The organism is Mesorhizobium sp. M0051 (assembly GCF_040323235.1).
Taxonomy (GTDB): Bacteria; Pseudomonadota; Alphaproteobacteria; order Rhizobiales; family Rhizobiaceae; genus Mesorhizobium.
Map to the genome: position 1 here is coordinate 111076 of NZ_JAMYUT010000002.1, position 55499 is coordinate 166574.

The following is a 55499-nucleotide window of genomic DNA, read 5'->3' on the forward strand; positions in this document are numbered from 1 at the left end:
GCCCGTTGCGGGCCTGCCGCCAGATCGCGGCCGCATCGATGCCGTGCGCCAAGTCGAAGCCGACCCGTTCAACTGCTTCGGCGCCTATCGCGATGGCGACGCCACCGCCTGTGGCGAACTGCGCTTCATGGTCAAGGATGCGCCGCAACTCATCCGCGCCTACAAGACACCGTCGCTGCGCGGAGCCGCAACGCGGCCGCCCTACATGCATGCCGGGCAGTTTTCGTCGCTCGACGAAGTGGTGGCGCACTACGCCAAGGCGGCCCCTAGCGTGGAGGGTACGTCCGAAATTCATCCGCTGGAGCTGTCGGATCATGAACGTGCGGCGCTGGTGGCGTTCCTGAAGACGCTTTCGGAGTGAGTTACCGATCCTTCACCGTCTCCATTGCCACGAAGGTCGAGGTCTGGGCGACGTGGGGCAGGGCTGAAATACGCTCGCCCAAGACGCGGCGGTAGGCGGCGATATCCCGGGTGCGAACCTTCAGCAGATAGTCGAAGCTCGACGCCATCATGTGGCATTGTTCGATCTCCGGCACGGCCTGCACGGATCGGTTGAAGGCGTCGAGCGCGGCGGATCGGGTGTCGGACAACTTCACCTGGACGAAGGCAACATGGCCTTCGTCCATGCGCTCGCGGTCGATGATCGCCTGGTAGCCCCTGATGTAGCCTTCCTTTTCCAGCCGCTTCACCCGCGCCTGGACGGGCGTCTTCGACAGGCCGACCTTTGCCGCCAGTTCTGACATGGACAGCCGGCCATCGCTTGCCAGCGCCGCCAGGATATTCCTGTCGATGCGGTCCAATTGGTCTTCTGTCATCGAAGTTTCAGGCCATATGTCAATTTCTGGACGCCCAAGATAGGGCAAATGAGCTGCAGTGTCGATTTCTTTGGACCGGCCGAAATTTCGCATTTGTGCTAGCTTGCGCCATTCGGTTCGGTGACCGCCGGCCCGATCCCCTTTGCTCGATCCATGGGACCGCCATGCCAGCGCTTGATGCCATCCGCCAGCAGATCCGCGCCAACTATCTGCCCGACGAAGACGAGGCCGTGAAGCGACTGGCCGAGGCGACGGGGCTTTCAGCGAAAGACCGCAAGGCAATCTCTGCCCGCGCCGCGGATCTGGTGCGGGCGGTGCGTGGATCGTCCGATCCAAGGCTGATGGAAGTCTTCCTCTCCGCCTACGGTCTTTCCACCAAGGAAGGCGTGGCGCTGATGTGCCTGGCCGAGGCGTTGTTGCGCGTGCCCGACACCGAGACGATGGACGACCTCATCGCCGACAAGATCGCGCCGCACGACTGGTCGGCGCATTCGGGCGGCTCGAGTTCCATTTTCGTCAACGCCTCGACCTGGGCGCTGATGCTGACCGGCCGTGTCCTCGATGAAGGCGAGGGCGGCATCGAAGGCACGCTGCGCTCGATGGTGCGGCGGTTGGGCGAGCCGGTCATCCGCAAGGCAGTGGCCGCCGCCATGCGCGAAATGGGCGAGCAGTTCGTGCTCGGCCGCACCATCACTGAAGCCGTCAAGCGCGGCCGGCCAATGACGCAGAAGGGCTATCTCTATTCCTTCGATATGCTGGGCGAGGCAGCCCGCACCGAGGCCGATGCCTTGCGTTACCACAAGGCCTATGCCGACGCGATTTCCTCGCTCGACGCCGGTTCCAATGGCCCTGATATCCGCCAGAACCACGGAATCTCGGTCAAGCTGTCGGCGCTGCATCCGCGCTATGAGGTGGCGCAGAAGGACGGGATGCTGCCGGTCATGGCCGAGCGACTGCTGTCGTTGGCGCTGGCCGCGCGCCATTCGCGCATGGGTCTCAACATCGATGCCGAGGAGGCCGACCGCCTCGATCTGTCTCTCGATGTCATCGAGCGGGTGCTGGCTGAGCCGGAGCTCGCCGGCTGGAACGGTTTTGGTGTGGTGGTGCAAGCGTATGGACCACGCGCGGCCTTCGCCATCGACTGGCTCTATGCACTGGCCAAGAAGTACGGCCGCAACATCATGGTGCGGCTGGTCAAGGGCGCCTATTGGGACACCGAGATCAAGCGGGCGCAGACGCTCGGGCTCGCCGGTTATCCCGTCTTCACCCGCAAGGTCAACACTGATGTCTCCTACATCGCTTGCGCGAAGAAACTGCTTGGCATGACCGACCGCATCTATCCGCAATTCGCCACCCACAATGCCCACACCGTCGCCGCCATACTGTCGATGGCTGACAATCGCGATACCTTCGAGTTCCAGCGCCTGCATGGCATGGGTGAGGCCCTGCACGAAACGGTGCGCCGGGCCGAGGGCACGCGCTGCCGCATCTATGCACCAGTCGGTGCGCATTCCGATCTGCTTGCCTATCTGGTCCGCCGGCTGCTGGAGAACGGCGCCAACTCCTCATTCGTGCACCAGCTCACCGACGAGGACGTCGAGCCGGAGGACATTGCCCGCGATCCACTCGAAACCGTGGAGAGCCAGGGTCCGGCCGCCAATCCGGCGATTGCCCGGCCTTCGCAGATTTTTGGGGCCGGTCGCCGCAACTCGAAGGGTTTCGATATCACCGACACAATGACGCTGGCGGCGATCGACAAGGCCAGGGCGGCCTTCGTCGGGCCGGATCGCTGGCATGCCAAGCCGATCACCCGGGCGGCCGGCTACGGCAAGCAGCGTCCAATTGTAAACCCGGCAAAGCCTTCCGAGGTGGTCGGCACGGTCAGTGAAGCCGCTGCCAAGCAGGTGGCGACCGCCGTTCGCTTTGCAGTGGAAGCGCAACCGGCCTGGACGAAGCGTCCCGTGGGCGAGCGCGCGGCCATCCTGAACCGCGCTGCCGATCTCTACGAGGCGAATGCCGTCGAGTTCTTTGCACTCGCCACTCGGGAGGCCGGCAAATCGCTGGCCGACGGCGTCGCCGAGGTGCGCGAGGCCGTCGACTTCCTACGCTACTACGCCACTGAGGCGGCCAATGCGGAGGCGGGCACGCAAGCGCGCGGCGCCATCGCCTGCATTTCGCCGTGGAACTTTCCGCTCGCCATCTTTACCGGCCAGATCGCCGCCGCACTCGTCACCGGCAATTCGGTTATCGCCAAGCCGGCCGAGCAGACGCCGCTGATCGCTTTCCGCGCCGTCGAATTGCTGCGCGAGGCCGGCGTGCCGGAAGATGTCATCCAGCTTCTGCCCGGCGACGGCCCATCGGTCGGCGGGCCGCTCACCGCCGATCCGCGCATTGCCGGCGTCTGCTTCACCGGCTCGACCGAGGTCGCGAAGCTGATCGAGAAACAGCTGTCAGAGACGGCCGCGCCCGACGCAATGCTGATCGCCGAGACCGGCGGTCTCAACGCGATGATCGTCGATTCCACCGCGCTGCCCGAGCAAGCCGTGCGCGACATCCTGGCCTCGGCCTTCCAGAGTGCCGGCCAGCGCTGCTCGGCGCTGCGCGTGCTCTATGTGCAGAAGGACGTCGAGAAGAAGATGCTGGAGATGCTGAAGGGCGCCATGGAGGCGCTCAGCGTTGGCGATCCCTGGCGGATTTCGACCGATGTCGGCCCTGTCATCGACGACGAGGCGCAGAGTTCGATCCGCGAGTACTGCACGAAGATGGGCCTGCAGGGCCGGCTGATCGCCAAGCTCGAGGCGCCCAAAGTGGGCCGCTTCGTCGCGCCGCATATCTTCCGGGTCAAGGGCATCGAGGACATGGAGCGCGAGGTGTTCGGGCCGGTGCTGCACGTCGCCACGTTCGACGCCGACGAGATCGACGGGGTCATCGCCGCCATCAATCGCAAGGGCTATGGCCTCACCTTCGGCCTGCACACCCGCATCGAGGGCCGCGTTCAGCATTTCGTCGACCGCATCCATGCCGGTAACATCTACGTCAACCGCAACCAGATCGGTGCCGTCGTCGGTTCGCAGCCGTTTGGCGGCGAGGGGCTTTCAGGCACCGGTCCGAAGGCTGGCGGTCCGCACTATCTCCGCCGCTTTCGCAAGGGGCCGGAGGCCGGCACCCATTTGCAGGATGGCCATAAGGTCACGGCGACCGAACTTGCCGACAATCTGCCCGATCCCACACTTGGCGGCTGGTCGACGCGCCCGGACCGGATCGCCATTCTGAGGAAGCATCTGCGCGGCAAGGGTGCCGCAGCCATTGGCGCTGCCGCCGGCATCGACTTCGGCCAGGTCGATCTGCCGGGACCGACCGGCGAAGCCAACACGCTCTCGCTGTCGCCACGCGGACGGGTGCTATGCCTTGGTCCCGATGGCGATACGCTGCTCGCGCAGACGATCCAGGCGCTCGCTGCCGGCAATGCGGTGCTGGCGGTCGCGCCCGGCGCACCGGCGGCGCTCTCGGCGCTGACCGGCAAGGGCCTGCCCCTGGCCGCCTTGGACGGCCGGCCGGATCCGGTCGAAGCGCGATCGCTGCGCGTCGATGTCGTCGCTTTCTCGGGCACGCCCGAGGCTGCGCGTGTCGTGCGCAAGGTCATTGCCAACCGCTCCGGTCCGATCGTGCCGCTGGTCAGCGAGGTGTTGAACCCGGCGGCCTATGCACATGAACGGGCTGTCTGCGTCGATACGACGGCTGCCGGGGGCAATGCGAGCCTGCTGGCCGGAGCTTGACCCCGGCCTGTTATTACGCGCCCTCGACGACCGAAAAGCCCTCGAACTGGGGATGGCCGAGATAGTGCACTTTTGTCGTGCCGACATTGCCGTGGGCGGCACGGAAATTCTCCGATTTGGTCCAGGCGATAAAATCATCATGGCTCGCCCACACCGTATGCGACGCAAACAGCGTGTAGCCTTCGGCCTCGTTGACCGGGCCACGCAGCAGGTGAAATTCCCTAAACCCCTTCATCTCCGCGAGGCTGGAGTCGCGGTTCTTCCATACGGCCTCGAAATCGGTCTCCGAGCCGGCCTGCACCTTGAAGCGGTTCATGGCGATGTACATCGTGATTCCTTTCATGCTTGACGATCGATGGCTGGCGTAACGGGCCACGGAGACTCAGAATGGGCCGATTGGTGCTTTGAACCGCCAGCTTAACTTTCCGGTCTCCGGCGGAATGGGAGGGAAGGGTGCCTGTTTTCGCACCAGCTCCAACGCGAATTGATCGAGTTCCGGAGAGCCTGAGCTTTTGGCAAGTTGCAAGTCGCTGATGGTTCCATTGGCCAGCACCACAAATGCCACCATAGCATTGTTGCGGGCGGTCGATTGCGCCGCTTTCGAAACGCGGCGATTGGCGCGAGCCAATTTGTTGGCCACCTCGCCGCTATAGAGAGACGTTGCCGCGTTGCCGGCATCGGTTCGTTTTTTGCCTTTGCTGGCAATTGCCGCTTTTATTTCGTGGCCGTCCGCTGTGCCGCGCTTCTCGTATGGTTCGCTAGCAGTTGCTGGGACAACTGCAGGAATTGGCCTGGCGCTTGGAATCGGCGCCTGTTCTGGAACGGCGACAGGCATTTCGATGCTCTCGGCCTGAACCGTCGGCTGTGCCGGCGTTTCGGCCTTGGGAGACACGCTCTGGTCATCGGGGCGTGGGGCGCCGGCCACCAATATGTCCGGGGTGATCGTCTGCTGTTTGACAGGTTCCGGCAAAGGCTTGAGCGGCGGCTTCGCCGCTTGCCGGGCGGGCTGCGCAGGTTCTGTTGGCGGCGCCGGCTTGGGCGGCGTTGCCGGCTGTGGTTTAGCCGGTTGCGGGTTCGGCACCAGCGCAACATTTATGGCCGCCGGATCCTTATCCAGCGTGCTGCCGACCACGTTGCTGCCCGACTGATCACTGCCTTCCGGCTGCTCGGCATCCCTGGAATCGAATGTCCCCGAAGGCGAGACCAGAAAGGCCGCCGCCACCGCGGCATGGAGCAGGCATGAGACGACGATCGCTGCCGTCCATTTGCGGTTCCAGACCGATGGCCGCGGCGGTGCGAGCGGCTCGGTTGGTTCTATGGCCAACTCGGCGCTGGCGTCTGTGAGGGGGCTGATATCCTGCATGTCTCGCGTCGAGACCTGCAGCGACCCGAGCAGAATTGTCAAATCAAGATCGCTTGGTCCAGAGGACAGCGCGCGGAAGCCGGCCACAGGCCATGCCACTGTGTTTCGCGTGAATGCGGGATGCAGTCCCACCTCAGACGCCGAAAGCGATTCCGGTCTTGGTGTCCGTCTTCAGCTTGCGCATGCAGGCATTCGGTTCGACGCCGATGCCGGTGCATTCGGTCGCGCTGTTGATCAGCACGCGGCTGACTTTGGCGCATTCGATGCCGGCCAGATCGAAACGCGTCACCTTGGTCTTGCCCGCCGGCAATTCCTTGAAGTCGAGCACTGTCAGCCGGTCGACGACGCCGGCTTCGTTGAACAGTGCGATCTCGAACGCCGCCTTGGATAGGTCGGCGCCGAGATTGTTGTTGACCACGAAGGTCAGGCGGCAACCCCTGTCGGAAGGTTGCGCAGCGTTGAGTTCGAGGCTGAGCGCGGGGACCGGCGCGGACTGTTGTGCCCACGCCGGAACCATCGCAAGCGACATCGCCAGCGTCGAGGTCAGCAGACGAAGGGATGTCGTCAAGCTCGTCATTGTCATCAGCTTCCAAATCGCATGGTCGCCGCCAGTTTCAGTGTGATGCCGGGCTCGTAGGCGGCGAAGACCGGCTGCGCCGGCTGGCCAGCCGTGGTGAGGTTGAGCGGGTTGGCGTATTTGACATCGAACAGATTGTCGGCGCGGAAATCAATCTTCAAATTGTCGGTCGCCTGGTAGCTGGCGAAGGCATTGACCAGCGTGTAGTCCTCGGCGATCGGATTGCCCTTCGGCTTGCCATTGTATTGGACTTCGCCGCCGACAGTCAGCTTGTCCTCGAGGAACCGCAGGCCGAGCTGCGCGGTGACCTGGGAGGAGAGGATGGTGGCGAGGTCCGCTTCCACATCCTTGTAGGAAATTGTGTGACCATTGGTGATGGAAGCTGAAAGTGCAGCATAGCCCCATCCGGCGTCATAGACGCCTTCCAGTTCAAAGCCATGGATCTTGGCCTTGGCGAAATTCTGATACTGGAAGCAGATCGGGATGCCGGGGCCGAACGGGCAGCCGCTGGTCGGGTCGAATGCCGACAGCGTCACGCCATCGATATAGTCGTCGACGTCGTTGTTGAAATAGGCGGCCTTGAGACGAAACGCGTCGCCAGCCTCGAGGATATCGTTCTGCTTGTAGTTGATGCCGAACTCGGTCGTCTTGCCGGTCTCGGGCCGCAGATTGGGATTGGGCAGGAACGGGAAGCTGACGCCCGCCGGATGATTGCCGCTGATCAGCGTCTCGGTAATCGACGGCGAGCGATAGCCCTCGGCGTAGGTGCCATAAAACTGAAGACCTGCAAGGCCTGCCGATTCGAACGGTGAGACACCGACAGTGATCCGGGGCGATACCCTGTCGCCAGATATATCGTGGGTGTCATCCTTGAGGCTGTAATTGTCGTAACGCAACCCGGCGATGACTTCGAGCCAATCCCAGGTGAGCTTGTCCTGGATATAGGCGCCTGACACGTTCCGCTTACCGGAGGGCGTGTAGAAACTGTCGCCGCCGGCCGTGCCGCCAGTCTTGACGTTATCGCCGGCCCAGTCGCCGCCATAGGTCAGTTCGTGCGCGATACCCGCGGTCTCGAATCTGGATGTGTTCCAGATATCGATGCCGGTCGTGCCGATATCGAACGTCGATGTCGAGCCAGCCGGCAACACCACGGGAAGGCCGGTGCTCGGATCAAACCGTTTGAGAGGAACGAGGCTGGTCAGGTCGAGGTTGGTCTTGTTGTAGGAGGTGTTGATGTGGAGATCGAGCCAGCTCTTGTCCTCATCCGTGATGTTGTAGCGGGCCGTGAAGGTATTCGACTTCAGGTCGACGTCATTGACGGGCACGCCGCCGCTGATCTCGTTCCAGCCGTCGCTTGAGCCGACCCAGCCGAGCTTCAGTTCACTGTTGTCGGTCGGCCGGATGGTGGTCTTGAGCAGGCCGCTGAGCACGTCGAAGCCGGTGCCCTTGACGGTATCACCGCCGCCATCCTTGTAGTCGTCGTAGTCGCGGTAGACTATGTTGCCGAGCGCATCCCAGTTCTCGTTGAAGCGGTAGGCGCCGGATGCGCTGGTGGTCCAGCCCTTGCCGTTGCTCTCATAGCGTCCGGTGACGGAACCGGCCCACGTCTCGTCCGGCTTGAGAAAGTCCGTGGCGTCCTTGGTATCGAAGAAGACGACGCCTCCGATGGCGCCCGAGCCGTAGGTGTTGGCGACAGGACCACGGATCACGTCGACGGATTTGACGAGTTCCGGGTCGATATAGAAGGTCGACTGCGTGCCGTGGTCGGAGCGCTGGAAATTCTGCCGTGCGCCGTCGACGATAACCGCGACGCGGCCGAAATCCTGCAAGCCGCGGATGTTGATGCTGGTGCTGACGCGCCTGGCGTCGGCCTGCGCCGCGACACCGGGCACGCCCAGCAGCATCTCATTGGGCGTCGTCGCCATGCGGCGGTCGAGCTGTTCCTGGCCGACATGACTGGCCGACGCCAGCGATTCGATCGCCGTCTCGCCGGTGCGGCTGATGACGAGGATCTTGTCGAGCAGCGTTGCTCCCGCCGGTGCCGCCTTTTCCTCGTCAGCCTTCTTCGTCTGATCCGCCGGCTGCGCCGCCTGCTGGGCGTTGGCCAGTTGCGCCGACAGGGCGATCGCCGCCACGCTTGCCAGCAAGGCCGCCGCACCGTTCGCCGCCGACCGGCCGCGCCATTCCCAATTCACCAACCCCATGCCCCAACTCCAAAGTCCAGGTTCCATGCTGGCTGGCCTGGGGCTGGCTGGCATTTTTGATCGTGTCCGGTGTCTTAAATCTTGACTCATTTAATCCTGTATTGCACTGACTAGTAAACCTGATTATTCAAGTCAAGAAATGAATCGGATTACGCAACGCCTAGCCAGACGCCCGGCACAGGAAAGGGATCGATCCAGATGAACACCCACAATCCCAACGATTTTCGCTATCGCGTCCGCCGCTCCGACGATGCCTCCGCCCGTTTCGACCGGGTTCCGCTGGCGGTGCGAACCTTGTCCAGCAACACCCTGTTCCAGGGCGAGCACGAGATCGGCATCGAGCATCATGGCGCGCTCTACCGGCTGAAGATTACCCGGCAGGGCAAGCTCATTCTCAACAAGTAAGGCAAGGCAATAGGGACCGAGATATGGACCAGCGCGTAAAACCCGCCCCGCATGAAATCCGGCGGGCACGGACAGACAATCCGAAGGCGCGCGAGCGTGATCTGGCTGCCCGACTCGGCATTTCGGAGGCCGAGCTGGCAGCCGCGCATTGCGGCGATGGCGTCGTTCGCATCGAGCCGCGCGTCAACGATCTTTTGACCGGCCTCGAGGCCGTCGGCGAGGTCATGGCGCTGACCCGCAATGAAAGCGCGGTGCACGAAAAGATCGGGGTCTATGACAAGGTCGTCACGGGCAACCACAATGCCATGGTGCTTGGCGAAAACATCGACCTGCGCATCTTCCCGAAAGCGTGGGTGCATGGCTTTGCCGTGGAAAAGCGCGATGGCGACGAGATTCGCCGCAGCCTGCAGTTCTTCGACGCGGCTGGCGAGGCCGTGCACAAGGTGCATCTGCGGCCGGCTTCCAGCCTCTATGCGTATCAAAAATTGGTCGCCGCGCTCGAATCGCCCGATCAGGAGCCGACGGTCGACATTTTCGGGCCAGTCTCCGATGACGAGATCCATGGCGACGAAGCGACCGCCAATCTCGACGATCTGCGCGACCGCTGGAGCCGGCTAACCGACGTGCACCAGTTCTTCGGCATGCTGAAGACGTTGAAGCTCAGCCGCCGGCAGGCGGTGCGCATGGTCGGCCAGGACTATGCCTGGCTGCTCGACAATGACGCTGTCCGTGTCATGTTCCATCATGCCGCGGAGGGCGAGATACCGATCATGTGCTTTGTCGGAAACCGCGGCTGCATCCAGATCCATTCCGGACTTATCAAATCCATCAAGCCGATGGGACCATGGATCAACGTGCTGGATGAAACCTTCCACCTGCACCTGCGAACCGATCACATCCACGAGGTCTGGGCCGTGCGCAAGCCGACCAAGGACGGTCATGTCACCTCGCTCGAGGTTTATGACGCCGACGGCAAGATGATCATCCAGTTCTTCGGCAAGCGTCATGAGGGCGAGAGCGAGCGTGACGATTGGCGGTTCCTGGCGGAGAACCTGCCGCGCATCCCAAGCCCGACTGCAGCCTGAGGAGAACGACAATGGGTTGCATTTCCAAGATCATCGCCGGGCCGGCGATCGGTCTGTCCCTTGCTTTCGTCGCACTGCAACCTGTCAATGCCACGGAAGGCACGGCCGTATTTGCCGATCCCTCGAGGATTGCGGCCATTGGCGGCTCGATCACCGAGATCGTCTACGCGCTCGGCGAGGAGAAGCATCTGGTGGCGCGCGATTCCACCAGCCGGTATCCGAAAGCGGCGCTTGAGCTGCCTGATGTCGGCTACATGCGCGCGCTGTCGCCGGAAGGCGTCCTGTCGGTCAACGCGACAGGCATCCTGGCGCTGCACGGCAGCGGTCCCAAGGAAGCCGTCGATGTCTTGAGGAAGACGAGCATCCCGTTCATCGAAGTGCCCGAGCACTATAGCCACGAGGGTATCCTCGAGAAGGTCCGCATCGTCGGCAAGGCGCTCGGCGTTGACGCCAAGGCCGAGGTGCTGGCCAAGGAGCTCGATGCCCGGCTCACGGCCGCCGAAAAGCAGACGGCCCCGATCATGCAGCGCAAGCGCATCCTGTTCGTGCTGTCGATACAAGGCGGCAAGATCCTGGCTGCCGGCAGCGAGACCGCCGCCGACGGAATGGTCAGGCTGGCTGGCGGCGTCAACGCGGTCGAAGGCTTTTCCGGCTACAAGCAAATGTCCGACGAGGCTGTTATCACCGCCAGGCCGGACGTGATCCTGATGATGAGCAATGCCGGGCCTCCGGTGTCGGACGACGAACTGTTCGGCAATCCGTCGATCGCCTCGACGCCTGCCGGAACCGCGCGCAAGCTGATCCGCATCGATGGCTCCTATCTGCTCGGCTTCGGGCCGCGCACCGCTGACGCCATCCACGAGCTCGCCGTCTCGCTTTATGGCGGGCAGGTCACGGATTGAGCAGGCAAATTATGGTCGATCAATCGATCGCCGGTCCGGTGAAGGCGATGGCGAGCGCATCCGAAGGCGACCGGTCAGGCCGAGCCCGCATCGTCATCCTGCTGCTGTGCCTGGGGCTCTTCATTGCCGTCCTGCTATCACTGACATCAGGAGCGTCGGACGCGTCAGCGGTCAATGTCATCAGCGGTTGGCTGTTCGGCACCGTGCCTGATAACGCCGCGTTGAGCGCCCGCGACAGCTTGATCGTCTACGACATCCGTTTGCCGCGTATCACCCTCGGCCTGCTGGTCGGCGCGGCGCTCGCAGTCTCCGGCGCGGTCATGCAGGGGCTGTTCCGCAATCCGCTGGCCGACCCCGGCCTCATTGGCGTTTCGGCTGGCTCCAGCCTCGGCGCGGTTGCCGTCATCGTACTCGGCGCCACAGTGTTGGCTCCCGCGACAGCCATAGTCGGCACGCTTGCGCTGCCACTGGCGGCCTTCTTCGGCGGGCTTGCGACGACTTTGGTGCTCTATCAGGTTGCGACACGACGGGGGCAGACCTCGGTTGCCACAATGCTGCTCGCCGGCATTGCGCTGGCCGCGCTCGCCATGGCGCTGACCGGCATTCTCGTCTTCATGGCCGACGACCGCCAGTTACGCGACCTGACCTTTTGGTCACTCGGATCGCTCGGCGGTGCGACCTGGGCGAAGATTGCTTCGGTTGGGCCGATCATCGTCTTGGCGCTGGCGGCGATGCCGTTCCTGGCACGGGGCCTTAACGCGCTGGCGCTGGGCGAGGCGACCGCTGGCCATCTCGGCATTCCGGTGCAGCGGCTGAAATACACGGCCATCGTCGGCGTCTCGGCGGCGGTCGGCGCGTCCGTCGCGGTCAGCGGCGGCATCGGCTTCGTCGGCATCGTGGTGCCGCATCTGCTGCGCTTGGCTATCGGCCCGGACAATCGCTATTTGCTGCCGGCGTCGGCGCTGCTCGGCGCCTCATTGCTACTGCTGGCCGATGCGGTCGCTCGCACCGTCGTGGCACCGGCCGAACTGCCGATAGGCATCGTCACCGCGATCGCGGGCGCACCGTTCTTCCTTTGGATCCTGCTGCGCAAGCGCGGCGTAGTCGACCTGTGAGAGTCGTTTATTTGCGAGAGTTGGGATGATCGAGGCAAGGGACGTTTCGGTTGACATCGCAGGCAAGCGTATCGTCAGCGGTGTCGATTTCCACGCGCGGCCCGGCGAGATCGCCGCCATCGTGGGCCCCAATGGTTCGGGCAAGACGACCTTCCTCAAGGCGCTCTCCGGCGACCTCGCCTATACCGGGCGCGTCGCCCTCAACGGCCGCGATCTCTGCGCGATGAAGCCGGTCGAGACCGCCGTCCAGCGCGCGGTGCTGCCGCAGGCGACGACGCTGTCGTTCCCGTTCACGGTGCGAGAAGTGGTCAAGCTTGGCCTTGTCGGCGGCCGCTCGGGCGTCCTGCCGGGCGAGGATGCGCGGCTGCCGGAACGGGCGCTGGCGCGCGTCGATCTCGACGGTTTTGCCGGACGTTTCTATCAGGAACTTTCGGGCGGCGAGCAGCAGCGCGTCCAGCTTGCGCGCGTGCTGTGCCAGGTCTGGGCGCCCGTGCTCGACGGCAAGCCGCGCTATCTCTTCCTTGATGAACCGGTTTCCAGCCTCGACATCAAGCACCAGCTGATCATCATGGACATTGCTCGCGACTTTGCCAGAAGAGGCGGCGGCGTGGTTGCCATCCTGCATGACCTCAATCTGACGGCCATGTCTGCCGACAGGATATTCGTCATGCATTATGGCCGGCTGGCCGCCACCGGGTCGCCGCAGGACGTGCTGAGCGATGACCTGATCGAGAAAGTGTTCGACTGCCGGCTCAGGGTCGGCGTGCTGCCGGCCGGGAACATGCCGTTCGTGCTGCCCCAGTCAGCGGCCTAATTTATTGCAGTAGGTCTAGCCAGACACACGTCGCCAGGTTCAGGCAGCCGGGGCGCGGCGCTCCAACAGCATGTCGATGCCGAGTAGGTTGCGCACATTCGGGCGCGCCGCCACCAGATCGGCGATCGTGTAGCGCTCCAGCACCGCGAAGAACGCGTTCAGCGCCTCGCGCAGCGCCGAATTCAGCGCACAGCTATCGACCAGCGGGCATTCGGCGGCATCGTTCTCGAAGCATTCGGCCATAGCGAAGCTTTCCTCCGTCACGCGCACCACATCGAACAAGCTGATCGCTTCGGCGCCACGGCCAAGCTTGACGCCGCCATTCCTGCCCCGCACGGTCTGGACAAGGCCATGTTCGACCAGCGGCTGCAGGATCTTGAACAGGAACAGTTCCGACACCGAATAAGCGGCGGCGATCTCGGGGATGCGGCTCAGCCGGTCATCGTTTGCCGCGCAATACATCAGGATGCGCATGGCATAATTGGTTTGGCGCGTTAACCGCATTTTGTCCTCGCAAAGCAATAGGTTGAATCGAATATGGCCCATACCTTGGAATAATTCCAGACTAGCGCGGCATAATAGGTGAATATTCGCGTCAACTTATGTGCAAGGCCGGGGAAAACCGTGACCGCGCAGGATAGGGCGGGCATTCGGACAAGCGAGATACTAGATTAGCTCGCAACGGACGAGGAGTAGCTCGACCATGGCACAATCGGCCCAGGCCATGACCCCTTTGCGAATCGGTAGCGACGCGGACGCCAAGCTTTCGGCGCTGCGACGCACGAAATTCGCGGCAACAGCCGCACTGGCGCTGTGCGTTCTCGTCTTCGCCATGGCCAAGTCGTTAGAGCATAGCTATCCGTGGCTCGGCTTCGTCGCTGCCTTTGCCGAGGCCGCGACCATCGGCGGGCTGGCCGACTGGTACGCGGTGGTGGCGCTGTTCAGGCGGCCGCTGGGGCTGCCGATCCCACACACCGCCATCATCCCCGAGAACCAGACCCGCATCGCCGACAATCTCGGCCGCTTCATCGAGGTCAACTTCCTGGCGCCCGAGCCGGTGCGCGAAAAGCTTGCCGAGGTCGATTTCTCGGCGCTGGTCGCCGACTGGCTGGCCGATACCGAGCGCGCCGCCGACCTGTCGCGCTTCGTCGTGCGGCTGGTGCCGCAGACGCTGGCCGCCGTCGAGCAATCCGGCCTGCGCGGCTTCGTCACCAGCCGCATGCTCGAGCAGATCGAGAAGGTGCCGCTGGCGCCGCTGGCAGCCGAGCTGTTGTCCGCGCTAACCGATGATCGCCGTCATCAGAAACTGTTCGACGAGTTCACCAAGGTGATCGGCCGGTTTCTCAACGACGAACAGGCGCTGGCGACGATGCGCGAGAAAATCCGCGAGGAATTGCCGTCGCTGTTCAACCTGTTTCGCGCCGACGCCTATCTCCTGAAGAAGATCGTCGCCTCGGCCGGCTCGCTGCTCGACGAGGTGAGGGCCGATCCGGATCACCCGATGCGCGCCGAATTCGACCATTTCGCTCTGGGCTTCGTCGAAAGGCTGAGGACATCGAAGCAATATGCCAAACGCGCAGAGAAGCTGAAGCGCGATTTCCTGGCACGGCCGGAGGTCAAGGCATTGGCCGGCGACATGTGGGCAAGCCTCGGCCAGTTCATCGAGCAGGACGCCAAGGCGCCGAATTCGGTTATCCGCGCGCATCTTGCCAACATGTTCGTCGAGGTCGGGCGGCATCTTGCAAGCGATGCGCAGATCAGGGCCGACATGAACACGGGGTTCGTGGTGGCGCTCGCGTCGTTCGTGGAGAGCCAGAAAAGCGGCGTGTCGACATTTATCGCCGACCAGGTCAAGCGCTGGGATCTTGCGCAGCTGACGCGATTGATCGAGATGAACATCGGCAGGGACCTGCAATACATCCGCTTCAACGGCATGATCATCGGCGGGCTCGCGGGTGTCGTGCTCTATCTGGCAGAGCGGCTGTTCCTCGTGAATTGATTGCGCGCCAGGCTGGCGTTGATTTCCATCGGGTTCGAAATGGACACACGGCACGCGAGTGCTATTCTCCCGCTGAGGGTGCCCGCATCCGCGGCAAAGGGGAGAAAACCAGCATGGCAAAACAACCGGAATCCGATTCCTTCATGGACATGTTCGGCAGATTCGGCCGCGACCTGAAGGTGCCCGATGTCGAGGCGATCCTGGCCCATCATCGCAAGAACCTCGAAGCGCTGGAGAAATCGGCGCGGGCCGGTGCCGCCGGCGCGTCCTCGCTGTTGTCCAGGCAGCGCGAGATGTTGCAGGACACGCTGCGCGAAGTCACCGATATGGCACAAAGCTACAGGGCGCCTGGCAATCCGCAGGAATTGATGGCCAAACAAACGGAATTTGCCAGAAAGTCCTTCGAGGCGGCATTGAAGAATGCCGGCGAAGTCGCTGAACTGGTCAAGAAATCCGGTACCGAATCGGTCGATATTCTGCGCACGCGCATCAAGGAGGCGATGGAGGAAATTCGCGCCGGCTACGAGAAGAAGTAGCAGCTGTGGCCCAGGCCGGCTCATTGCTGCCGGCCGCTCTGAAGGCCGGGAAATCCCGATTTGACCAGCCCCTTGCGCAGGGAGCCATGGCGCGATTGTGGCCTGGTTCGGCGGAACGGATTCGCGCAGGGCGAATTGACAGAGGCCGTCAGTTCGTGGTCCGGAGGCTTGGCAAGCGATCGGGAAACCAGGAATGACCGAAATACGGCCTAAAACGCCGCCGACCTACGAGCAGTTGAGGATGATGGCCGGGCAGGAGCTTGGCGTGTCGGAATGGACGACGGTCGACCAAAACCGGATCGACCAGTTCGCCGAATGCACCGGCGACCATCAATGGATCCATGTCGATCCTGAACGGGCGCGGCGGCAAAGCCCCTTCCGCACGACGATCGCGCATGGCTACCTGACATTGTCGATCATCGGCGCGCTGGCGCTCGGCATGGGCATCGTGCCGGAGAATACCCAGGCCGCCTTCAACTATGGCTTCGACAGGGTGCGTTTCCTAGCGCCGGTCAAGGTCGGCGCACGCATCAGGCTGCGCATCACGCTGCTGTCCATGGAGGACAAAGGCCCCGGCCAGTATCTGATGAAGGCGGCCAATACGGTCGAGATCGAAGGCGAGGAAAAGCCCGCTCTGACGGCTGAAACGCTGGTCATGCTCTATGAGCGCCGCAAGCGGGCAGGGGCCTGAGCGCCGGTTCGCGCAGATCAGAGGTTTTGCGACACTTCCACCAGTCTCTGCCGCCTGAACTCGGCGCGGACCGAGAGCAATGCGAGGACCAGCGCGACCAGCGCCAGCACCGTTGCCGTCTGAAAGGTGACCTGCATTCCCCGTGCGGCGGCATCGGAACTCAGAGGACCAATACCTTCGTGTCCTCTAGCCGACGCGACGGCGAATATGGCGCCCATCAACGATGCGCCGGTGATGAGCCCAAGATTGCGTGAAAGATTGAGCAGGCCGGAGACGACGCCGCGCTCGCCGGCACCGACACCGGTCATGACGGCTGCATTGTTGGATGTCTGGAACAGCGCGTAGCCGACGCAGGTGACGGTGATCGGAACGACATAGCCGACAATGCCGAGTTTGGTCATGGCGAGTGACAGCAGGAAGGTGCCCGTGGCAAGGCTCAGCAGGCCGGCGACCATCATCCTGTGAGCGCCGAAGCGGTCGGTCAGGCGTCCGGCCACCAGCGCCGACAGGGTCGAGACGAGCGGGCCGGTCGACAGCACGAGGCCGACCATTGCGGCATCCAGCCCGAGCCCGCGCGACAGGTAGAACGGGGCCACCACCAAGGTCGCCATCATCACCGTGGCGACGACCAGGCTCATAGCGAGACTGGCGCTCAGCTGGAAGTTTCGGAAGCTGGCAAGCTGGATCAAGGGTTTTTTCACTTTCGTCTGCACCCTGGCGAACAGAACAACGCCAATGCCGGCAATGACCAGCAGGCTGATGTTGAGCGCCCCGAAATTGCCTCTGCCAAGCGTTAAGGCCAGCGCATAGGCGGCCAATGTCAAGGCCAGCAGGACCGTGCCCATCACATCGAACGTGCCTCGGTCGACCTGCGCGGTTTTATTGCGCGCCGGCAAGGCACGCCAGGCGAGAGCGAAGGTGAGCACACCTAGCGGGACATTGACGAGGAAGATCGCCCTCCAGCTGAAGCCGGCGATCAAGAGGCCGCCGAGCGAAGGGCCAAGCGTCGTCCCGATCGCGGACATGGCACCGAGCAGGCCCATGGCACTGCCGGTCCGTTCCTTGCTCACCGTTTCCGCGACAAAAGCCAGCGTCAGCGCCATTATCAACGCCGCGCCAAGCCCTTGCACGGCGCGCGCGGCGATCAGCAGCCCGAGTGTCGGCGCCAGGCCACAGAGCCCCGATGCCGATGTGAACAGCGCGATGCCGCCAAGCAGCAACGACCGGCGCCCGAACATGTCGGCCAGCCGTCCGGCGCTGACGATCAGTGTGGTGATGGCGAGGAGATAGGCCAGAACAACCCATTGCACGGACTGGAATGATGCGCCGAAGTTCTGCATCAGCGATGGCAGCCCGACGCTGGCAATGCTGGTTCCCAGCGACGACAGCAGCGTGGCGAGCGACAGGCTTGCCAGCGCCCAGCGGGCGGATTGCATCTGCTGCAGCGCCGAAGCGCGCCCGTCCCGATTTTGCTCAGCGATTGCCACGGCGATCTCCCTTCCATCAGCTCCAGAACCAGAGTCAGCGGAGATCTAGTCCCTTGATCGATATGGCGGAAGACGCAGCATTTGCATCTTATTCGTGCATCAAACGCCATATGATGTGCTATGATCCGGCATGGCATCGCCCGATCTCAATTTGCTGTTTGCTCTCGATATCCTGCTGTCCGAAGGCAGCGTGGCGCGCGCCGCCGGACGCCTGCGGGTTAGTCCTTCGGCGATGAGCCGCACCCTGGCTCGGCTGCGCGAGGCAACAGGCGATCCGCTGCTGGTTCGCGCCGGACGTGGCCTGGTGGCGACGCCGCGCGCGGAAGAACTGCGACGGCAGGTCGGCCGTGTCGTCCAGGATGCGGAGGCGCTGCTGCGGCCTGCCACCCTGCTTGATCTCCGTAGCCTGGACAGGGTCTTCACGCTGCGCACCAATGAAAGTTTCGTCGAAGAATTCGCGCCTCGTCTCGTCGCCCGTATCCAGGCCGATGCGCCCGGCGTGCGGCTGCGCTTTGCACCGAAATCCGACAAGGACGTCATGTCGTTGCGCGACGCGGCGATCGATCTGGACATAGGCGTCGCTGGCGAGACCGGACCGGAGGTGCGCATTCAGGCATTGCTTCGCGACCGCTTCATCGGCGCCGTGCGAACGGGTCATCCCTTGAGTGAGGGCGCGGTGACGCCCGAGCGCTATGCGGCGGGCCGGCACATCAGCGTTTCACGGCGTGGCCGCGAGAAAGGGCCGATCGACGAGGCTTTGAGCCTGCTCGGGCTGCAGCGGACGGTCGTGTGCATGGTTTCCGGTTTCTCGGCAGCACTTGCCATGGCCCGAACATCCGACCTGATTGCCAGCGTTCCGGAGCGGCATACGGAGGGCGCACGCGCCGGCATGCATAGTTTTCCCCTGCCGGTCGCCACAGCGGGGGTCACTATCTCCATGCTGTGGCACCCGCGGCTCGATGCCGATCCGGCGCAACGCTGGCTACGCGACTGTGTGCGAGAGGTTTGCGCGGCGCGGTAACAAGCAAATCAACGCGCTATCGCCGCCTCGAGCACCCTGAAAATCCGCTCGTCCGCGCATTGGGCAACGTTGAAGCGCAGGAAGCGGCTGGCAGTTCCGGACAGGCTGAATGCGTTGCCGGGCGCTAGCACGATGTTGTCGGCCAAGGCGCGGCGGGCCACTTCAGCCGCATCCACCCCATCCGGCAGGCTGCACCACAGGAACGGGCCGGCCGGCTGATCGATCCAGGGCGCGATGCCGATCGATTTCAGGCGGGCGCTCGTCTCGCCCATGGCGCGCGCAAGCCTCGCGCGCAGCAACTCCATATGCTTGCGGTAGCTGCCGTCCTTCAGCAGCGTCAGCACCAGTTCGGCCGCAAGCCGCCCGCCGCCGAAGGTCGTAGCGATCTTGAGGTCGGTCAGGCCCTCGATCCAGTCGCGGGGTGCCGCGATGAAGCCGCAGCGAACCGACGCTGAAAGTGTCTTGGAGAAGCTGCCGATGTGGACGACGCGGTTCAGGCCATCGAACGCTGCCAGCCTGGGGGCAGGGGCATGTTCGAAATCGGCGAAGATGTCGTCCTCGACGATGGTCAGATCCGATTGGTCGGCGAGCTTGAGAAGGCGGTGCGCGGTGACCGGCGACAGGACCGCACCGGTCGGGTTGTGGATGGCGGAGTTGGTGATGTAGAGGCGCGGGTGGTGCTCGGCCAGCGCCTGCGCGAACAGGTCGATATCCGGTCCCGACGGCGTATAGGGGACGCTGACGACCTTGGCCCGGTGAGCGCGCAGCAGGGCGTGGAAGTTGAAATAGCAGGGGTCGTCCATCAGCACGGTGTCGCCGGGTTCGATCAGGAACCGGCACAGGAGATCGATGGCCTGCGTGCCCGATTCCGTCAGTATGATCTGGTCGGGCGAGGCTTCGATTCCATACCCGGCCATGCGCCGCGCCAGCAATTGCCGCAGCGGCGGCAGACCGAGTGGCGTGCCGTAGTCGGCCAGCGAAATATCGGCCGCACGCGCCACCGTGCGCAATGCCCGGCGCAATCCGGCCTGCGGCATCCAGGAGGCCGGCAGCCAGCCGCAGCCGGGCTTCAGCATGTCGTCGCCGGCTTCCAGCGACTGGCGCGAGATCCAGAGCGGATCGACGGCGCGGTCGAGGCGGGGACCGATCTCGGCCAGCGACAGTGGCGCCAGCGAGCCGGCGGCATAGAAGCCCGAGCCCGGCCGGGACCGGATCCCGCCTTCGGCGGCGAGCCGCTCATAGGCTTCGACCACGGTGGATTTGGACACTTGCATGGATTTGGCGAAGGCGCGGATCGACGGCAATCTCGCTCCCGGCGTCAGGCTGCTGCCGCGATCCGCTGACGGATCGTCGTCATGACGCCTTCGACCAGCGTTCCGCTGCTTTCGCCTGTGGTCTGTCTGTCCATCCGTACTGCTCAATTGCCCATGACAGTTTTGTATAACTGTACCGCATTGTCTCTGGCAATGCCACGGGCTCCGCTCGATACAGAGCCGACAAAACGGAGCATATGATGGACAAGATCGCGAGCGGCTGGGTGAACGGGTTCATTGGCGTGTTGATCTTCAGCGGCTCGCTCCCGGCAACGCGCGTGGCGGTGAAAGATTTCGATCCGACATTCCTGACGTCGGCCCGGGCGGCGATTGCCGGAATGCTCGGCCTGGCGCTGCTGCTCCTGTTCCGGCAGAAACGCCCGGAGCGTGGCGATCTGCTGTCGCTGGTGATCGTTGCACTTGGCGTGGTCGTCGGTTTTCCCTTGCTGACCGCCCTGGCGCTGAAGCACGTCACCACGGCCCATTCCATCATCTTCGTCGGCCTGCTGCCGCTGGCGACCGCGATCTTCGGCGTACTGCGCGGTGGTGACCGTCCGCGCCCGGCGTTTTGGCTGTTTTCGTGCGTTGGAAGTGCGCTGGTCGCAGGCTTTGCCCTGACGCAAGGCGTGACGGCTTCGCCGATCGGTGATGGCCTGATGCTCGCCGCCATCGTCGCCTGCGGCCTGGGCTATGCCGAGGGGGGCAGCGCTGTCGCGCAAGCTCGGCGGTTGGCAAGTGATCTGTTGGGCGCTGGTGCTGTCGCTGCCGATCATGTTGGTGCTGACTTTCGCGACGCTGCCGCCGTCCTTTGCCGGCGTCGGATCCAACGCCTGGATCGGACTGGGCTACGTCTCGCTGTTCAGCATGCTGATCGGCTTCGTCTTCTGGTATCGCGGCCTGGCGCAAGGCGGCATCGCCGCCGTTGGGCAGTTGCAGTTGCTGCAGCCCTTCTTCGGCCTCGCCCTGGCGGCGACGCTGCTGCACGAGCAGGTCAGCCCGCTGATGGTCGTCGTCACGCTCGGCGTGGTGTTGTGCGTGTTCGGCGCGAAGAAGTTTGCAAGGTAGGGCCGACTCGGGCGACCGGGCCGGCTAAAACTTCGTCACCACGCCGATGCCGATGCCCTCGAAGCCGCCCATCGCCATCAGGGCCGCGGGTGCTTCGTCGAGGCTGATCTTCTTGCCGACGAGCAGTTCGGGCCTGAGCTTGCCGTTGCGGATCATGTCCATCATCGCCTGGTAGCGGTAGGCCTGCATGCCGTGGCTGCCGAGGATTTCGAGTTCGAAGGCGATCACCTTGTCCATCGGCACCTGCGGCCGCGCATGCTCGCCCAGCATCAGGCCGACCTGCACATGGCGGCCGCGCCGGCGCAGATTGGCGATCGAATTGAACGAGGTGGTGGGGTGGCCGAGCGCGTCCATCGACATGTGCGCGCCGCCATTGGTGATCTGCTTGACCGCCTTGACGACATTCGACGTCGTGGACGCATTGATGGTGGCGACGGCGCCGATCTTTTTGGCGAAATCCAGCTTCTCGTCGGTGAGGTCGATGGCGATCACATTTGCGCCCATGGCACTGGCAATCATGATCGCCGACAGGCCGACGCCGCCGCAGCCATGCACCGCCACCCATTCGCCGGGCGTGACCCGGCCCTGATCGACAATGGCGCGAAACGAGGTGACGAAGCGGCAGCCGAGGCTGGCGGCGGTGGCGAATTCCATCTCGTCGGGCAGGCGCACCAGATTGGTATCGGCGTGTTCGATGGCGACATATTCGGCGAATGAGCCCCAGCCGGTGAAGCCAGGTTGCGTCTGGTGCTCGCAGACCTGGTGATTGCCCGAATTGCACTCGAAGCAGCGGCCGCAGCCGACGGCGAACGGCACGGTGACGCGTTCGCCTGCTTTCCAGCGGGTGACCTGCTTGCCGGCCGCGACCACGATGCCGGCCAGTTCGTGCCCCGGCACATGCGGCAGCGTAATGCCGTCGTCATGCCCCATCCAACCATGCCAGTCGCTGCGGCAAAGCCCTGTCGCCTCGACCTTGATGACGACGCCATCGGCAGCCGGCTTCGGATCGGGAACAGTCTGGATCGTCGGCGCTTCGCCGAATTTCTCGAAGACGACGGCTCTCATAGGTCACACTCCCACCCTGCTGCGTTGCAGGAAAACGATAGCCGATTCCCAGTTGGGTCAAGCGGAAATCGATTCCGCCAGAACCGGGCGCCGACGTTACGCGTCGGCCGATGAAGCCCTATTCAGCATCGATCTGGTTCTGGGGCGCCGCCTTCTGGAAAGCCGGCAGCGCCATGCACGCGGCGTTGATGCGAGCGATCGTCGGATAGGGGCTCAGGTCGACGCCGAAGCGGGCGTTGCTGGTGACTTGCGCGGCCAGGCAGATGTCAGCCAGCCCCGGCGTCTCGCCATGGCAGAATGTTCCGGTCTCGGGCGACGAAGCCAGGATCTTCTCAAGCGGTTGAAAGCCTTCGTTCACCCAATGGCGGAACCAGTTGGTGATGTCCTGGTCGCCGGCGCCGAACAGGGTGCGCAGCGAGGTCAGCACGCGCAGATTGTTCACCGGGTGGATGTCGCAGGCGATCATCTGCGCCAGCATTCTCACGCGTGCCCGACCAGCCCGATCGCTTGGCAGCAGCGGTGGTTCCGGGCTGGTCTCGTCGAGGAATTCGATGATCGCCAGCGATTGCGTCAGCAGTGTGCCGTCGCCGAGGACCAGCGCCGGCACCAGCCCTTGCGGATTGACTGCGAGATAGGCCGGTTCCAGATGCTCGCCATGGCGCAGATGATGCGGCACGTAGTCATAACTCAGCCCTTTCATCTCCAGCGCGATCCGCACCCGGTAGGAGGTGGAGGAGCGATAGTAGTTGTGCAGGACGAGGTCGCTCATGCGATCACTTCGGTTGGCCGATGGTTATTTCGATCGTGCCGATGCCGTCGACGCCGCCAGTCATCGTGTCGCCGGCACGAACCGCGCCGACGCCGGCCGGCGTGCCGGTGAAGATCAGGTCGCCGGGCTGCAACTCCATCGCCTCGCTGCAGATCGACACGATATCCGATATCGGCCAGATCAGCTCGGCGAGGTCGGCATCCTGCCTGACCTGGCCGTTGACGGCGAGCCAGATGCGGCCCTTTTGCGGGTGTCCGGATCTCGCCGCGGGGACCAGTGGACCGCAAGGCGCGGAGCGGTCGAACGCCTTCGCCCAGTCCCACGGACGGGCGGCCTTCTTGGCCTCGTCCTGCAGATCGCGGCGGGTGAGGTCGATGCCGACGCCATAGCCCCAGACATGATCCAGCGCCTTGTCACGGGCAATGCGGAAGCCGGCTTTGCCGATCGCGGCAACCAGCTCGATCTCGTGGTGCAGATTGGCCGTCAGCGGCGGGTAGTGAATCGTCGAACCGGAATCGACCACCGCGTCGGCTGGCTTGGTGAAGAAGAAGGGCGGGTCGCGCTCGTCATTGCCGAGCTCGCGGGCATGCGCCGCGTAGTTGCGGCCGACGCAGAAGATGCGGCGCACCGCGAAACGCTCAGGCGAGCCCGCAACGGCCACCGATGCGATTGCGGGCGAGGGAAGGACGAAGTCTGTCATGTAGGTCTCTGCCTGATTACCGCAACATTCGACCGATTTGGGCGGCCGGGCAAGGCGATTTGGTCGAGGAAGTGCCGGCGGCGCTTTCCGCCGGAGATGGCGATATACTATTTGGCAATAATCTGGCCATGCTGGCGAGGTTATTCTAATCGCCCACGAACTGAAATGAACCCCTATGACCGCAATCCACGATCGCGCCCGGTTCCTGATCATCGACGACCATCCGCTGTTTCGCGAGGCGCTGCACAGCGCGGTGCAGATGGCCTATCCGGAAGTCGACACGGTGGAAGCGCGCTCGATCACCGAGGCGCTCGATCTGCTGGCCGGCGCCAAGCCGTTCGACCTTGCGCTTCTCGATCTCAGCATGCCTGACGTGCACGGCTTTGACGGGCTGCTGCAGCTCAGGACCCGCTATCCGCGCCTGCCGGTGGTGATCGTTTCCGGCCATGAGGAGCCGAAGATCATTTCTGAGGCGCTGTCCTATGGTGCCGCCGGCTTCATTCCGAAATCGGCGCGCAAGAGCGACCTGGCCGCCGCCATACGCTCGGTGATGGAAGGCGCGATCTATGTGCCGGAAACCTATGAAGGCCGCACGCCCGACGCCGAAAGCGTCGACCGCGCCGACATGGTGCAGCGCCTGTCGACGCTGACGCCGCAACAGCTGCGGGTGCTGCAGATGCTACGCCAGGGCCTGCTCAACAAGCAGATCGCCTATGAGCTGCAGGTGGGAGAGACCACGGTGAAGGCGCATGTGTCGGAAATCCTGCGCAAGCTCAATGTCTACAGCCGCACGCAGGCGGTGATCGAGGTGTCGAAGCTCGACAATGCGGAGCTGTTTCGGGACCAGGCTGGGTTTTGAGGGCCAACGGCGGGCGTGCGCGTCGTGGCTTATGACAATGAAAGTCTCATCAGCGGGTGGGCCGCATCGCGGTGTGCTATGGCTTGGAACCCTGCGCTCTCGAAGGTCGACACGTACCCGCTACCCGTTGCGCTCGGCGACTTGCTGCCATCGAGCGGCATCGCCTCGATCGCCTCGGCGCCATGTCGTCTTGCGTGAGCGATGCTCGCCTTGATCAGTACTCGAGTTATCCCGCGTCGACGATGGCCCTTGCGGACGTAGAAGCAGGAGATGAACCATGTCTTTTCCCGACGGTCTTCGGCGCCGGTCCACCTTGTCTTGAGGTAAGGCACTGCTTCGACGGGCGTGATTTGGCACCATCCCACGGTCACTTCTCCGTCGAAGGCCAAAAGGCCCTGGGGCACATCGCCAGATAACGCCGATTGCTGAAATGCACGCCGATTTTCATCGGGTAGCCGCTGGCGGTAAGCCGGGCCAATCTTTCCGTACATGCACCAGCAACGACCGACCGGTCCGCTCACCGAAAACAGATCCACGAACGCCGGCCAATTCTGTCGAGCAAGCGGTTCGACTCTAAAGCTCATTGCCCACAAACGCCGACAGTCGCCATCGGGTTTCGGTTGCCAGGCAAATGCGCACTTGTCACCGTAGTTCCGCCCTAAGCCAGCAAATGCGCCAGCAGTGCCCTTAACTGCGCCGGCTTCAGTGGCTTGCGCATAAGTTCGATGCCACCCGCACGCGCCGCCTTGGCGACCGCTTCGGAACTGTCGGCGGTGACGATCAGCGCCGGAACGGCGCGACCGAGATAGTCGCGAACTTCGGCGATGGTCGCGGTGCCGAGATCGCCGCCGTCGAGATGCTGGTCGGCAATGACGATGTCGGGCACCCAGTCGGTGTCGCCGAGCATGTCGAGGGCATCGTCGGTCGAGGTCGCGGCCCGCACCAGGCATTGCCAGCGCTCGAGCAGGAAGATCATGGCCTGCAGCACTTCGACATCGTTCTCGACCAGCAGCACCTTGGTGCCGAACAGCCCATAGCCGCGGGGCCGTTCCATGTCGGCAAGGCTGGCGATCGCGGCGGCCGGGGCGCCGAAGCCGACGGGAACATCGATGTGGAAGATGGTGCCGCGCCCGACCTTCGATGAAAATGTCACGGGATGGCCGAGCGCGCTGGACATGCGGCGCACGATGGCAAGTCCGAGGCCGAGACCGCCACCGTCCAGTTCGGCATTGGCGGACGAGGTGCCGCGATGGAATTCCTCGAACACCGCCTCGCGCTGGTCGTCGGGGATGCCGCAGCCGGTGTCGGCGACGTCGATGCGGATGGTGTCGCCGCGATGCCTGGTGCCGACCAGCACGCCGCCCGAGCGGGTATAGCCCAGCGCGTTGGAAAGGATGTTCTGCAGGATGCGGCGCAGCAGCGTGCGGTCGGAGCGGACCACGGCATTGACCGGCCGGAACTTCAGCGACAGTCCTTTCAGTTCCGCCACCGGCTGGAAATCCGAACGCAGCGACGAGAACAGCGCCTCCAGGCTGACGTCGCTTATGTCGGGCTGCACCACGCCGGCATCGAGCTTGGAGATGTCGAGCAGCGTGCGCAGCAGGTCCTCCATCGTCTCCAGCGAGCGCTCGACCTGCCGCACCAGCTTCTTGCCCTCGTCACTGGTCTGCACTTCGGCGAGCGCCGAAACGGAGAGGTGGGCCGCGTTCAACGGCTGCAGCACGTCGTGGCTGGCGGCGGCGAGAAACCTTGTCTTGGACAGGTTTGCCAGTTCGGCGTTTTCCTTGGCGGCGCTGAGGTCGATGTTCGATTGCTCCAGCCGGCGCAAGGTCGAGTGCAGTTCCTCGGTTCGCGTGCGCACCCGGTTTTCCAGCGAAATCGCTGTCTGGAACAGCGAGAAGGCGTTGCCTTGCTGGTCCATCGACCGTTCGACGCGGCTGACCAGTGCCGCGTTGATCTTCTTCAGCTTTTCAAGATCGTTTATGTCCCTCAGCGGCATCGTATTCCGCCGCCTTATTCCGCCGCCTGGCGCTCGCCGAAGGCGATGCCGGTAAAAGTCTGGTTCAGATGCATCGACCGGTACTGTTCGCCATAGGTGCCGAAGCCGATGACATTGTTGACCCGGTAGAGTTCCGAGATGTCGCGAAACACTTGCCGGTTGCGCGCATCCAGCCGGCGCAGCACGCAGTCGAAGCCGAGGATCATGTCGATGCCGCCAAGCCTCTCCTCGACATCGCGCAGTGCCGCCCGCGTCGCTTCGATCATGTCCTTGGGCTGGGCGATCGACAGCACGACGCCATCGTCGATGGCGCAGAAGAATGACAGCGAGCCGTCGGGATGCATCTTCTGGATCGAACGGCAGTAATATTCACCGCCGACCTTCACCACCACCGGATGCGAAGCAAAGCTCAGCGGCGTCAGCATCTGCGCGACGATGCCGACGGAAGCGGCATATTCCTCCGCGGCATTGGTGGCATTGAACTCGCGCACGATGCGGTGATCGGGATCTGACGACGTCACCACCAGCTTTTCGTCTGTTGGAACGAAATTGTCGGTCTTGAAGACATGGAAAGGAATTTCGGTTGCTACCAGTACGATGATGGCGCTGTCGGAGGTGACCTTGCCGTTCGAGATCAGGCGCGTCGTCTCGAATTTCAGATCGTCACCGGCCGAGCCGCCAAGCAGCGGTATGTCGTCTAGGCCCCAATGGATGGCCGAACTCACCGCTTCCTCGGCATAGGAAAGTCCGTCGATGAAGCAGAGCGCGAACGTTCCCTGGGTGCGATCGCAACCCAGGCGCGCGCGCAGCGACCGCCGCAAGGCCTCGACCTCACTGGTGATGATGTCCATGCCCGACGACGACAAATTGTCGACCATCACGCTGACGGCGGTGAACACGGCGGACGGAAGCAGCATGGCGAGCACGTGGCCATCCTCGAGGCCTTGCGGCGTGATCTCGCCGGCGGTCGAGCAGCCAGCGTGATGGAGGGCCGGTGCGTGGGTCATGAGCGCCTGGGCAAGCGCGCTGGCCTCGACCAGGCTCTGGGAAAAGAACAGCAGCGCAAAGCCGGCGTCGATCACGGCTGCCTCCAGCGCGATCGCCCTGGCGAACGCCTCCATGTCGGGCTCGTCCGTGGTGAGCGCCGACAGGCCGCATGCATAGCGCGTCCGTGAATTGGCCAGCGATGTTCTCCGCGTTTCCTCCGACGCGTTTTTGTGCGCGCCCTGTTTTTTGTGTGCTTTGGCGCCCGCGTCGACAAACATTGTTGCCTTCAATCTGTGTTTTGGCAATGGGCAGGCCGGGATTGCAGGGTGGGGCGTGGCCATGACCGAAAGTATAATGTGCCGCGTTTGCGACGTGCTGTTTTTTGTCCGTTGTGCGGTGTACGAATAATGCATGGGGTTGACGCGCCAACACCGCGTCGGCAGCGTGATGACCAAGGTTGATACCCAGGGAGGGACCATGTCGGATGTTTCGTTGATGGTGAACGGAAAACGGGTCAGCGGTGCTGCCGAAGACCGAACGCTTCTGGTTCACTTCCTGCGGGAAAATCTCGGCCTTACCGGAACGCATGTCGGTTGCGACACCTCGCAATGCGGTGCCTGCGTCGTTCATGTCGACGGCAAGGCAGTCAAATCCTGTACGATGCTTGCCGCGCAGGCCTCCGGCTCGACCGTCGTGACGATCGAAGGCCTGGCCAACGGCGCCGACCTGCATCCGGTGCAGGCCGCCTTCAAGGAACATCATGGGCTGCAATGCGGCTTCTGCACGCCAGGCATGATCATGACGGCGACCGATATGATCAACCGCCATCCCGAAGGCCTCGACGAGGCGACTGTGCGGGCCGAGCTCGAAGGCAACATCTGCCGCTGCACCGGCTACCACAACATCGTCAAGGCGATCCTCGCTGCATCGAAGACGATGTCCAAGGCGTCCAAGGGCAAGGCGAAACAGGCTGCCTAGGGTGAATAGTGAATGGTGAATGGTGAGTAGAGTGGCCGCGGGCTCCTCCTCCATTTCGACCATTCATCAATTCACCATTCACTATTCACCGGGAGGAATTTCTGATGGGCATTGAAGGTGTTGGCGCTCGGGTCGCGCGCAAGGAAGATAAACGGTTCATCACCGGCGCCGGCCGCTACGTCGACGACATGGTGGTTCCAGGCATGAAGCATGCCGCCTTCGTGCGCAGCCCGCACGCGCATGCGCAGATCAAGAAGATCGACGTCAAGAAGGCTCAAGACATGCCGGGCGTCATCGGCGTGCTGACCGGCAAGGAACTCAAGGCCGACGGTATCGGCAACATCATCTGCGGCTGGATGATCCACTCCAAGGACGGCTCGCCGATGAAGATGGGGGCGTGGTCGCCGCTGGCCTTCGACCGCGTCCGTTATGTCGGCGATGCGGTCGTGATCGTCGTCGCCGAGACCAAGGGGCAGGCGCGTGATGCCGCCGAGGCGGTCGAGATCACCTACAAGGAGCTGAAGGCCGTCGTCGATGCCTCCAGGGCAATGGACAAGGGTGCGCCGCAGATCCACCCGGAAGCCGACAACAATCTGATCTTCGACTGGGATATCGGCAATGCCGACGATACGGCCGCGGCCTTCGAGAAGGCTGCTCACGTCGTGAAGATGGACATCATCAACAACCGGCTGGTTCCCAACGCCATGGAGCCGCGCGCGGCGCTTGGCCACTATGACAAGGCGGAGGATCATTACACCTGCTGGACGACCTCGCAGAACCCGCATGTGGCGCGGCTGGTGATGAGCGCCTTCTACAACGTCGCGCCGGAAAACAAGCTGCGCGTGATCGCGCCAGATGTCGGCGGCGGCTTTGGCTCGAAAATCTACATCTATCCCGAAGAGATCGTCTGCCTATGGGCATCTAAGAAGACCGGCGTGCCGGTCAAATGGGTGGCCGACCGCACCGAGAGTTTCCTCACCGATGCGCATGGCCGTGACCATCACACCCATGCCGAAATGGCGTTCGACAAGGATCACAAGATTCTCGGCCTCAAGGTCGAAACCAAGGCTAATCTCGGCGCTTATATGTCACTGTTTTCGTCGGCGACGCCGACTTACCTCTACGCGACGCTGCTGTCGGGCCAGTACAACATCCCGGCGATCCACGCCAATGTGAAGGCGATCTACACCAACACCGCACCCGTCGATGCCTATCGCGGGGCAGGGCGGCCGGAAGCGACCTTCGTCATGGAACGCATGATGGAGACGGCCGCGCGACAGTTCGGCGTTTCACCCGCCGAGTTGCGCCGCAAGAACTTCGTCACCTCGTTCCCGCACCAGACGCCGGTCATCATGTGCTATGACGCCGGCGACTATGCGGCTTCGCTCGATGCGGCAATGAAGGCGTCGGACTATGCCGGCTTTGCCAAGCGCAAGGCCGCCGCCGCCAAGAAGGGGCTGCTGCGCGGCATCGGCATGAGTTGCTACATCGAGGCCTGCGGCATCGCGCCGTCCGCTGCGGTCGGTTCGCTCGGCGCCGGTGTCGGCCTGTGGGAATCGGCAGAGGTGCGCGTCAATGCCGTCGGCACGATCGAGGTGCTGACCGGCTCGCACAGCCACGGCCAGGGCCATGAGACGACTTTCGCGCAACTGGTCAACGAGCGCTTCGGCGTGCCGCTTGATTCCGTCTCGATCGTCCATGGCGATACCGACAAGGTGCAGATGGGCATGGGCACCTATGGCTCGCGCTCGGGCGCGGTCGGCATGTCGGCGATCGTCAAGGCGCTCGACAAGGTCGAAGCCAAGGCCAAAAAGATCGCGGCACATCTGCTCGAGGCCGATGAGAGCGATATCGTCATCGAGAACGGCGCGCTGAAGGTCGCCGGCACCGACAAGAACGTGCCGTGGTTCCAGATGGCGCTCGCCGCCTACACCGCCCATAATCTGCCGGGCGGGATGGAACCGGGACTGAAGGAGACGGCGTTCTACGATCCGTCGAATTTCACCTTCCCTGCCGGCTGCTACATCTGCGAGGTCGAGGTCGACCCGGAAACCGGCATGACCAAGATCGTCCAGTTCGTCGCCGCCGACGATTTCGGCAACATCATCAACCCGATGATCGTCGAGGGTCAGGTGCATGGCGGGCTTGCGCAAGGCATCGGCCAGGCGCTGCTGGAAGGCGCCCACTATGACAATAGCGGTCAGCTTTTGACCGCGAGCTACATGGACTACACCATGCCTCGCGCCGGCGACCTGCCGTCGTTCAAGGTCTCGACCTCGAACACGCCATGCCCGGGCAATCCGCTCGGTATCAAAGGCTGCGGCGAAGCCGGCGCCATCGGCTCGCCGCCGGCGGTGATCAATGCCATCACCGACGCCATCGGCAGCAACGATCTCGCCATGCCGGCAACGCCGTCCACCGTGTGGGCAGCGATCCGCGCGACGAAACATTGAATGCGAATAGCGAATAGGGAGTAGCGAATCGGGAAGAGAAGGCGGTGCGTACGGGACAAATCCTATTCGCTAATCGTTCCTCCCTATTCGCTCTTTCACCCAGGGAGAAATACAAATGTACTCAGTCAATTATCACCGTGCCGCCTCGGTCGCCGATGCCGCCAAGCTGGTCAAGACGGGCGACGCCAAGCTGCTTTCGGGCGGCATGACATTGATCCCGGCAATGAAGACCCGGCTCGCCGCACCGTCCGACCTTGTCGACCTGTCGCGGATCAAGGAGCTGCAGGGTGTTACAGTGTCGGGCAAGACGGTCACCATCGGTGCTGCCACCACGCATCACGCTGTCGCCAACGACGAGAAGCTGAAGAAGGCCTGTCCGGCGCTTGCCCATATGGCATCGCTGATCGGCGATCCGGCGGTGCGCCACAAGGGGACGATCGGCGGCTCGGTCGCCAACAACGATCCGGCGGCCGATTATCCGGCGGCGCTGTTGGCGTTGGGCGCCACCATCGTCACCAACAAGCGCCAGATCGCGGCCGACAAGTTCTTCAAGGGCCTGTTCGAGACGTCGTTGAAGGATGGCGAAATCATCACCGCTGTCACGTTCACCGCGCCGGCCAAGGCGGCCTATGAAAAATTCCGCAATCCGGCATCGCGCTACGCCATCGTTGGCGTGTTCGTGGCCAAGGGCAAGGATGGCGTCAGCGTTGCCGTTACCGGTGCAGGTGATGACGGGGTCTTCCGCTCGAAGGAGATCGAGGCCGCACTCGCCAAGAATTTCGCGGTCGCGGCGCTCGATGGCGTGAAGGTTTCGGCGAAGAATTTGATGACCGACATCCATGCCTCGGCCGACTATCGCGCCAATCTGATCGCGGTGATGGCCAAGCGCGCGGTGGCTGCCGCCAACGCCTGATACGATCAGCTGCGAACAACGAAAGGGGCCTCATTGGCCCCTTTTGTGTGTTGCAACTGTCGTTGTCCAGTTCGCGCACCAACCCTTTGCTTGAGACAATTGCGGTCGACCCTTCGGCCGGTACTGATCCGCAGCAATCTCGCACTTGCACAAGTTTATCTTGCACTGCAATATGGACTGGGGCGGGAATGCGAGCCGGGTCGGCGCGGTTCACCGCCGTGCCCTTTCGCATGCCTAAATGCGAAAGGATCGGCATGACCGACATCTCCTCGACGCATGTCGTTCCGTCTCGATCCGCCGCCGACAGACCGGCCCGAACAAGACTGGCCTATCTCGACGGCTGGCGTGGTCTTTCAATCGGGCTGGTCCTGATCGGCCATTTTTTCCCTGTCCCCGGAATCAATCTCGGCGTACTGGGCGTCGAATTCTTCTTCGTGCTCAGCGGCCGGCTGATGGGCGAGATCCTGTTCATCGAACGTTATCCGCTGAAGAAATTCTTCAAGCGCCGGTTCTCCCGCATCTACCCGGCTCTCCTGGTTTTTGTGATCGTCGCGATGATTGCGCTCGTCAGCACGTTCATCTCCTTCAAGTGGAAGGCGGCGCTGACGGCACTGACATTCACGTATAATTATGCCGGCATTCTGGTGACGCGGGCAGGGGCGCTCGACCATATCTGGTCGCTTTGCATCGAGGAGCATGCCTATGTCATCCTGGCGCTGATCAGCGTGATCGTCTCAACGCGCTCCCGCGTCGTCGTACTGCTCCTGGCGCTGGCCTCGCTTGCCATGGCCAACGGCGCGGTTTCGTACTGGGTCCTCGGGATGGATTACGAAACCACTTATTGGCGCACCGACGTGCACATCGCGTCGATCCTGCTGTCGGCTTCGATCTGCCTGCTCAAGGCCGATGGCAGGCTGCCGTCGATCATGACAGGCAAGCATGTGGCGCTCGCTGCATCGATCTGTGCCGTTCTGCTGTTCCTCGATCCGGTGCCGACGCCGATCCATTATCTCCTCGCCGTCCCGCTGCTGGCTCTGGCCGTCAATGTGCTCGATTTCAGCCCGCGCTATTTTTCCGGATTGCTGTCCTCCTGGCCGATGGCGACGCTGGGCCTGTGGTCGTACTCGCTGTATCTGTGGCAGCAGCCGTTCTACAAATTCGTCTACGAGCAAGGCAGTGCGCCGGTCCTGATGCTCGCCGGCGTCTTTGCCTGCGCGCTCTGCAGCTACTACGTCATCGAGCGCCCCGCTCGTGAATGGCTCAACCGCAATTGGTGAGGCAATCGAGCCGTTCAGGCGTTTTGCGGTGCGCTCGGCCTGTCTATGCCTGCAGCGACCTGACGTAATAGCGCACCGCTTTCTTGCCGCCATAGATCACGGCGTCGCCGGCTTCGGCAAAGCCGAGGGCGGCGTGAAAGGCATCCGAGGCGGGGTTCGGCGGGTCGATGTTGACTTCGCAGGTGACCAGCGTGTGGCCGGCGCGCTCAACATGGCCGAACAGGTCCTGATAGAGCCGGCGGGCATGACCGCGGCCACGCGCTTGCGCCGCGACGACGACGCGGTCGACATAGATGAAGCGCTCGTAGCGTTCGCGGAACCATAAGAAATTCGGACTGTCGTAACGGGCGTCCTGATCAAAAGTCATGATGAACGCTTCGAGATCGCCGATGCGGCGCGCGTAAAATGCTTCCCCAAGCAGGAAGGAGAGCCGTTCGGGCTCGAGCCAAGACAGTTCTGCGGCATGCTCGTTGTTGAGCGCCAGGATCTGCGCTTCGTCTTCGGCGGATACGCGGGTCATCGGGGCAGGGATTGTGATCATGCCTTGGCTGCCTTGATGGTGGCTGCCACCAGGTCGGTGTCGGTCAGTGTGTTGCGATACTCGCGGTCGAGGTCGGAGCCGCCCATGCCGACCTGGGGGTTGCGATAATCCATGGCGCTCGGCACCTCCCTGAGGGCGGCGAAATGCATTTCGGACAGACCGGTTTTTCTGCGCACTTCGGCAATGTTGCCGAGATCGAGCCCGCCGCAGCCGAGGATGACGATGCGATCGCCGGCCTGCCGCACCAGATCCGCCAACAGCGGCAAGCCTTCGATGGCGGTGTCACGCTGGCCGCTGGTCAGCACGCGGCCGACCTTGCTGCGGATCAGCGCTTCGAGCGCCTCGGCCGGGTCACGCGTCATGTCGAAAGCGCGGTGGCACGTGACGTTCAAGGCCCCGGCAGCCTGCGTCAGTTCGCTCATGCGCGCCTCGTCAATGGTGCCGTCGCCGTTCAGGCAGCCGAACACCACGCCGGGTACGCCGAGGTCGCGCAGCGCCGAGACATCGGCGAGCATCGATGCGTACTCGTTCTCACTGTAGAGAAAATCCCCGCCGCGCGGCCGCACCATGACGTGGAATGGCACGGTCGCCTGGTCGAGGGCGGCGCGCACGGTGCCGAGGCTCGGCGTGATGCCGCCTTCAATGAGGCTGGCGCACAGTTCGACCCGGTCGGCGCCGGCAGCCTGTGCTGCCAGAAGGCCGTCGATACCTTCGACACAGATTTCGATCAGCGGCAGGCGAGTTTCTCTGGTCAAGGGCTATCCAATCCATGATGTCGCCGCCAGCCCTAGCATTGGGCCGGTTGGTGTGAAAGCGCGAACAGCGCCGCCATTTGGGCCAGCGGACATTTCCTGCTTGACTCTCATAACTGTTGAGTTATGGGTAAACCCATAGCCATGTGGTTATTGGTTTCCTGTGGCAGCGCGGCGTTGCGGCCGACAATCCTTTCAAATTCACAACCTCGGATGCCTTGCATCCGGGTCGGCAAAACACGTCCCGACGAACACCTCAAAGGAGAAAGACCATGCAAGCAAGAATCAAGAACCCGGTGATGCTCATTCCCGGTTCCGTGCAGGCGCTGCTGGCGCTGGACAAGTCGACCGAGTCAGCCGAATTGCCCTATGTCACCCGCAAGCTCATCCATCTGCGCGCCAGCCAGATCAACAACTGCGCCGTCTGCGTCGACATGCATGCCCGCGAACTGAAGAAGGCCGGTGAAAAGGACGAGCGCATCTTTGCACTCGCGGCATGGCGGGAGACACCCTACTTCACCGAGGCGGAGCGCGCGGCGCTGGCGCTTACCGAGGCCGGCACACGGCTCGCCGACCGGTCGGACGCGGTACCGGACGATGTCTGGGACGAGGCCGCCCGGCATTATGATGAAAAGGCGCTGGCCGCGTTGGTCATCCAGATTGCGCTCATCAACGCCTTCAACCGGCTGAACGCCACCACGAGGCAGATGGTCGGTAGTTGGGGCTAGCCTTGCACGGGGGTGGGGCGGTGCACTGTGACGCGCGGCACACCTCCTGACATCTGGGCGCGGATATCGCCTTGGCCGCTACTGGCGCAGTTCCGTATTCTTGGCGCCTTCCTCGACCTGATCGATGACCAGTAGCTTGACCGGGCCATCGCCGATATTGGTGGCCTGATGCCACTGACCGATCATTTCGATAATGAAATCGCCTGATTTGTAGGTGTTGCTGTTGCCGGTCTCGACATTGGTGACCTTCAGCGTTCCGGCCTGGACATAGGCGTAGCGCGGGAAGGGATGTCTGTGAACCGGTAAAGTCGCGCCTGGCGCGATGTCATAGGTCGACACCAGCACCTGCACGTTCTTCTGCGGCAGCATGATCGGCTGACCGGACGCGGTCGTCGTGCGCGATGCCAGTGGCGTCACCACGACGGGCGCTCCGCTGCTGTCCAGCGCCCGAGCCGGATTTACGGAAAAAACCGCCGCGAGCAGCAGCCCCGACACCAGAATTTTTCGCATGATTCGTTCCAACCCTGGCGACAGCATCGCGCGGCGGCCACTGGCATGCAAGGTTGCGCTGGGCGCCGGGTCTAGTGGGCCTCGTGCGGCAGAGTTGGGCTAGCGGCCAAGAGTAGGTCGGTGACACAGACAGGCTCCGGGTTGCCTGCCGGGTCGCCTCTGCACGTTTTTGGAACAATCGCCGTTTTCAGGGAACCGTTCGTTCAGCTCTCGGTTGGTGTCGAGGCGCTTTATCGCTCTCTAAATCAGGAGTTGATCATGAAAAACATTCTTCTGACCTCGGCCTTCCTTGTCATGTCCGCCGGATTTGCATTTGCTCAGTCCGGCACATCAACCAGCGGGTCGTCGACGACGACGACAACTATGCCAAGCACCACCGACCAGGGCACCGACAAGACGACCACGAGCGGCATCAATCCGAACTCTGCCAAGGATTGTGCGCCGGGCCAACAAACCGGCAGTGCGAAACAGTCCGCTCCTGGTCAGCAGGACACCGATGCCAAGACGGCTGCTCCAGGCCATGTGAAAAAGACCACCGAAGGTTGTTAGCCGTCCCCAACTGAACCGGACGGGAATTGCCCGTCGCCGAGCCGCCTTGCGGCTCGGTCGCAAGACTCCCCATTTCCCAGGTTTTTCACGCCTCCTGACTGCGGCTGCCGGCGGACTTGCCAGGTCAGCCTCACAACAGCCAACGCTAATATAAGATTCGGGTGTTGCAACAGGAGGTTCGAATGATTGCCGCAATTGCAAATCAACCTCGGCAAGTACCCGAAAAACAGACGGCGGTGGGAAAGCCGGAAACGAGCGAAGAATTTTCGCCAGGCCGCAGCGCAGACGCCGTCGGACATCTCGCCAAAATCATGGTTGCCGCAAGCGGCGACGTGGATTCTGGTGCGCAAGGTCGCGCAGCATCCAAGATCGCCAGAATGGACATCACAGTTTTGACGCCACCACCTGAAGAACCACCACCGGAGTAAGATAGTCCGGACGCGTCGGAGCCGCGCTCGTCATGCGATCCGATCGAGGGCTACGCGACGGCACTCAGCACAGATTCTGCCAGCGTCCCCAGGCCGGCACATCCCGAGCATGCGATCGTCTTTCCGGGGCAACCGATCCGATGGGTGCCTTGCGGGCAGCAATGGCCGTTTGACGCATACCATTTGGAACAGTCGAATATCCTGCCGCTGCTGTGACAGCGCGGGCATTCCATATTCACTGAAGTCATTGCCAATTTTGTCGAACTCAAATGCACAAGCCCCGCGCCGCAAGTAGCAGAGATCGTTGCGCTTTCAAGCATAGCGCCCTGACTTAAATTGGGTGGATTGGCGATGAGGGGAGATGGCCAGCGCGGACGGGTGAAGGGCTGGTGGTGGGCTGCCTGAGCCTTGGAAGATCGATCCAAGTCTGGGGCTATTGTCGCCCGGCGATAATCAAGGTCGTCGTGATAAGCTTCCTCGGCTCAATTCGCTTAAGGCAATGATCGGGCGTGTTTGGGATTGGAAATATTTCAGATCGGGAATCTTGGGGCGTCGCCTTGGCGCATCCTTCCCCGGTGACAGCAACAGGATCGCTGGGCTGCGTACTGGCAGCTTGGGTGGCCGCGGACGCAAAAAGGATCGTTTGGGTTATGAGAGCCGAAAAGGCGGCAACCTGGACCAACACCGCGGCGAGGGCGATTTTCTTGAGCATGCGACAGAACGCTCTTCAACGCCCCCGGTTCCTCCGGCTTCTAGTTTTTAAGCTCCTGACGGGAACAAGAGACCGGCGATCCGGTTAACTGGATCATGTCCAACACGATCAAGGAACCGCCACCGAGCCCCGAACCGAAGGAGCTACCTGTCCATCGCGACAAAAGAGCACCGTCAGAACTTGAACATGTCGAACCGCCACCGCGAGACGTGCGAGAGGCACCGGTGCCCAATCCAAACGGCGAGAAGAAATCCTGACGAGATCGCAGAAGCCAAGACAGGGCATATGCCTGCTCTGGCGAAAGCGCGGAGGCCCGGCGTCGCGACATCATCGACGAGCGCACTCCGAAACCGAAATCGAGGAACGCGCGGTTTCGCTCGCCATGCTGCAGACCGCCTAAACCTTTGGACGGTAAGCCTCTTCTACCTGCCGGCCAGATTCCGTGTTATATAGGTGTCGCAATCCATATGGGAGAAGCGGACAATCTGTTCTGCCGTGAAAGGCGCATTTCTGTTGGTACCGGCATGCGCGGATCGTCTCAGGCACATTTGACGATAGGGAGGAAAAAGTCATGCGCTTGGTCGCATTTTTCGCCGTCGTGTCCGTTGCAACCTTCGCCGCCAATCCGTCGCAGGCTCAGGACGCTGCGGCTGGCGAGAAGGTCTTCACCAAATGCAAGGTCTGCCACATCGCAGACGAGGATAAGAACAAGATCGGACCATCGCTGCACGGCGTCATCGGCCGGACCGCCGGTACGCATCCGGATTTCAAATATTCTGATGCCATGATTGCGGCCGGCAAATCAGGCGTTAAATGGGACGAGCCAACACTGACCACCTATCTTCACGATCCCAAAGCCATGGTCAAAGGAACCAAGATGGCGTTTCCCGGCCTCAAGAACGATGCAGACGTGGCCAACGTCATTGCCTATCTGAAAACGTTCTCCAAGTGACGTGGCTCCTCCGCAATATGGCTAACCGCTTGTCCTGTCGTGGTCTATCCGGACCGGAGGGCAACGTGAGCAAAAACCGTGTTCCAGTTTTTGCACGCGCGCGCCTTCAGTTCGGGATCGTGGCCTAATGCACGTCGCGTCCACTTTTGAGCGACTTGCATTGGGTTGCCTGCTTCCTTCGGTCTGCGATGTCGACTAGGGAAAGCCGCCTCAAGGATACCGGCATCCGCCTTTCGGAAGCGACGGCGGGTGATTTCTTCACGCTTATGAAGCCGCGGGTCATGGCGCTTGCAGTATTCACTGCTTTCGTTGGCCTGATGGCGGCGCCTGGCGCGATGAATCCGGTCATCGCCGTGATTGCAATCGGTGCGATTGCGATCGGAGCAGGAGCGGCCGGGGCCCTCAACATGTGGTACGACGCCGATATCGACGCGCTGATGTCGCGCACATCAAAACGGCCGGTTCCGTCGGGCCGCGTCACGCCGGGTGAAGCGCTCGGCTTCGGCCTGGTGCTTTCCGCGCTTTCGGTCATGACGCTCGGCGTTCTGGTTGGCTGGCTTGCCGCATCGCTGCTGGCCTTCACCATCTTTTTCTACGTCGTCATCTATACGATGTGGCTGAAGCGCTCGACGCCGCAGAACATCGTCATCGGCGGCGCGGCGGGTGCCCTTCCTCCTGTCATTGGCTGGGCGGCCGCCACTGGCGCGATCGGCATCGAAAGCGTCATCCTGTTCCTGATCATCTTTCTGTGGACGCCGCCGCATTTTTGGGCGCTCGCGCTGTTCAAGGTCGGCGACTACGCAGCTGCCGGCATCCCGATGATGCCAAACGTGGCCGGCCAGGCGTCGACCAGAAAACAGATACTCGCCTATTCGCTGCTCTTGGCGCCAATCGGCGTGCTGCCCTGGGCGGTTGGATTCGCGAGCGTGTTTTATGGACTTGTTTCGGCTGCATTGGGCGCGGGTTTCATCTGGCACGCCTGGAAGGTCCTGGCCGCTCCAGACGCGGAGATGAAGACTGCAAAGGCGCTGTTCGCCTTCTCGATTTTCTATCTTTTTGCGATCTTTGCCATGCTGCTTGCCGACACCATCGCAATGCGGGCGTTCATGCCAGGTTGACGGCCTGACCGCTGTTCTTGGAATCCTTGACGAGCCGAGGGTCGGTAATTGCCAGGACCGGCTCGGCGATCACGATGGTATTGCACAGAATCCCAGGATCAGCAGGGCGACTATGCCAAGGCCGAGTATGAGAACCGTCCTTCCGTCCATGGCATTCACCTTTGACTCGCCGCATGACCCTTGAAAATCGGAATCGATTTTCGGCAAGGATCATGCGCCAGCCAACGCGGTACAGCGTCCTTTGCGCGCCCAAAAAGGACGCGCGGCGCTGTATGAGAATATCGGAAAAGAACCACCAGAGCCAGCCGGCGGAGCTCTTCCGACAAAGGGCGACAAGTCCCTGGCAAAAGAGTATGTTGGTTGCGGTGCAGGTCGCGGTTTTGCGAGGCCATTCATGCAGAACGGCAGCACCCTGAAACCGCGACCTCACCGGACCCGCTCTGGAGGAACGGTCATGGCAAGTTTTCATGTGATAGCAGGCGCCAGCGAGACGCTGGAGCATACCAAAATTCGAAAAATCGGTGTTGCCGACCTTTTCGACGCGCTCAAGCGTGGCGTCGACGATTTCATGGTCAAGCCGTCGCACATCGTCTTTCTCTGCCTGATCTATCCGCTGGTGGGAGTCGTGCTCGCCGTCTGGACGTCGGGCGCCAATGCGTTGCCGTTGTTGTTTCCGCTCGTCTCCGGTTTTGCGCTGATTGGCCCTTTTGCGGCGATAGGTCTCTATGAAATCAGCCGCAGACGGGAAGCCAGACTCGACACCTCCTGGAGGCACGCTTTCGAGGTCAGGAATTCTCCGGCACTCCCGGCCATCGCGGCGGTCGGGATCATGCTGCTGGCAATCTTCATCACATGGCTTTTGACCGCCCAGCTATTTTACCAGTATCTCTTCGGCCCGGCACCGCCGGCATCGATATCCGGCTTCATCAACGAAATATTCGCCACCGGACGTGGCTGGACGCTGATCATCCTGGGTCACGCCATCGGCTTCGTCTTCGCTGCGGTCGTGTTGTGCACAACGGTCATCGCCTTCCCATTGTTGCTGGACCGCGACGTCGGCGCTTACGAGGCCATCCACACCTCGGTGCGCGCGGTGCTGGCGAACCCAATCACCATGGCTGTCTGGGGGCTGATTGTCGCCGTCGCCCTGATCATCGGCTCGCTGCCGGTGTTCGCCGGGCTGGCCGTCGTGTTGCCGATTCTCGGTCACGCCACCTGGCATGTCTACCGCAAGGTCGTGGAGCCGCCCTCCAGATCGGCGAGTTGAGAACGTTCTGCCCCATCCCGCGCCGGCGAGAGTGCGGTGCGGGATGATCGAAGCCGTCAGTAAGCGGCGTGGCTGAAGCGGGCCTGGTAGGCACCCATCGTCAGGTTGCGGAAATCCTTGCCGCTGACATGCACTAGCGTTTTATGGTCGCCGCCTTCGAAGTAGACGTCGGTGGCGTCGCCAAGGCTTTCATCGACGATCACTGGCACATTGTAGGCCGCGCCGATCGGCGGGATCGCGCCGGTGTCGCAATCGCCGAAGAGCGAAGCCATCTCGTCCTCGGAGGCGAGTCCGAGACGCTTGTCCATGACGTCTTGCAATGTGCCGAGCTCGATCCTGTGGGTGCTCGGAACCACGGCCACTGCATAGCCAAGCTCGTGGTGAACGACCACGGATTTCGCCATGATGCTGCCGGGCACATGCGCGGCTATTGCCGCCTGCCTGCTTGTCGAAGTGCGATGATGAGCGACGGTGTCGTAGGGAATTCCCTTGCCGTCGATGAAGTCCTTCAGTCTGTTCGCGATCGTCATCTTGGCCTCCCTTGCCGGAGTTTGCGACGCATCGGGAAACGACGGCAATCATCCCACTTATGTCGTTTCCGATGTCAGAGCCTGTTCTGTTCCGAAAGTCGGGATCGGCTCTCTTGTTGTTCGAGCAAGATCTTTTTCGAAACGAAGATCGGTGGAGCAAAAACCGGATCCACTTTTCGGGATCATGCTCTAACAAAATGGGCCAGTTGCCGATTGTTTCAAGGCGCCGGCCACCGAACTGGACACACGCCGGATGCGTGGGGCCTGACCAGAATGCCATGGCACTCCGGATTGGGCCTCAGGGCCCGGACCCGAAAAACGTCAGCCGGGTGAAAAGCGTATAGTCCGCTTCGAGGACCATCATTGTCACGAACACCAGCACCAGTATCGGCGGCAGGATGATCGCATAGGCCAGCGCCAGCCGTTCCCAAGCCATGTGCATGAATACGGCGACTATCAGCCCTGCCTTGAGGATCATAAAGATCAGGATCAGCGACCATCTGAGATAGCCGTGAAGGCCGAAATAATCGACCAGGTACGAGCACGTGCTGAGGATGAACAGCCATGCCCAGACCACCAGATAGAGTTTGATCGGATGTTCCTGATGCGCGTCGGCATGGGCGACGGCGGCCGGCGCTTCATGCGCAGCGTGAAGTGCGTGTTGCCCGAGGCCGTTTGCGGTTGCTTCAGCCATTTTTTCCTCTCACCAAAGCCTGCCTCTCACCAAAGATAAAAGAATGCGAAGATGAATACCCAGACCAGATCGACGAAGTGCCAGTACAGCCCCATGATCTCGACATTCTCGTAGCGCCCCGTGCGGCTGGTGAAGAAGCCGCGTCGCCCGGTGTCGAAATCTCCGCGCCATACCTTGCGCGCCACGATGATCAGGAAGATCACCCCGATCGTCACATGGGTGCCGTGGAAACCGGTGATCATGAAGAAAGTCGAACCGAATTGTGCGGCGCCCCAGGGGTTGCCCCAGGGCCGTACCCCTTCGGTGATCAGCTTGGTCCATTCGAAGGCTTGCATGCCGACAAAGGTCGCGCCGAGTGCCGCGGTCAGAAGCATCAGGATCGCTGTCTTGCGGCGGTCGCGGCGATAGCCGAAATTGACCGCCATGGCCATTGTTCCGCTGCTCGAGATCAGCACGAAGGTCATGATCGCAATAAGGATCAGCGGGATATCCGAGCCGCCGATACGAAGCGCAAAGACCTCGCTCGGATTAGGCCACGGCACGCGTGTCGAAATGCGAGCGGTCATGTAGGAGAGCAGGAAGCAGCCGAAGATGAAGGTGTCGCTGAGCAGGAAGATCCACATCATGGCCTTGCCCCAGGACACGTTCTTGAACGCCCGCTGATCCGAGGACCAGTCGGCGGCAATGCCTTGCCAGCCTGAGGGCCGTGGCTCCGTCTGGGTATGCGTGAGTGTCTCTGCCATTCGTTTGATCCCTTAGGTCAGCAACTGTCGGCAAATGTCGATGAACGTCGCGGCCCAGCCGGCCAGTAGGGCAAAGACGGCGAGCCAGACGAAGAGCAGGAAATGCCAGTACATGGCGCACAACTCGACACTGAGGCGAAGCCGTTCGGGCCGCGCTGCGTTCCAGGCGCCGGCGGTTGTTCTGCCGAGGCCCACCAGCCCGCCCAGTATGTGCAGGCCATGCATGCCGGTGATCAGGTAGAAAAAGCTGTTGGCCGGATTGGAGGTCAGAAAATAGCCGTCGGCGGTCAGCTGCCGCCATGCCATGAGCTGTCCGATCAGGAAGGCAAGCGCCGTGAGCCCGGCCGTGGCGAGGCCGAGCCTGACCATGTCGATCTGGCCCCTGCGCGCCGCGACCGTGGCGCATTGCAGGGCAATGCTGCTCAGGACCAGCACGCCGGTGTTGAGCCAGAGCAGCCGCGGCAGCGGCAGCGGCTGCCAGTCCGACACCGCCATCCGCATGAAATACGCGCTGGTGAAGAGCGCGAACAGGCAGCCGACGACGGCGAGGAAGACACCGAGGCCGATTTTGGCGGTGGGTAGCGCCGACCGGTCGAGGGCGACAAAATCGCCGGCCAGACCTTGCTCGAGCCATGGCTTCGACATCAGCCCCTGATGTGAAAGCCACCATCCGGCAAAGCCGGCGATGACGAACAGGAAGACTATGATGACGCTCATGCCGGCTCCCTCGAGGGGCCGAAGGAGCCCGGCATGTTCTGCGGAATGAAATCCTCCTTGGCGCCTGGCACGCTGTAATCATAGGCCCAGCGATAGACGATCGGCAGGTCCTTGCCGAAATTGCCGTGGGCGGGCGGTGTTTGCGGCGTCTGCCATTCGAGGGTCGTGGCCCGCCACGGATTGCCGCCGGCCTCGCGGCCATGGCGGATGCTCCAGATGAGATTGAACAGGAACACCATCTGGGCGAAGCCGACGATGAACGCCATGATGCTGATGAACGAGTTCAGGTGGTGGGCTGACTCGGTCATGACAGTCATGTCGGTCAGTTCAGCATAGCGCCGCGGCACGCCCATCAGGCCGAGGTAGTGCATGGGGAAGAAAATCAGGTAGGCGCCGAGGAAGGTGACCCAGAAATGGAACCGGCCCAGCATTTCGTTGAGCATCCGCCCGGTGACCTTCGGGTACCAATGATAGATCGCGCCAAAAACCACGAGGATCGGGGCGACACCCATGACCGTATGGAAGTGGGCGACGACGAACATCGTGTCGGACAGCGGAACATCGACGACGACATTGCCAAGAAACAACCCGGTCAACCCACCATTGACGAAGGTGACGATGAAGGCCAGGGCAAAGAGCATAGGTATGGTGAGATGGATGTCGCCGCGCCATAAGGTCAGCACCCAGTTGTAGACCTTGATGGCGGTCGGAATGGCGATGATCAGCGTCGTGGTGGCGAAGAAGAAACCGAAATAGGGGTGCATGCCGCTGACATACATGTGATGCGCCCAGACCACGAAGCTCAGCGCGCCAATGCCGACGATGGCCCAAACCATCATCCGGTAGCCGAAAATGTTCTTGCGTGCATGAGTGCTGATCAGGTCGGAGACGATACCGAAGGCCGGCAACGCCACGATGTAGACCTCGGGATGGCCGAAGAACCAGAACAGGTGCTGAAACAGGATCGGGCTGCCGCCATTGTGCTGCAGTTGCTCGCCCATCTCGGAGATCGCCGGCATGAAGAAGCTGGTGCCTAGGACGCGGTCGAGCAGCATCATGACGCAGGCGACGAACAGCGCCGGAAAGGCAAGCAGCGCCATGACGGTTGCTGTGAAGATGCCCCAGACGGTCAGCGGCAGGCGCATCATCGTCATGCCGCGCGTGCGGCCCTGCAGCACCGTCACCACATAGTTCAGGCCGCCCATCGTGAAGCCGATGATGAACAGGATCAGCGAGGAGAGCATCAGGATGATGCCCCAGTCCTGGCCGCCCGGCGTGCCGCTCATGATGGCTTGTGGCGGGTAGAGCGTCCAGCCGGCGCCCGTCGGTCCGCCCGGTGCAAAGAAGCTCGACACCAGGACCAGCACGGCGAGCAGGTAGATCCAGTAGCTCAGCATGTTGACATAGGGGAAAACCATGTCGCGCGCGCCGACCATCAGCGGAATCAGATAGTTGCCGAAGCCGCCGAGAAAGAGGGCGGTGAGCAGGTAGATCACCATGATCATGCCGTGCATGGTGATAAACTGGTAGTAGGCTTCCGGGGTGATGAAGTCGAACGTGCCGGGGAAGCCGAGTTGCAGCCGCATCAGCCAGGATAGCACCAGGGCGACCAGGCCGATTCCCGTTGCCGTCGCCGAATACTGGATGGCTATGACCTTGGCGTCCTGCGAGAAGACGTATCTCGTCCACCAGCTGTGCGGATGGTAAAGCTCCACTTCGGCGACTTCGGCCGGGGGGATGCCATCTGCAGGTGTGATGTCGACCATAGGAACACCTCCGCGTCCTTTTCAGCGAGACCCGACCGTTTCGAGCTTTGCTGCAATTTTCAAACCTGGCGCTATGGTCTTGGCCGGCGCCATAGTCTTCCCGGGAGCGTTGTCTGCCGCGCCCGTTTGCTGGGGTGCCGACAACTGCGCGAAAGTCTGCTGCTGGCCAAACCAGGCCAGGTAGTCCTGCTGCGTGTCGACCACGACCACACCATGCATCAAGGGATGCCCCTGGCCGCAAAGTTCAGCGCACAGGACCTGAAAGGTTCCGGTCTTGGTCGGTGTGAACCAGAAATAGGTGACCGAGCCCGGGATCATGTCCATCTTGGCGCGGAATTCCGGCACATAGAAATCATGCAGCACATCGATCGAGCGGAGCAGCATCTTGACCGGCTTGCCGACCGGCAAATGCAGATCAGCCGCTTCGACCAGGACATCGTCCTGACCATTGGGATCGCTGGCGATCACGCCCAGCGGATTGTCGGTGGTGACGTCCCGGGTGTCGGATGTGCCAAGCTTGCCGTCCTTGCCGGGCAGACGGAAACTCCACTGCCATTGCTGGCCGACGACTTCGACCTCCGTCGCGTCGCTCGGGACGTTGACGAACCGGCTCCAGACGAACAGGCCGGGAACCAGCAACGCCGTGACCCCGACCGCGGTGACGATCGTCAACCAGGATTCGAGCCGCTTATTCTCCGGCTCGTAGGCGGCCCGGTTCCCTTCCCGATGACGGAAGCGGAAGACGCAATAGGCCATGAATAGGACCACGGCGGCGAAGACGACGCCGGTAATCCAGAAGGTAATGATGATGGTGTTGTCGATATAGACCCAGTTCGAGGCAATCGGCGTCCACCACCATGGGCTCAGCAGGTGAAACAGCACCGAGCCCACTACAATCAAAACGAGTACAAGCGCTACGGCCATGTCCCGTTCCTCCCCGGCATTCTGGAGGACGCGAAGCTGGTCCCGGCGAATGCCAAGGTCATCATAGCTCTTTTTTCGGTTGAAATTCCAGAGCCGACTATCTTGACGGGAAAAATGTCGCCAAGATTAAACTCTTGAAGACGCTTGCACTGGAAGGAGAGGGCTGACGTCCAACTGCGAGCAGGCGGCGCTCGCAGTTTTGATTGAAATGGCTCCCCGGAGTCGATGAAGCTGAGAAATGCGAATTCGCTATCACCCTGCGCCACATTCGCCGAAAATGCGCAAAGGTCCACCGGTGGAATGGCCGATGTGAACCGCGTCCTTCAGGTCCAGCGCCCAAACGCGTCGGCCGCGTAATGATCGATGTCGTGACCATCGGCGACCTGCTCCGAGCGTCCGTGGCCGCGCCGGTTATGCGCGACCACTCGATAGCCCTTCGACAGGAAGAAAAGCATCTGCGCGTCCCAGTCGTCGGAGCTGAGCGGCCACCCAGGTGAAAAACGATCGGCTGGGCGTCCTTGTGACCCCAGTCCTTGTAGAAAATCTGTACGTCGTCGTCGGTCGTGACAAAACCCGTGGTGTATTCTCCCTCCGGAACATTGTGGTTGCGGGCCCCGCCGCGCACACGGCGCCCCGCGGAAGGGTGAAGCTCGCGGCGAGCGCCGGGGCCGAGATCAGGACGTCGCGGCGGTCGAGTGGCAGGCCAAGGGTGAAGGCGGGAGGCATCGAGGAACTCCGCGAGTTATTCAGAAGGCGGCGGGTGGGATCACACGCAATCGCCGCACATGAGCGGCTTTGTTTCGGTAGAAGGGCGGCGAAGGCCGGCAAGCGGATCGATTCCGACCTTCACCGAAGTGCTCGCCATGCCGACCGGGATCAGCCGGCTACTGGCGTGTTGAGAAGCTGCTGCTCCCAAAGATACGCGATGCCGCTGCCGCCGAAGTGCTGGATGAGAATCTCGGTCAGCTCCTCGACATGCTCGGTGCGCGCCCAATCGCGTTGCCATTCGCCAGCGAGCGCCATCACGGTCATCACGTTCGCGCCGGCCGCGATCATTCGCTGGATGGCAACTTCGTGAGACTCCTTCGAAATCCCGCCCGACGCGTCGGTTATAACGGTCACATCCCAGCCTTCGCCGGCGGCCTGGATCACAGGCATTGCGACGCAGACCTCGGTCCACAGGCCGGCGATGATCAGCTGCTTGCGGCCGGTCGCCTTGACGACGTTCACCACATTCTCGTCCTGCCAGGTGTTCACCCAGGTGCGATCGATGACTTCCTGGTCCGGAAATACGTCGGTGATCTGCTTGAAGAGAAGTCCACCGCGCGCCGCGATCACGCTGGTGAGAATGGTCGGAACATTGAAGGCTTTTGCTAGCTTCGCCAGCGCGGTCGTGTTGTTGACCACCATGTGCGGATCGTGGCTGTTCAGGTTTGCGAGCTGGTAAGGTTGGTGATCGATCAGAATGAGGACCGAATCTTCGGGACGAAGAAGCGAATCGAGGCCGTTGCGAGGGGTCATCAAGACTTCCTTTCTCTGCCGCCATGGACGGCAATGGGTTCACGGGAGACATGCGCCAGCGGGCGACGTTGTCTGGACGCAATTTGCCGTTCCTTTTGGTGATGCGGTAGTGCCATAGTCAGGCAAGCTGTGTCGCGAAACGAGGAACGCTGTATTGGACATCGAAGATCTACAGACATTCGTCGCAGTGGCCGATGCAGGGGGCGTATCGGCCGCCGCGCGCCGGCTCGGCGTCTCCAAGTCAATCGTCAGTCGGCGGCTCTTTCGGGTTGAAGCGGAGCTCGGGGTTCAGCTTCTTGCAAGAACAACCCGCGGCGCCGCGCTTACGGAAGCGGGAATCACGTTCAGGGACCATGCGGCCCGGGCCAGCGCCGAGATCGACACCGCAAGGGAAACGATCCTCCCCACCGGTGAGCTGCGCGGCCGCCTGAGGGTTGCCATGCCGCTTACTTTCGGCCCAACCCACTTCGCCCCCGTGCTCGCGGAGATGGCGCGCCAGCACCCGCAGCTTCACATTCATACCTCCTACAGCGATCGCTTCGTCGATCTCATCGCAGAGGGTTTCGATTGCGCGATCCGGGTTGGCTACCTTCAGGACTCCAACCTGATCGCGAAGCGCGTCGGGCCGTTCCATGGCAAGCTTGTCGCCAGCCCGGATTATATCGAAGCGCACGGTTCACCTGAGACTCTGGACGAACTCGTCACCCATCAGGCCCTCATGCAGGGAACAGAAACCTGGCAGTTCATGGATAATGGCAAGGTTGTCACGGTTCAGCCGCAGGGCAGGTTCAAGGCCGATAGCGCTACGGCGCTTGCCGCCGCGGCGGCGGCAGGTCTCGGCATCGCCTGGCTCGCCGATTGCATCACACATGAATATGTGGCCTCCGGCACGCTGGTCCCGATCATGACACGCTATCCGGTACCTCCGGCGGCCGCGTATGTCGTCCGCCCGCCGGGTCAGCATCCCACGCGGAAAGTCAGGGTGCTCACCGAAATGCTGACTGAGTATTTCAAACGCAACCCGGAACTTTGGGGTCTCGACAGCTAGGACACGAACGCTGCGAAGCCTCTCGAAGACCTGTGTTCGAGGTGGCACTCCTTCGGCGACCTGGCCCGCACGTTCCACTTGCTGCGACGCTGCTTGACCTATCTAGGGGCTATCGTGCAGACGGTCGCGCGCCAGTCTTAGACATTCAGGAAGCCTAGGACCGGAAGCCCAGGAGAGGATGGCTGGCGCGAGAGGCTGCTTCGTTAAGCTATAGCTAATATAGATGAGCCCGCGTCATCCAATCGAGGGATGGCGCGACGTAAACCCCCGCTCCACCTAATGGCAAGGCAAAGGGCGGCAACCCGGTTTTGCCGCCCAATGGGCCTGCTGGCTCTAGGGGCTAAATATGAGCAAGACGACTCTCGTACTCGCTATCCTCGCGATCAGCATCAGCTATGCCGATGCCAAGGGCCATAAGGTGAACCTGCCGGTTTGCACCGCGTCAAGCTCACTCGCCGAAGTCCTGGGGGACAAATGTTTTCTCGTCAAAGGTTCGAAGATCTATGGCGACATCGCCGATCTTTCCCAGATAGTCATTTGGGCTGGTGGCGGAGCTGGCGGTCTGTGACGGGTGCCCTTGGGCAGTGCGACGACCGCGAGCAAGACGACTGCGACGACGAGGAAGGCGGCGACTCCGAGCCGGACAACGACTGCGAACAGATTATGTGGCGCGACGATCTGACTGATCAGACCGTACTGGTGCGGCTATGAAGGGAAACATCGCTTTGAGTCCATCGCCCGGACGGTCGATCCCGCGAACGGCGATATAATCTGGTCCATCGGACCGAAGACTCCAGCGGCGGACGTTCGTTCGCTTGTCGCAGAGCTGGGCGCGGAGTTCGGTCCTATTTTTCCGAGATGAACCGCCAGAAGGCGAACTGATCAAACCTGCAAACTTGCAGGATTGGCTGCCGATGGTGGCGGGCTTTCTTTATCTTGTGGCAGAAAAGTCACTCAGCTGGAATATGCTGAGCTTCAACCGGTGCGAGCTTATTATCCAGCTAGGTGAGGCGTACCGTTGTTTCGCGGGCAAAGGGGATGCCCGACACTCCTCCCGAACTAGGCCCGCTGCCCGCAAAGGCGGCGGGCTTTTTGCTTAGCCCATCCTGGCCTTTTCCAGTTGCGACGTTGTCGGCGTTTGTGCTTCGGCAGCTAGGGCCAGGATGATGGCGCCGGCGAACTCACTCTCGTGGAAAAGTCTGATTGCCAGGTTGATCTGATTTGACGCCGCCTCTTTGCGTGTCATCCGCAAGAGCTTCCCAAGGGGCAGAGCTTTGTTTGGCATTTCTTGCATCTGTAGCCCTAGATGTAGCCCGCACTGAATTTTGCCAGCAGACTGGCAGTAGGGCTGTTTCGGCTAAGTGGTTGGAAATATTTGGCTCCCCGGGCCGGATTCGAACCAGCGACCAACCGGTTAACAGCCGGTTGCTCTACCACTGAGCTACCGGGGAACGGAGGCTCTTATGCGAGTTGCGCAGCGTATAGCTGCCCTTTTCGGCTTTGCAAAGAAGCAATTCGCATTTTTCCGAGGCTTTTTCGCACAGGCGTTTCTCGCAATCGTCGAGAGATGCCCTCATATTAGCAGCCTTGGCAGGGATACGGAACCGAAAGCGCGGCCGCGCTTGGGTTCGCTGATGCTTCTGAACGATCAAAACGGGTCAATCTTTCGAAACGATGACAGCACAAGATAACCACATGCCGGCGCGCAAAATCTCAGTTTTCGGGCGCGAGTTCAAAATGCCGCGCTCGCGCGGGCTCAGAATCACCATCGGTGTCCTGCTGACCATCGGCGGCATCCTCGGGTTCCTGCCGATCCTCGGTTTCTGGATGGTTCCGCTCGGATTGCTGGTGCTTTCCTATGAGTTCGCCATGGTGCGGCGCCACCGCCGACGCTTTGTCGTCTGGTGGGAACGGCGGCGCCGGCCGGATTGACATGGCGTGGGCACGCCTCAGCGGGCCCTTGCTTCACGGATCTGCTTGAGAATCGGCTGAGGCAAGCCTTGCCCTGTCGTGCGGCGACAGGTGCCCGCGCCTTCAATGGACAGGCCGGTCGGTGGCGTAGTGCAAAAACTCTCTGCACCGCGCTCAGGACAGGCCTGGCGGCGCATTCTTGTCTATCATCTCCATTGCCTGGCGCATGGCTTTGTCTCCTGCCGTGCTCAACGCGTGAACCCCGAAGGGGTTTTTCCTGCGGCAGGCTATGCTTAAGAATCGTCTAATGTAGCTGTGGGCTTGGGGCCTGACGATTTGACAGGGTCTGCCCGGATCGGCGCACAGGGAAACCGTTCGGAATGCACGGTGGCCGCTTGACGGCATTTTCGCCGCAACCTATTGGAACCGGGTGGAACGCCGGGAGCAACGAGGCCTCGTGGCGGAGTGGTTACGCAGAGGACTGCAAATCCTTGCACCCCGGTTCGATTCCGGGCGAGGCCTCCAATGCCCGGGCCCCCGCGCAGCAAGCGTAGGGGGCCTGAAGTTCCTGACGTAATGAACCGCGGTTCTGGCGCGGCAAGCGGATTGGTTGGAACATGAGCGCTGATTTCTCCGAGCTTCGCGTCAAGATGGTCGATGGCCAGGTTCGCACCACCGATGTGACCAGCGCGCCGCTGCTCGAGGCCATGCTCGTCGTGCCACGAGAGGCTTTTGTTGGCGCCGCCCAGCGCGATCTCGCTTACATCGACGAGGACATTCGCATTGCCACCGGCGCGGACGGCGCGCGCTACCTTATGGAAGCGTCACCGCTGGCCAAGCTCATCCAACTGGCTGAGATCAAGCCGACCGACTCGGCGCTCGATGTCGGCTGCGGCACGGGTTACGCTTCGGCCATCCTGTCGCGGCTGGCCAGGTCCGTGGTGGCGCTCGAAAGCGATTCGGCGCTGGCGGAAACCGCCAGATCGACGCTATCGTCGCTTGGCTGCAGCAATGTGACCGTTGTGCAGGGGGCGTTGCCACAAGGGCATGCCGCCCAGGCGCCTTATGACGTCATCTTCGTCGGCGGCAGCGTCGCGGAAGTCCCAGTGCCGCTGCTCGACCAGCTTGCCGAAGGCGGCCGACTCGTCGCCGTTGAAGGGCAAGGTAATTCCGGCCTGGCCCGACTTTTTTTTAAGGCGGGAGGGGTTGTAACCGGAAGACGCGCGTTTAATGCGGCAATTAAGCCACTACCGGGATTCGAACGTATTCATGCTTTCGAGTTTTGAGTGATTTTGCCTTGCAGCAGAGGCATTGTCATGGTCGCTTGCATTTGAACAATTGTTGCTGATCCGCAAACTGGGGGCACTTTGGGGCTGAGCAGCAGGGAACATCGAACACGCGGCGGCGGCTGATCACGACGAGAAGCCGGTGCGGCGCAGTTCCCATGGAAAACGAATGAGGGTTTAACCGTGCCGTCTGTACGAAAGTCACTTTTCACCGCCGTCCTCGTTTCGGCGACCATGCTGTCCCCACTGACCGCTTCGGCGGAAACCATCTCAGGCGCGCTTGCAAAGGCCTATCAGTACAATTCTTCGCTGAATTCCGCCCGCGCCGGCGTTCGTATTACCGATGAGAGCGTCGCCATCGCCAAGTCGGGCTGGCGTCCGACCATCAACGGCTCGGCGACAATCGACTATTCCAGCAGCCATCTCACCGGTGCGGATCGGAGCGTACGGCTGACCACCGGCAATTTTGGTGTCCAGATCAATCAGACGCTGTTCGACGGCTTTCAGACCAGGAACAATGTCGCTGCCGCCGAATCACAAGTTCGCGCTTCGGTCGAAAGCCTGCGCAACACCGAAGAGAACACCCTGTTCAGCGCCGCCCAGGCGTATATGAACGTGATTCGCGACCGCCAGATCGCCGTGCTGACCGAGCAGAACCTGCAATTCCTCACTGAAACGGCGCGCGCGGCGCGTTCGCGTTTCGAGGTTGGTGAAGGCACGCGTACGGACGTCGCGCAGGCCGATGCTTCGCGGGCCGCCGCCGTGGCATCGCTGAGCGCCGCCCGGGCGCAGGCACTGGCGAGTGCCGCGACCTATCGCGAGATCGTCGGCGACGAACCAGGCAAGCTCAAAGGCGCTTCGCCGGTGGCAAAGCTGTTGCCGTCGAGCCTGGCTGCCGCCATCGGGGTGGCCTCGAACGAGCATCCGGCTATCCTTGCCACCCAGCATCTGGTCGACGCTGCTTCGTTTTCTGTGAAGTCGGCCGAAGGCGCGCTGCTGCCGCAGCTGTCTGCTTCCGCCGGCGTCTCGAGCGCGTATCGCAACACCGTGCCGGGCTTCCTCTCGACGCAGGACGGCACCACCAATTCGGCCAGTGTCGGGGCAACGCTGACCATCCCGATCTATTCCGGTGGCCGCACCTCGGCGATTGTGCGCCAGGACAAGGAATCGCTCAGCCGGGCCCGCATCGAGGTCGACGTGAGCCGCGACCAAGTGCGCCAGGCCGTCACCGCCGCCTGGACCGAGTACACTGCCGCGCAGCAGCAGCTGACGGCCAACAGGCAAGTGATCGAGGCGGCAAAGCTGGCGTTGAACGGCGTCATCGAAGAACGCAATGTCGGCCAGCGCACCACGCTCGATGTCCTCAACGCACAGGCTACGGTCATCACCGCCGAGATCAACCAGGCGAGTTATGAGCATGATGTGGTGGTGGCGAGCTATGCCATCCTGCAGGCGACCGGCCGCCTGTCTGTCGACCGCCTTGGCCTGCAGGTGACGAAATACAAGCCTGAAGAGCACTACAACGCCGTCAAGGACAAGTGGATCGGCCTGCGCACGCCGGACGGCCGCTGAGGGCGCCCGGTCCGGATTTTTCCGTCTCGCCGTTTGAGCAGGATTGCTTGCTCGGCTGCTCGTGGGTTTAAGATCACGCTAATCTGTTGAAATCCCACAAGTCCCCAGATTGGGGATTCTCGTGCGGCGATCCGTCGGCTACGCTGTTGCCATGATTCGATCCGGCCTTGCCGGAGCGGAAATCCACAGAGGTCACAAAGGCGGCGGATGTGACGATGGCAACGGCAAGCAGCGCACAGCGCGAACCTTCCATGGAAGAGATCCTGGCTTCCATCAGGCGAATCATCGAGGACAGCGACGGCGGCCGCAAGCAGCCGGGCGACGCCGATGAGTTGCGCCAGGATCTGGAGCCGGCGTCGAGCGGCGATGCTGCCCCCGACGTCGAGGCATTCCGTGCCGACCTGCATGCCGGCCCCGAGGTCAGGAAGCCGGTGACGCTGGCGGAAGTCCAGGCACAGCTGCCGGCGGCCGAGCCGGCGATTGCGCGTATGGAAACGCCGGTGCGCGCCGATCCAGCTCCGGCGAAGCCATCGATGACACTTGCCGAGGTCAGTGCCCGGATTGCCGCCGAACCGGCCGCGGTCGACGCGTCGGCACCACGTCCCGTCATTGCCCCCGTTGCCGATTGGCGGCGCGAGATCGCCGCGGTTGGTGAGCAGGCAAAAATGGCCGAGGCACGCAAGCCGGTTGCCCAGCCGCCGGCCGACGATTCAAGGGACGAACCGAGCGCGAAGGCGACCTCCGAGACACCTCGTCCAGACGCGGCACGGCCAACGCCAGTTAGTGACGCGGCGCGTCCGGGGATCGTTTCCGAGCATACAGGCCGGCAGGTTGCCGCCGCTTTTGGCGAGCTTTCCGACGCGTTTGCCAGCCGCAGCAAAAAGACATTCGACGAGATGGCCGAAGAGATGCTGCGTCCGATGCTGCAGGATTGGCTCGACAACAATCTGCCGACGCTGGTCGAAAGGCTGGTGCGCGAAGAAATCGAGCGCGTGGCGCGCGGCGCCCAGTAGTTGCCAAAAAGAGACGGCGCCCTCGTGGCGCCGTTTCTTTGGGGGAGGTCAGTTTGTATTGGTGGCGAGGCAGACAGGTCGCCGCCGGATTCCCTTACCACAATGGACCATGTTCGAGATCTTCTACGTCCGCCGGTCGGATTATGGCTATCCGGCATGCAGAAAACCCTATCGGACGCCAAGGGCGAAGCTCTGCGCCAAATGCGGGCATGCCTTGCGTTGAAATGAACAGGGCCGCGCCTATCTGCCCGTGAATGCCGCGACAGCCCTTGCGGTTGACTTGGCCAAAACCTTCCGATTTACACCGGACCAGCATAACTCCCGACAGCGCGGACCATTTTCCCATGCTTGAAAAGACCTACGACGCCAAAACCGTCGAGCCGAAGATCGCCAAAGTCTGGGAAGAGGCCGACGCGTTTCGCGCCGGTGCCGGGGCCGAGGAGGGGGCGGAGGCCTTCACCATCGTCATCCCGCCGCCGAACGTCACCGGTTCGCTGCATATGGGGCACGCGCTTAACAACACGCTGCAGGACATATTGGTGCGCTTCGAGCGCATGCGCGGCAAGAACGTCTTGTGGCAGCCGGGCATGGACCATGCCGGCATCGCCACACAGATGGTGGTCGAGCGCCAGCTTATGGAAAAGCAGATCCACCGCCGCGACCTGACCCGCGAGCAGTTCATCGAGAAAGTGTGGGAGTGGAAGGCCGAATCCGGTGGCGCGATCTTCAACCAGCTGAAGCGGCTCGGCGCCTCCGCCGATTGGTCACGCGAACGCTTCACCATGGACGAGGGCCTGTCCAAGGCCGTGCTTGAAGTGTTCGTCACGCTCTACAAGGAAGGCCTGATCTACAAGGACAAGCGTCTTGTGAACTGGGACCCGAAGCTGCTGACCGCGATCTCCGATCTCGAGGTCGAGCAGCAGGAGGTCAACGGCAATCTCTGGCATTTCCGCTACCCCATAGAGGGCCAGGCCTTCGACCCGGAAAACCCAAAAACCTTCATCACCGTGGCGACGACGCGCCCCGAGACGATGCTGGGCGATACGGCC

Annotated in this window: 55 protein-coding genes, 2 tRNA genes and 3 pseudogenes (2 of these 60 only partly in view); 32 read left to right on the top strand and 28 right to left on the bottom strand. The window is 62.2% G+C overall.

The window, feature by feature from the left end:
• Positions 1-361 carry the 3' end of a cytochrome c peroxidase gene (locus NKJ90_RS02405; RefSeq protein WP_023757690.1) on the top strand. Its footprint begins 839 nt before the window's first position, so the window shows 361 of its 1200 coding nt (coding positions 840-1200); its start codon lies beyond the left edge, outside the window; its stop codon occupies positions 359-361.
• Position 362: 1 nt separating this feature from the next.
• On the opposite strand, the gene NKJ90_RS02410 is transcribed toward NKJ90_RS02405, so the two are convergent.
• A complete protein-coding gene (locus NKJ90_RS02410) occupies positions 363-815 on the bottom strand; it encodes an Lrp/AsnC family transcriptional regulator (protein WP_023757689.1) in 453 nt (150 codons plus the stop codon).
• Between the two features lie 164 nt (positions 816-979).
• Here NKJ90_RS02410 and putA point away from each other — a divergent pair, with 164 nt between their 5' ends.
• Complete coding sequence (putA, locus tag NKJ90_RS02415) at positions 980-4591, top strand: bifunctional proline dehydrogenase/L-glutamate gamma-semialdehyde dehydrogenase PutA (RefSeq protein ID WP_023757688.1); 3612 nt, start codon at positions 980-982, stop codon at positions 4589-4591.
• A gap of 13 nt (positions 4592-4604) precedes the next feature.
• Here putA and hmuQ read toward each other — a convergent pair whose 3' ends face one another.
• The 4 genes from hmuQ to NKJ90_RS02435 all read right to left on the bottom strand — a co-directional run bounded on the left by hmuQ (position 4605) and on the right by NKJ90_RS02435 (position 8735).
• Complete coding sequence (gene hmuQ, locus NKJ90_RS02420; RefSeq protein WP_023757687.1) at positions 4605-4919, bottom strand: heme-degrading protein HmuQ; 315 nt, start codon at positions 4917-4919, stop codon at positions 4605-4607.
• 54 nt (positions 4920-4973) lie between these two features.
• Positions 4974-5813, bottom strand: coding sequence for an energy transducer TonB family protein (locus tag NKJ90_RS02425; RefSeq protein WP_245266434.1), 840 nt, complete (start codon positions 5811-5813; stop codon positions 4974-4976).
• A gap of 274 nt (positions 5814-6087) precedes the next feature.
• Entirely contained in the window at positions 6088-6531 is a 444-nt protein-coding gene (locus NKJ90_RS02430) for a hypothetical protein (protein ID WP_023757685.1), read from the bottom strand.
• Between the two features lie 5 nt (positions 6532-6536).
• Positions 6537-8735, bottom strand: coding sequence for a TonB-dependent hemoglobin/transferrin/lactoferrin family receptor (locus NKJ90_RS02435; RefSeq protein WP_023757684.1), 2199 nt, complete (start codon positions 8733-8735; stop codon positions 6537-6539).
• Between the two features lie 198 nt (positions 8736-8933).
• Between NKJ90_RS02435 and hemP the strand changes: the two genes are divergently transcribed.
• From hemP to NKJ90_RS02460, 5 genes are read left to right on the top strand one after another with little or no spacing between them, the layout of a single operon-like run.
• The gene (gene hemP, locus NKJ90_RS02440) at positions 8934-9140 is read left to right on the top strand and encodes a hemin uptake protein HemP (protein ID WP_023757683.1); all 207 of its coding nucleotides are present in this window, start codon (positions 8934-8936) and stop codon (positions 9138-9140) included.
• A gap of 23 nt (positions 9141-9163) precedes the next feature.
• Positions 9164-10225: a hemin-degrading factor gene (locus tag NKJ90_RS02445; protein WP_023757682.1), complete on the top strand. Its 1062-nt coding sequence runs from the start codon at positions 9164-9166 to the stop codon at positions 10223-10225.
• Positions 10226-10236: 11 nt separating this feature from the next.
• Positions 10237-11127: a heme/hemin ABC transporter substrate-binding protein gene (locus NKJ90_RS02450; protein WP_031259652.1), complete on the top strand. Its 891-nt coding sequence runs from the start codon at positions 10237-10239 to the stop codon at positions 11125-11127.
• Positions 11128-11138: 11 nt separating this feature from the next.
• Entirely contained in the window at positions 11139-12242 is a 1104-nt protein-coding gene (locus tag NKJ90_RS02455) for a FecCD family ABC transporter permease (RefSeq protein ID WP_023757680.1), read from the top strand.
• Between the two features lie 25 nt (positions 12243-12267).
• Complete coding sequence (locus NKJ90_RS02460; protein ID WP_023757679.1) at positions 12268-13056, top strand: heme ABC transporter ATP-binding protein; 789 nt, start codon at positions 12268-12270, stop codon at positions 13054-13056.
• 39 nt (positions 13057-13095) lie between these two features.
• Here the strand turns inward: NKJ90_RS02460 and rirA are convergent, their stop codons facing one another.
• Positions 13096-13560 carry an iron-responsive transcriptional regulator RirA gene (gene rirA / locus NKJ90_RS02465; RefSeq protein WP_023757678.1) on the bottom strand — a complete coding sequence of 155 codons (465 nt, stop codon included), beginning with the start codon at positions 13558-13560 and terminating at the stop codon, positions 13096-13098.
• A 199-nt stretch (positions 13561-13759) separates the two neighbouring features.
• On the opposite strand from rirA, the gene NKJ90_RS02470 reads away from it, so the two are divergent.
• From NKJ90_RS02470 to NKJ90_RS02480, 3 genes are all read left to right on the top strand, one after another.
• Positions 13760-15055 carry a DUF445 domain-containing protein gene (locus NKJ90_RS02470; protein ID WP_023757677.1) on the top strand — a complete coding sequence of 432 codons (1296 nt, stop codon included), beginning with the start codon at positions 13760-13762 and terminating at the stop codon, positions 15053-15055.
• A 113-nt stretch (positions 15056-15168) separates the two neighbouring features.
• The gene (locus NKJ90_RS02475) at positions 15169-15591 is read left to right on the top strand and encodes a phasin family protein (RefSeq protein ID WP_023757676.1); all 423 of its coding nucleotides are present in this window, start codon (positions 15169-15171) and stop codon (positions 15589-15591) included.
• Between the two features lie 193 nt (positions 15592-15784).
• Complete coding sequence (locus NKJ90_RS02480; RefSeq protein WP_023757675.1) at positions 15785-16282, top strand: MaoC family dehydratase; 498 nt, start codon at positions 15785-15787, stop codon at positions 16280-16282.
• 17 nt (positions 16283-16299) lie between these two features.
• Here NKJ90_RS02480 and NKJ90_RS02485 read toward each other — a convergent pair whose 3' ends face one another.
• Positions 16300-17769 (bottom strand): MFS transporter, encoded by a 1470-nt coding sequence (locus NKJ90_RS02485; RefSeq protein ID WP_023757674.1) that lies wholly within the window; start codon positions 17767-17769, stop codon positions 16300-16302.
• Positions 17770-17899: 130 nt separating this feature from the next.
• Between NKJ90_RS02485 and NKJ90_RS02490 the strand changes: the two genes are divergently transcribed.
• The gene (locus tag NKJ90_RS02490; RefSeq protein WP_352485619.1) at positions 17900-18790 is read left to right on the top strand and encodes a LysR family transcriptional regulator; all 891 of its coding nucleotides are present in this window, start codon (positions 17900-17902) and stop codon (positions 18788-18790) included.
• 8 nt (positions 18791-18798) lie between these two features.
• On the opposite strand, the pseudogene NKJ90_RS02495 reads toward NKJ90_RS02490, so the two are convergent.
• Positions 18799-20198, bottom strand: a pseudogene (locus NKJ90_RS02495) (aminotransferase-like domain-containing protein).
• A 105-nt stretch (positions 20199-20303) separates the two neighbouring features.
• On the opposite strand from NKJ90_RS02495, the pseudogene NKJ90_RS02500 reads away from it, so the two are divergent.
• A pseudogene (locus NKJ90_RS02500) lies at positions 20304-21168 on the top strand (DMT family transporter).
• A gap of 24 nt (positions 21169-21192) precedes the next feature.
• On the opposite strand, the gene NKJ90_RS02505 reads toward NKJ90_RS02500, so the two are convergent.
• The 3 genes from NKJ90_RS02505 to NKJ90_RS02515 all read right to left on the bottom strand — a co-directional run bounded on the left by NKJ90_RS02505 (position 21193) and on the right by NKJ90_RS02515 (position 23702).
• Positions 21193-22233 (bottom strand): zinc-dependent alcohol dehydrogenase family protein, encoded by a 1041-nt coding sequence (locus tag NKJ90_RS02505; protein WP_023757672.1) that lies wholly within the window; start codon positions 22231-22233, stop codon positions 21193-21195.
• A gap of 118 nt (positions 22234-22351) precedes the next feature.
• Positions 22352-23002, bottom strand: a complete 651-nt coding sequence (gene maiA, locus NKJ90_RS02510) for a maleylacetoacetate isomerase (RefSeq protein ID WP_023757671.1) — start codon at positions 23000-23002, stop codon at positions 22352-22354.
• A gap of 4 nt (positions 23003-23006) precedes the next feature.
• Positions 23007-23702: a fumarylacetoacetate hydrolase family protein gene (locus NKJ90_RS02515; RefSeq protein WP_023757670.1), complete on the bottom strand. Its 696-nt coding sequence runs from the start codon at positions 23700-23702 to the stop codon at positions 23007-23009.
• 175 nt (positions 23703-23877) lie between these two features.
• On the opposite strand from NKJ90_RS02515, the gene NKJ90_RS02520 reads away from it, so the two are divergent.
• Complete coding sequence (locus tag NKJ90_RS02520) at positions 23878-24561, top strand: response regulator (protein WP_023757669.1); 684 nt, start codon at positions 23878-23880, stop codon at positions 24559-24561.
• 29 nt (positions 24562-24590) lie between these two features.
• Here the strand turns inward: NKJ90_RS02520 and NKJ90_RS02525 are convergent, their stop codons facing one another.
• The 3 genes from NKJ90_RS02525 to NKJ90_RS02535 form a co-directional block, all read right to left on the bottom strand.
• Positions 24591-25097, bottom strand: a complete 507-nt coding sequence (locus NKJ90_RS02525; RefSeq protein ID WP_198032177.1) for a GNAT family N-acetyltransferase — start codon at positions 25095-25097, stop codon at positions 24591-24593.
• Between the two features lie 122 nt (positions 25098-25219).
• Positions 25220-26560: a hybrid sensor histidine kinase/response regulator gene (locus NKJ90_RS02530; RefSeq protein ID WP_023757667.1), complete on the bottom strand. Its 1341-nt coding sequence runs from the start codon at positions 26558-26560 to the stop codon at positions 25220-25222.
• A gap of 14 nt (positions 26561-26574) precedes the next feature.
• Positions 26575-27825: an FIST signal transduction protein gene (locus NKJ90_RS02535; RefSeq protein ID WP_023757666.1), complete on the bottom strand. Its 1251-nt coding sequence runs from the start codon at positions 27823-27825 to the stop codon at positions 26575-26577.
• Positions 27826-28024: 199 nt separating this feature from the next.
• On the opposite strand from NKJ90_RS02535, the gene NKJ90_RS02540 reads away from it, so the two are divergent.
• The 4 genes from NKJ90_RS02540 to NKJ90_RS02555 all read left to right on the top strand — a co-directional run bounded on the left by NKJ90_RS02540 (position 28025) and on the right by NKJ90_RS02555 (position 33168).
• Positions 28025-28525: a (2Fe-2S)-binding protein gene (locus NKJ90_RS02540; RefSeq protein ID WP_023757665.1), complete on the top strand. Its 501-nt coding sequence runs from the start codon at positions 28025-28027 to the stop codon at positions 28523-28525.
• 104 nt (positions 28526-28629) lie between these two features.
• Positions 28630-30978 (top strand): xanthine dehydrogenase family protein molybdopterin-binding subunit, encoded by a 2349-nt coding sequence (locus NKJ90_RS02545; RefSeq protein WP_352485622.1) that lies wholly within the window; start codon positions 28630-28632, stop codon positions 30976-30978.
• 115 nt (positions 30979-31093) lie between these two features.
• Positions 31094-31891 carry an FAD binding domain-containing protein gene (locus NKJ90_RS02550; protein WP_023757663.1) on the top strand — a complete coding sequence of 266 codons (798 nt, stop codon included), beginning with the start codon at positions 31094-31096 and terminating at the stop codon, positions 31889-31891.
• A gap of 254 nt (positions 31892-32145) precedes the next feature.
• Positions 32146-33168, top strand: a complete 1023-nt coding sequence (locus NKJ90_RS02555) for an acyltransferase family protein (RefSeq protein WP_023757662.1) — start codon at positions 32146-32148, stop codon at positions 33166-33168.
• A 43-nt stretch (positions 33169-33211) separates the two neighbouring features.
• Here NKJ90_RS02555 and NKJ90_RS02560 read toward each other — a convergent pair whose 3' ends face one another.
• Positions 33212-33709 (bottom strand): GNAT family N-acetyltransferase, encoded by a 498-nt coding sequence (locus tag NKJ90_RS02560; RefSeq protein WP_031259644.1) that lies wholly within the window; start codon positions 33707-33709, stop codon positions 33212-33214.
• On the bottom strand, positions 33706-34464 hold the full coding sequence (locus NKJ90_RS02565; protein WP_023757660.1) for a copper homeostasis protein CutC: 759 nt from the start codon (positions 34462-34464) through the stop codon (positions 33706-33708). The genes NKJ90_RS02560 and NKJ90_RS02565 overlap by 4 nt, the downstream gene beginning before the upstream one ends.
• A gap of 269 nt (positions 34465-34733) precedes the next feature.
• Here NKJ90_RS02565 and NKJ90_RS02570 point away from each other — a divergent pair, with 269 nt between their 5' ends.
• On the top strand, positions 34734-35189 hold the full coding sequence (locus tag NKJ90_RS02570; protein ID WP_023757659.1) for a carboxymuconolactone decarboxylase family protein: 456 nt from the start codon (positions 34734-34736) through the stop codon (positions 35187-35189).
• Between the two features lie 78 nt (positions 35190-35267).
• Here the strand turns inward: NKJ90_RS02570 and NKJ90_RS02575 are convergent, their stop codons facing one another.
• The gene (locus NKJ90_RS02575; RefSeq protein ID WP_023757658.1) at positions 35268-35699 is read right to left on the bottom strand and encodes a cupin domain-containing protein; all 432 of its coding nucleotides are present in this window, start codon (positions 35697-35699) and stop codon (positions 35268-35270) included.
• A 258-nt stretch (positions 35700-35957) separates the two neighbouring features.
• On the opposite strand from NKJ90_RS02575, the gene NKJ90_RS02580 reads away from it, so the two are divergent.
• Both NKJ90_RS02580 and NKJ90_RS02585 read left to right on the top strand, forming a co-directional pair.
• On the top strand, positions 35958-36248 hold the full coding sequence (locus tag NKJ90_RS02580; protein ID WP_023757657.1) for a hypothetical protein: 291 nt from the start codon (positions 35958-35960) through the stop codon (positions 36246-36248).
• Positions 36249-36430: 182 nt separating this feature from the next.
• Complete coding sequence (locus tag NKJ90_RS02585; RefSeq protein ID WP_084025151.1) at positions 36431-36676, top strand: hypothetical protein; 246 nt, start codon at positions 36431-36433, stop codon at positions 36674-36676.
• A gap of 433 nt (positions 36677-37109) precedes the next feature.
• On the opposite strand, the gene NKJ90_RS02590 is transcribed toward NKJ90_RS02585, so the two are convergent.
• Positions 37110-37388, bottom strand: a complete 279-nt coding sequence (locus tag NKJ90_RS02590) for a hypothetical protein (RefSeq protein WP_023757656.1) — start codon at positions 37386-37388, stop codon at positions 37110-37112.
• Positions 37389-37959: 571 nt separating this feature from the next.
• Here NKJ90_RS02590 and NKJ90_RS02595 point away from each other — a divergent pair.
• From NKJ90_RS02595 to NKJ90_RS02605, 3 genes are all read left to right on the top strand, one after another.
• Positions 37960-38340: a c-type cytochrome gene (locus NKJ90_RS02595; RefSeq protein WP_023757655.1), complete on the top strand. Its 381-nt coding sequence runs from the start codon at positions 37960-37962 to the stop codon at positions 38338-38340.
• A gap of 188 nt (positions 38341-38528) precedes the next feature.
• Entirely contained in the window at positions 38529-39458 is a 930-nt protein-coding gene (locus tag NKJ90_RS02600; protein ID WP_023757654.1) for a heme o synthase, read from the top strand.
• Between the two features lie 454 nt (positions 39459-39912).
• The gene (locus tag NKJ90_RS02605) at positions 39913-40725 is read left to right on the top strand and encodes a DUF2189 domain-containing protein (RefSeq protein ID WP_023757653.1); all 813 of its coding nucleotides are present in this window, start codon (positions 39913-39915) and stop codon (positions 40723-40725) included.
• A 56-nt stretch (positions 40726-40781) separates the two neighbouring features.
• Here the strand turns inward: NKJ90_RS02605 and NKJ90_RS02610 are convergent, their stop codons facing one another.
• The 8 genes and pseudogenes from NKJ90_RS02610 to NKJ90_RS02645 form a co-directional block, all read right to left on the bottom strand.
• The gene (locus tag NKJ90_RS02610; protein WP_023757652.1) at positions 40782-41255 is read right to left on the bottom strand and encodes an aminoacyl-tRNA deacylase; all 474 of its coding nucleotides are present in this window, start codon (positions 41253-41255) and stop codon (positions 40782-40784) included.
• Positions 41256-41553: 298 nt separating this feature from the next.
• Positions 41554-41949 (bottom strand): cytochrome C oxidase subunit IV family protein, encoded by a 396-nt coding sequence (locus NKJ90_RS02615; protein WP_023757651.1) that lies wholly within the window; start codon positions 41947-41949, stop codon positions 41554-41556.
• A 26-nt stretch (positions 41950-41975) separates the two neighbouring features.
• Complete coding sequence (locus NKJ90_RS02620; protein ID WP_023757650.1) at positions 41976-42692, bottom strand: heme-copper oxidase subunit III family protein; 717 nt, start codon at positions 42690-42692, stop codon at positions 41976-41978.
• Positions 42693-42704: 12 nt separating this feature from the next.
• Positions 42705-43409 carry a cytochrome c oxidase subunit 3 gene (locus NKJ90_RS02625; RefSeq protein WP_023757649.1) on the bottom strand — a complete coding sequence of 235 codons (705 nt, stop codon included), beginning with the start codon at positions 43407-43409 and terminating at the stop codon, positions 42705-42707.
• A complete protein-coding gene (gene ctaD, locus NKJ90_RS02630) occupies positions 43406-45175 on the bottom strand; it encodes a cytochrome c oxidase subunit I (RefSeq protein ID WP_352485624.1) in 1770 nt (589 codons plus the stop codon). Before ctaD ends, NKJ90_RS02625 begins: the two co-directional genes overlap by 4 nt.
• A gap of 21 nt (positions 45176-45196) precedes the next feature.
• Positions 45197-46099, bottom strand: coding sequence for a cytochrome c oxidase subunit II (locus tag NKJ90_RS02635; protein WP_023757647.1), 903 nt, complete (start codon positions 46097-46099; stop codon positions 45197-45199).
• A gap of 288 nt (positions 46100-46387) precedes the next feature.
• Positions 46388-46825 (bottom strand): annotated as a pseudogene (locus NKJ90_RS02640) (alpha/beta fold hydrolase); the annotation flags it as partial.
• 150 nt (positions 46826-46975) lie between these two features.
• On the bottom strand, positions 46976-47620 hold the full coding sequence (locus tag NKJ90_RS02645) for a hydrolase (RefSeq protein WP_352485626.1): 645 nt from the start codon (positions 47618-47620) through the stop codon (positions 46976-46978).
• 154 nt (positions 47621-47774) lie between these two features.
• On the opposite strand from NKJ90_RS02645, the gene NKJ90_RS02650 reads away from it, so the two are divergent.
• The 3 genes from NKJ90_RS02650 (at position 47775) to NKJ90_RS02660 (ending at position 49379) form a co-directional block, all read left to right on the top strand.
• Entirely contained in the window at positions 47775-48668 is an 894-nt protein-coding gene (locus NKJ90_RS02650; protein WP_023757643.1) for a LysR family transcriptional regulator, read from the top strand.
• A gap of 346 nt (positions 48669-49014) precedes the next feature.
• Positions 49015-49236, top strand: a complete 222-nt coding sequence (locus NKJ90_RS02655) for a hypothetical protein (protein ID WP_023757642.1) — start codon at positions 49015-49017, stop codon at positions 49234-49236.
• Positions 49233-49379: a hypothetical protein gene (locus tag NKJ90_RS02660; protein ID WP_023757641.1), complete on the top strand. Its 147-nt coding sequence runs from the start codon at positions 49233-49235 to the stop codon at positions 49377-49379. Before NKJ90_RS02655 ends, NKJ90_RS02660 begins: the two co-directional genes overlap by 4 nt.
• Positions 49380-49764: 385 nt before the next feature.
• On the opposite strand, the gene NKJ90_RS02665 is transcribed toward NKJ90_RS02660, so the two are convergent.
• Both NKJ90_RS02665 and NKJ90_RS02670 read right to left on the bottom strand, forming a co-directional pair.
• Complete coding sequence (locus tag NKJ90_RS02665) at positions 49765-49953, bottom strand: hypothetical protein (RefSeq protein ID WP_210164160.1); 189 nt, start codon at positions 49951-49953, stop codon at positions 49765-49767.
• Between the two features lie 91 nt (positions 49954-50044).
• Positions 50045-50119 (bottom strand) — tRNA-Asn (locus NKJ90_RS02670).
• Positions 50120-50342: 223 nt separating this feature from the next.
• On the opposite strand from NKJ90_RS02670, the gene NKJ90_RS02675 reads away from it, so the two are divergent.
• The 6 genes from NKJ90_RS02675 to NKJ90_RS02700 all read left to right on the top strand — a co-directional run.
• A complete protein-coding gene (locus NKJ90_RS02675) occupies positions 50343-50600 on the top strand; it encodes a hypothetical protein (RefSeq protein ID WP_023757639.1) in 258 nt (85 codons plus the stop codon).
• 430 nt (positions 50601-51030) lie between these two features.
• Positions 51031-51104 (top strand) — tRNA-Cys (locus tag NKJ90_RS02680).
• Positions 51105-51196: 92 nt separating this feature from the next.
• Positions 51197-51865 (top strand): protein-L-isoaspartate O-methyltransferase family protein, encoded by a 669-nt coding sequence (locus tag NKJ90_RS02685; RefSeq protein WP_023757638.1) that lies wholly within the window; start codon positions 51197-51199, stop codon positions 51863-51865.
• A 183-nt stretch (positions 51866-52048) separates the two neighbouring features.
• Positions 52049-53437 (top strand): TolC family outer membrane protein, encoded by a 1389-nt coding sequence (locus tag NKJ90_RS02690; protein ID WP_023757637.1) that lies wholly within the window; start codon positions 52049-52051, stop codon positions 53435-53437.
• A 215-nt stretch (positions 53438-53652) separates the two neighbouring features.
• Positions 53653-54450: a PopZ family protein gene (locus tag NKJ90_RS02695; protein WP_023757636.1), complete on the top strand. Its 798-nt coding sequence runs from the start codon at positions 53653-53655 to the stop codon at positions 54448-54450.
• A 344-nt stretch (positions 54451-54794) separates the two neighbouring features.
• Positions 54795-55499, top strand: partial view of a valine--tRNA ligase gene (locus tag NKJ90_RS02700; RefSeq protein WP_023757635.1) — the start only. It continues 2079 nt past the right edge of the window; the window shows 705 of its 2784 coding nt (coding positions 1-705); the start codon lies at positions 54795-54797; its stop codon lies off the right edge, out of view.

Bases quoted from the DNA above. Each gene is read 5' to 3' on its own strand.
- NKJ90_RS02410 (WP_023757689.1), bottom strand. From the start codon at position 815: ATGACAGAAGACCAATTGGACCGCATCGACAGGAATATCCTGGCGGCG.
- putA (WP_023757688.1), top strand. From the start codon at position 980: ATGCCAGCGCTTGATGCCATCCGCCAGCAGATCCGCGCCAACTATCTG.
- hmuQ (WP_023757687.1), bottom strand. From the start codon at position 4,919: ATGTACATCGCCATGAACCGCTTCAAGGTGCAGGCCGGCTCGGAGACC.
- NKJ90_RS02430 (WP_023757685.1), bottom strand. From the start codon at position 6,531: ATGACGAGCTTGACGACATCCCTTCGTCTGCTGACCTCGACGCTGGCG.
- NKJ90_RS02435 (WP_023757684.1), bottom strand. From the start codon at position 8,735: ATGGGGTTGGTGAATTGGGAATGGCGCGGCCGGTCGGCGGCGAACGGT.
- hemP (WP_023757683.1), top strand. From the start codon at position 8,934: ATGAACACCCACAATCCCAACGATTTTCGCTATCGCGTCCGCCGCTCC.
- NKJ90_RS02445 (WP_023757682.1), top strand. From the start codon at position 9,164: ATGGACCAGCGCGTAAAACCCGCCCCGCATGAAATCCGGCGGGCACGG.
- NKJ90_RS02450 (WP_031259652.1), top strand. From the start codon at position 10,237: ATGGGTTGCATTTCCAAGATCATCGCCGGGCCGGCGATCGGTCTGTCC.
- NKJ90_RS02455 (WP_023757680.1), top strand. From the start codon at position 11,139: ATGGTCGATCAATCGATCGCCGGTCCGGTGAAGGCGATGGCGAGCGCA.
- NKJ90_RS02460 (WP_023757679.1), top strand. From the start codon at position 12,268: ATGATCGAGGCAAGGGACGTTTCGGTTGACATCGCAGGCAAGCGTATC.
- rirA (WP_023757678.1), bottom strand. From the start codon at position 13,560: ATGCGGTTAACGCGCCAAACCAATTATGCCATGCGCATCCTGATGTAT.
- NKJ90_RS02470 (WP_023757677.1), top strand. From the start codon at position 13,760: ATGGCACAATCGGCCCAGGCCATGACCCCTTTGCGAATCGGTAGCGAC.
- NKJ90_RS02475 (WP_023757676.1), top strand. From the start codon at position 15,169: ATGGCAAAACAACCGGAATCCGATTCCTTCATGGACATGTTCGGCAGA.
- NKJ90_RS02480 (WP_023757675.1), top strand. From the start codon at position 15,785: ATGACCGAAATACGGCCTAAAACGCCGCCGACCTACGAGCAGTTGAGG.
- NKJ90_RS02490 (WP_352485619.1), top strand. From the start codon at position 17,900: ATGGCATCGCCCGATCTCAATTTGCTGTTTGCTCTCGATATCCTGCTG.
- NKJ90_RS02505 (WP_023757672.1), bottom strand. From the start codon at position 22,233: ATGAGAGCCGTCGTCTTCGAGAAATTCGGCGAAGCGCCGACGATCCAG.
- maiA (WP_023757671.1), bottom strand. From the start codon at position 23,002: ATGAGCGACCTCGTCCTGCACAACTACTATCGCTCCTCCACCTCCTAC.
- NKJ90_RS02515 (WP_023757670.1), bottom strand. From the start codon at position 23,702: ATGACAGACTTCGTCCTTCCCTCGCCCGCAATCGCATCGGTGGCCGTT.
- NKJ90_RS02520 (WP_023757669.1), top strand. From the start codon at position 23,878: ATGACCGCAATCCACGATCGCGCCCGGTTCCTGATCATCGACGACCAT.
- NKJ90_RS02530 (WP_023757667.1), bottom strand. From the start codon at position 26,560: ATGCCGCTGAGGGACATAAACGATCTTGAAAAGCTGAAGAAGATCAAC.
- NKJ90_RS02535 (WP_023757666.1), bottom strand. From the start codon at position 27,825: ATGTTTGTCGACGCGGGCGCCAAAGCACACAAAAAACAGGGCGCGCAC.
- NKJ90_RS02540 (WP_023757665.1), top strand. From the start codon at position 28,025: ATGTCGGATGTTTCGTTGATGGTGAACGGAAAACGGGTCAGCGGTGCT.
- NKJ90_RS02545 (WP_352485622.1), top strand. From the start codon at position 28,630: ATGGGCATTGAAGGTGTTGGCGCTCGGGTCGCGCGCAAGGAAGATAAA.
- NKJ90_RS02550 (WP_023757663.1), top strand. From the start codon at position 31,094: ATGTACTCAGTCAATTATCACCGTGCCGCCTCGGTCGCCGATGCCGCC.
- NKJ90_RS02555 (WP_023757662.1), top strand. From the start codon at position 32,146: ATGACCGACATCTCCTCGACGCATGTCGTTCCGTCTCGATCCGCCGCC.
- NKJ90_RS02560 (WP_031259644.1), bottom strand. From the start codon at position 33,709: ATGATCACAATCCCTGCCCCGATGACCCGCGTATCCGCCGAAGACGAA.
- NKJ90_RS02570 (WP_023757659.1), top strand. From the start codon at position 34,734: ATGCAAGCAAGAATCAAGAACCCGGTGATGCTCATTCCCGGTTCCGTG.
- NKJ90_RS02575 (WP_023757658.1), bottom strand. From the start codon at position 35,699: ATGCGAAAAATTCTGGTGTCGGGGCTGCTGCTCGCGGCGGTTTTTTCC.
- NKJ90_RS02580 (WP_023757657.1), top strand. From the start codon at position 35,958: ATGAAAAACATTCTTCTGACCTCGGCCTTCCTTGTCATGTCCGCCGGA.
- NKJ90_RS02585 (WP_084025151.1), top strand. From the start codon at position 36,431: ATGATTGCCGCAATTGCAAATCAACCTCGGCAAGTACCCGAAAAACAG.
- NKJ90_RS02590 (WP_023757656.1), bottom strand. From the start codon at position 37,388: ATGCTCAAGAAAATCGCCCTCGCCGCGGTGTTGGTCCAGGTTGCCGCC.
- NKJ90_RS02595 (WP_023757655.1), top strand. From the start codon at position 37,960: ATGCGCTTGGTCGCATTTTTCGCCGTCGTGTCCGTTGCAACCTTCGCC.
- NKJ90_RS02600 (WP_023757654.1), top strand. From the start codon at position 38,529: ATGTCGACTAGGGAAAGCCGCCTCAAGGATACCGGCATCCGCCTTTCG.
- NKJ90_RS02605 (WP_023757653.1), top strand. From the start codon at position 39,913: ATGGCAAGTTTTCATGTGATAGCAGGCGCCAGCGAGACGCTGGAGCAT.
- NKJ90_RS02610 (WP_023757652.1), bottom strand. From the start codon at position 41,255: ATGACGATCGCGAACAGACTGAAGGACTTCATCGACGGCAAGGGAATT.
- NKJ90_RS02615 (WP_023757651.1), bottom strand. From the start codon at position 41,949: ATGGCTGAAGCAACCGCAAACGGCCTCGGGCAACACGCACTTCACGCT.
- NKJ90_RS02620 (WP_023757650.1), bottom strand. From the start codon at position 42,692: ATGGCAGAGACACTCACGCATACCCAGACGGAGCCACGGCCCTCAGGC.
- NKJ90_RS02625 (WP_023757649.1), bottom strand. From the start codon at position 43,409: ATGAGCGTCATCATAGTCTTCCTGTTCGTCATCGCCGGCTTTGCCGGA.
- ctaD (WP_352485624.1), bottom strand. From the start codon at position 45,175: ATGGTCGACATCACACCTGCAGATGGCATCCCCCCGGCCGAAGTCGCC.
- NKJ90_RS02635 (WP_023757647.1), bottom strand. From the start codon at position 46,099: ATGGCCGTAGCGCTTGTACTCGTTTTGATTGTAGTGGGCTCGGTGCTG.
- NKJ90_RS02645 (WP_352485626.1), bottom strand. From the start codon at position 47,620: ATGACCCCTCGCAACGGCCTCGATTCGCTTCTTCGTCCCGAAGATTCG.
- NKJ90_RS02655 (WP_023757642.1), top strand. From the start codon at position 49,015: ATGAGCAAGACGACTCTCGTACTCGCTATCCTCGCGATCAGCATCAGC.
- NKJ90_RS02665 (WP_210164160.1), bottom strand. From the start codon at position 49,953: ATGCCAAACAAAGCTCTGCCCCTTGGGAAGCTCTTGCGGATGACACGC.
- NKJ90_RS02675 (WP_023757639.1), top strand. From the start codon at position 50,343: ATGACAGCACAAGATAACCACATGCCGGCGCGCAAAATCTCAGTTTTC.
- NKJ90_RS02685 (WP_023757638.1), top strand. From the start codon at position 51,197: ATGAGCGCTGATTTCTCCGAGCTTCGCGTCAAGATGGTCGATGGCCAG.
- NKJ90_RS02695 (WP_023757636.1), top strand. From the start codon at position 53,653: ATGGCAACGGCAAGCAGCGCACAGCGCGAACCTTCCATGGAAGAGATC.